47 protein-coding genes and 1 pseudogene (2 of these 48 running past the window's edge) are annotated in these 57671 nt (G+C 59.8%); 25 read left to right on the top strand and 23 right to left on the bottom strand.

Annotated features, from left to right (window positions below):
• Nucleotides 1-405 carry the 3' portion of a type II secretion system protein N gene (locus BWP39_RS16685; protein WP_096721932.1) on the top strand. The gene continues 375 nt to the left of window position 1, outside the view, so the window shows 405 of its 780 coding nt (coding positions 376-780); its start codon lies off the left edge, out of view; it ends in the stop codon at nucleotides 403-405.
• A 30-nt stretch (nucleotides 406-435) separates the two neighbouring features.
• Here the strand turns inward: BWP39_RS16685 and BWP39_RS16680 are convergent, their stop codons facing one another.
• Together BWP39_RS16680 and BWP39_RS16675 are read right to left on the bottom strand one after the other, a co-directional pair.
• Nucleotides 436-2037: an efflux transporter outer membrane subunit gene (locus BWP39_RS16680; protein ID WP_096721930.1), complete on the bottom strand. Its 1602-nt coding sequence runs from the start codon at nucleotides 2035-2037 to the stop codon at nucleotides 436-438.
• 273 nt (nucleotides 2038-2310) lie between these two features.
• Complete coding sequence (locus BWP39_RS16675) at nucleotides 2311-2685, bottom strand: hypothetical protein (RefSeq protein WP_096721928.1); 375 nt, start codon at nucleotides 2683-2685, stop codon at nucleotides 2311-2313.
• A gap of 241 nt (nucleotides 2686-2926) precedes the next feature.
• On the opposite strand from BWP39_RS16675, the gene BWP39_RS16670 reads away from it, so the two are divergent.
• Entirely contained in the window at nucleotides 2927-3451 is a 525-nt protein-coding gene (locus tag BWP39_RS16670; protein WP_096721926.1) for a MarR family winged helix-turn-helix transcriptional regulator, read from the top strand.
• Nucleotides 3452-3587: 136 nt separating this feature from the next.
• Nucleotides 3588-5156, top strand: coding sequence for a DHA2 family efflux MFS transporter permease subunit (locus BWP39_RS16665; protein WP_407944800.1), 1569 nt, complete (start codon nucleotides 3588-3590; stop codon nucleotides 5154-5156).
• Nucleotides 5157-5187: 31 nt separating this feature from the next.
• Here the strand turns inward: BWP39_RS16665 and BWP39_RS16660 are convergent, their stop codons facing one another.
• The 4 genes from BWP39_RS16660 to ada all read right to left on the bottom strand — a co-directional run bounded on the left by BWP39_RS16660 (nucleotide 5188) and on the right by ada (nucleotide 9866).
• Complete coding sequence (locus tag BWP39_RS16660; RefSeq protein WP_096722679.1) at nucleotides 5188-5694, bottom strand: hypothetical protein; 507 nt, start codon at nucleotides 5692-5694, stop codon at nucleotides 5188-5190.
• 261 nt (nucleotides 5695-5955) lie between these two features.
• On the bottom strand, nucleotides 5956-7569 hold the full coding sequence (gene gshA / locus BWP39_RS16655) for a glutamate--cysteine ligase (RefSeq protein WP_096722677.1): 1614 nt from the start codon (nucleotides 7567-7569) through the stop codon (nucleotides 5956-5958).
• 270 nt (nucleotides 7570-7839) lie between these two features.
• Nucleotides 7840-8760 carry a DNA-3-methyladenine glycosylase family protein gene (locus BWP39_RS16650; protein WP_096721922.1) on the bottom strand — a complete coding sequence of 307 codons (921 nt, stop codon included), beginning with the start codon at nucleotides 8758-8760 and terminating at the stop codon, nucleotides 7840-7842.
• A complete protein-coding gene (gene ada, locus BWP39_RS16645; RefSeq protein ID WP_096721920.1) occupies nucleotides 8757-9866 on the bottom strand; it encodes a bifunctional DNA-binding transcriptional regulator/O6-methylguanine-DNA methyltransferase Ada in 1110 nt (369 codons plus the stop codon). Before ada ends, BWP39_RS16650 begins: the two co-directional genes overlap by 4 nt.
• Nucleotides 9867-10365: 499 nt before the next feature.
• Between ada and BWP39_RS16640 the strand changes: the two genes are divergently transcribed.
• On the top strand, nucleotides 10366-10791 hold the full coding sequence (locus BWP39_RS16640; RefSeq protein ID WP_096721918.1) for a VOC family protein: 426 nt from the start codon (nucleotides 10366-10368) through the stop codon (nucleotides 10789-10791).
• Between the two features lie 24 nt (nucleotides 10792-10815).
• On the opposite strand, the gene BWP39_RS16635 is transcribed toward BWP39_RS16640, so the two are convergent.
• Both BWP39_RS16635 and sap1 read right to left on the bottom strand, forming a co-directional pair.
• A complete protein-coding gene (locus tag BWP39_RS16635; RefSeq protein ID WP_096721916.1) occupies nucleotides 10816-11370 on the bottom strand; it encodes a YaeQ family protein in 555 nt (184 codons plus the stop codon).
• Nucleotides 11371-11761: 391 nt separating this feature from the next.
• Nucleotides 11762-12103, bottom strand: coding sequence for a surface attachment protein Sap1 (sap1, locus tag BWP39_RS16630; protein WP_091016933.1), 342 nt, complete (start codon nucleotides 12101-12103; stop codon nucleotides 11762-11764).
• 692 nt (nucleotides 12104-12795) lie between these two features.
• Between sap1 and BWP39_RS31975 the strand changes: the two genes are divergently transcribed.
• Nucleotides 12796-12963, top strand: a complete 168-nt coding sequence (locus BWP39_RS31975) for a hypothetical protein (RefSeq protein WP_170043863.1) — start codon at nucleotides 12796-12798, stop codon at nucleotides 12961-12963.
• Between the two features lie 637 nt (nucleotides 12964-13600).
• Nucleotides 13601-14458 carry a hypothetical protein gene (locus tag BWP39_RS16620; RefSeq protein ID WP_133116889.1) on the top strand — a complete coding sequence of 286 codons (858 nt, stop codon included), beginning with the start codon at nucleotides 13601-13603 and terminating at the stop codon, nucleotides 14456-14458.
• A 61-nt stretch (nucleotides 14459-14519) separates the two neighbouring features.
• On the opposite strand, the gene mnmE is transcribed toward BWP39_RS16620, so the two are convergent.
• Nucleotides 14520-15914 carry a tRNA uridine-5-carboxymethylaminomethyl(34) synthesis GTPase MnmE gene (gene mnmE, locus BWP39_RS16615; protein WP_096721910.1) on the bottom strand — a complete coding sequence of 465 codons (1395 nt, stop codon included), beginning with the start codon at nucleotides 15912-15914 and terminating at the stop codon, nucleotides 14520-14522.
• Nucleotides 15915-16262: 348 nt separating this feature from the next.
• On the opposite strand from mnmE, the gene BWP39_RS16610 reads away from it, so the two are divergent.
• On the top strand, nucleotides 16263-16685 hold the full coding sequence (locus BWP39_RS16610; RefSeq protein ID WP_170043862.1) for a helix-turn-helix domain-containing protein: 423 nt from the start codon (nucleotides 16263-16265) through the stop codon (nucleotides 16683-16685).
• Nucleotides 16686-16803: 118 nt separating this feature from the next.
• Here BWP39_RS16610 and yidC read toward each other — a convergent pair whose 3' ends face one another.
• The 4 genes from yidC to rpmH form a co-directional block, all read right to left on the bottom strand.
• On the bottom strand, nucleotides 16804-18471 hold the full coding sequence (gene yidC, locus BWP39_RS16605) for a membrane protein insertase YidC (protein ID WP_096721906.1): 1668 nt from the start codon (nucleotides 18469-18471) through the stop codon (nucleotides 16804-16806).
• A gap of 30 nt (nucleotides 18472-18501) precedes the next feature.
• Nucleotides 18502-18732: a membrane protein insertion efficiency factor YidD gene (yidD, locus tag BWP39_RS16600; RefSeq protein WP_091017557.1), complete on the bottom strand. Its 231-nt coding sequence runs from the start codon at nucleotides 18730-18732 to the stop codon at nucleotides 18502-18504.
• An 80-nt stretch (nucleotides 18733-18812) separates the two neighbouring features.
• Nucleotides 18813-19301 (bottom strand): ribonuclease P protein component, encoded by a 489-nt coding sequence (rnpA, locus tag BWP39_RS16595; protein ID WP_096722675.1) that lies wholly within the window; start codon nucleotides 19299-19301, stop codon nucleotides 18813-18815.
• 26 nt (nucleotides 19302-19327) lie between these two features.
• Nucleotides 19328-19462: a 50S ribosomal protein L34 gene (gene rpmH, locus BWP39_RS16590; protein WP_004198824.1), complete on the bottom strand. Its 135-nt coding sequence runs from the start codon at nucleotides 19460-19462 to the stop codon at nucleotides 19328-19330.
• Nucleotides 19463-19849: 387 nt separating this feature from the next.
• Here rpmH and dnaA point away from each other — a divergent pair, with 387 nt between their 5' ends.
• The 8 genes from dnaA to BWP39_RS16550 all read left to right on the top strand — a co-directional run bounded on the left by dnaA (nucleotide 19850) and on the right by BWP39_RS16550 (nucleotide 33845).
• The gene (dnaA, locus tag BWP39_RS16585) at nucleotides 19850-21436 is read left to right on the top strand and encodes a chromosomal replication initiator protein DnaA (RefSeq protein WP_096722673.1); all 1587 of its coding nucleotides are present in this window, start codon (nucleotides 19850-19852) and stop codon (nucleotides 21434-21436) included.
• 285 nt (nucleotides 21437-21721) lie between these two features.
• Nucleotides 21722-22825, top strand: a complete 1104-nt coding sequence (dnaN, locus tag BWP39_RS16580; RefSeq protein WP_096721904.1) for a DNA polymerase III subunit beta — start codon at nucleotides 21722-21724, stop codon at nucleotides 22823-22825.
• Nucleotides 22826-22938: 113 nt separating this feature from the next.
• Entirely contained in the window at nucleotides 22939-25410 is a 2472-nt protein-coding gene (gene gyrB, locus BWP39_RS16575; RefSeq protein ID WP_096721902.1) for a DNA topoisomerase (ATP-hydrolyzing) subunit B, read from the top strand.
• A gap of 931 nt (nucleotides 25411-26341) precedes the next feature.
• On the top strand, nucleotides 26342-29419 hold the full coding sequence (locus BWP39_RS16570) for a type I restriction endonuclease subunit R (protein ID WP_096721900.1): 3078 nt from the start codon (nucleotides 26342-26344) through the stop codon (nucleotides 29417-29419).
• Nucleotides 29409-30713 (top strand): restriction endonuclease subunit S, encoded by a 1305-nt coding sequence (locus BWP39_RS16565; protein ID WP_096721898.1) that lies wholly within the window; start codon nucleotides 29409-29411, stop codon nucleotides 30711-30713. The genes BWP39_RS16570 and BWP39_RS16565 overlap by 11 nt, the downstream gene beginning before the upstream one ends.
• Nucleotides 30710-31894, top strand: coding sequence for an AAA family ATPase (locus BWP39_RS16560; protein WP_096721896.1), 1185 nt, complete (start codon nucleotides 30710-30712; stop codon nucleotides 31892-31894). Before BWP39_RS16565 ends, BWP39_RS16560 begins: the two co-directional genes overlap by 4 nt.
• A complete protein-coding gene (locus tag BWP39_RS16555) occupies nucleotides 31891-33510 on the top strand; it encodes a type I restriction-modification system subunit M (protein ID WP_096721894.1) in 1620 nt (539 codons plus the stop codon). Before BWP39_RS16560 ends, BWP39_RS16555 begins: the two co-directional genes overlap by 4 nt.
• Before the next feature lie 173 nt (nucleotides 33511-33683).
• On the top strand, nucleotides 33684-33845 hold the full coding sequence (locus BWP39_RS16550; RefSeq protein WP_096721892.1) for a transposase: 162 nt from the start codon (nucleotides 33684-33686) through the stop codon (nucleotides 33843-33845).
• A gap of 211 nt (nucleotides 33846-34056) precedes the next feature.
• On the opposite strand, the gene BWP39_RS16545 is transcribed toward BWP39_RS16550, so the two are convergent.
• The 3 genes and pseudogenes from BWP39_RS16545 to BWP39_RS32680 form a co-directional block, all read right to left on the bottom strand.
• The gene (locus BWP39_RS16545; protein ID WP_096721890.1) at nucleotides 34057-35721 is read right to left on the bottom strand and encodes a restriction endonuclease subunit S domain-containing protein; all 1665 of its coding nucleotides are present in this window, start codon (nucleotides 35719-35721) and stop codon (nucleotides 34057-34059) included.
• A 1-nt stretch (nucleotide 35722) separates the two neighbouring features.
• Nucleotides 35723-35923, bottom strand: a complete 201-nt coding sequence (locus BWP39_RS16540) for a hypothetical protein (RefSeq protein WP_096721888.1) — start codon at nucleotides 35921-35923, stop codon at nucleotides 35723-35725.
• Between the two features lie 136 nt (nucleotides 35924-36059).
• Nucleotides 36060-36176 (bottom strand): annotated as a pseudogene (locus BWP39_RS32680) (DUF932 domain-containing protein); the annotation flags it as partial.
• 410 nt (nucleotides 36177-36586) lie between these two features.
• Between BWP39_RS32680 and tssF the strand changes: the two are divergent.
• From tssF to BWP39_RS16495, 6 genes are all read left to right on the top strand, one after another.
• Nucleotides 36587-38404: a type VI secretion system baseplate subunit TssF gene (gene tssF, locus BWP39_RS16525; protein ID WP_096721886.1), complete on the top strand. Its 1818-nt coding sequence runs from the start codon at nucleotides 36587-36589 to the stop codon at nucleotides 38402-38404.
• Between the two features lie 172 nt (nucleotides 38405-38576).
• A complete protein-coding gene (locus tag BWP39_RS16520) occupies nucleotides 38577-40694 on the top strand; it encodes a type VI secretion system Vgr family protein (RefSeq protein ID WP_096721884.1) in 2118 nt (705 codons plus the stop codon).
• A 14-nt stretch (nucleotides 40695-40708) separates the two neighbouring features.
• Entirely contained in the window at nucleotides 40709-41131 is a 423-nt protein-coding gene (locus BWP39_RS16515) for a DcrB-related protein (protein ID WP_096721882.1), read from the top strand.
• Between the two features lie 7 nt (nucleotides 41132-41138).
• On the top strand, nucleotides 41139-45746 hold the full coding sequence (locus tag BWP39_RS16510) for a DUF6531 domain-containing protein (protein WP_096721880.1): 4608 nt from the start codon (nucleotides 41139-41141) through the stop codon (nucleotides 45744-45746).
• An 831-nt stretch (nucleotides 45747-46577) separates the two neighbouring features.
• On the top strand, nucleotides 46578-46916 hold the full coding sequence (locus BWP39_RS16500; RefSeq protein ID WP_096722671.1) for a hypothetical protein: 339 nt from the start codon (nucleotides 46578-46580) through the stop codon (nucleotides 46914-46916).
• A 140-nt stretch (nucleotides 46917-47056) separates the two neighbouring features.
• Nucleotides 47057-47899: a hypothetical protein gene (locus tag BWP39_RS16495; RefSeq protein WP_096721876.1), complete on the top strand. Its 843-nt coding sequence runs from the start codon at nucleotides 47057-47059 to the stop codon at nucleotides 47897-47899.
• A 324-nt stretch (nucleotides 47900-48223) separates the two neighbouring features.
• On the opposite strand, the gene BWP39_RS16490 is transcribed toward BWP39_RS16495, so the two are convergent.
• The 3 genes from BWP39_RS16490 to dnaN (BWP39_RS16480) form a co-directional block, all read right to left on the bottom strand.
• Nucleotides 48224-49219 (bottom strand): hypothetical protein, encoded by a 996-nt coding sequence (locus tag BWP39_RS16490; protein WP_096721874.1) that lies wholly within the window; start codon nucleotides 49217-49219, stop codon nucleotides 48224-48226.
• A gap of 55 nt (nucleotides 49220-49274) precedes the next feature.
• A complete protein-coding gene (locus tag BWP39_RS16485) occupies nucleotides 49275-50054 on the bottom strand; it encodes a hypothetical protein (protein WP_207556855.1) in 780 nt (259 codons plus the stop codon).
• A 64-nt stretch (nucleotides 50055-50118) separates the two neighbouring features.
• Complete coding sequence (gene dnaN / locus BWP39_RS16480; protein WP_157915149.1) at nucleotides 50119-51225, bottom strand: DNA polymerase III subunit beta; 1107 nt, start codon at nucleotides 51223-51225, stop codon at nucleotides 50119-50121.
• A 176-nt stretch (nucleotides 51226-51401) separates the two neighbouring features.
• On the opposite strand from dnaN (BWP39_RS16480), the gene BWP39_RS16475 reads away from it, so the two are divergent.
• Nucleotides 51402-51710, top strand: coding sequence for a HigA family addiction module antitoxin (locus BWP39_RS16475; protein WP_096721870.1), 309 nt, complete (start codon nucleotides 51402-51404; stop codon nucleotides 51708-51710).
• A 123-nt stretch (nucleotides 51711-51833) separates the two neighbouring features.
• On the opposite strand, the gene BWP39_RS16470 is transcribed toward BWP39_RS16475, so the two are convergent.
• Nucleotides 51834-52295, bottom strand: a complete 462-nt coding sequence (locus tag BWP39_RS16470; protein ID WP_096721868.1) for a nuclear transport factor 2 family protein — start codon at nucleotides 52293-52295, stop codon at nucleotides 51834-51836.
• A 40-nt stretch (nucleotides 52296-52335) separates the two neighbouring features.
• Nucleotides 52336-54357, bottom strand: a complete 2022-nt coding sequence (locus tag BWP39_RS16465) for an oxidoreductase (RefSeq protein ID WP_096721866.1) — start codon at nucleotides 54355-54357, stop codon at nucleotides 52336-52338.
• A gap of 154 nt (nucleotides 54358-54511) precedes the next feature.
• On the opposite strand from BWP39_RS16465, the gene BWP39_RS16460 reads away from it, so the two are divergent.
• A complete protein-coding gene (locus BWP39_RS16460; RefSeq protein WP_096722667.1) occupies nucleotides 54512-55051 on the top strand; it encodes a PadR family transcriptional regulator in 540 nt (179 codons plus the stop codon).
• Between the two features lie 8 nt (nucleotides 55052-55059).
• Here BWP39_RS16460 and BWP39_RS16455 read toward each other — a convergent pair whose 3' ends face one another.
• Complete coding sequence (locus BWP39_RS16455; RefSeq protein ID WP_096721864.1) at nucleotides 55060-55485, bottom strand: MarR family winged helix-turn-helix transcriptional regulator; 426 nt, start codon at nucleotides 55483-55485, stop codon at nucleotides 55060-55062.
• A 5-nt stretch (nucleotides 55486-55490) separates the two neighbouring features.
• On the bottom strand, nucleotides 55491-56354 hold the full coding sequence (locus BWP39_RS16450; RefSeq protein ID WP_096721862.1) for an alpha/beta hydrolase family protein: 864 nt from the start codon (nucleotides 56352-56354) through the stop codon (nucleotides 55491-55493).
• Nucleotides 56355-56739: 385 nt separating this feature from the next.
• On the opposite strand from BWP39_RS16450, the gene BWP39_RS16445 reads away from it, so the two are divergent.
• Together BWP39_RS16445 and BWP39_RS16440 are read left to right on the top strand one after the other, a co-directional pair.
• Complete coding sequence (locus BWP39_RS16445; RefSeq protein WP_133116888.1) at nucleotides 56740-57456, top strand: hypothetical protein; 717 nt, start codon at nucleotides 56740-56742, stop codon at nucleotides 57454-57456.
• Nucleotides 57457-57540: 84 nt separating this feature from the next.
• A protein-coding gene (locus tag BWP39_RS16440; RefSeq protein ID WP_096721858.1) for a glycosyltransferase family 9 protein crosses the window boundary here: on the top strand, nucleotides 57541-57671 show its 5' end (the start). 916 nt of this gene lie beyond the right edge of the window; only the first 131 of its 1047 coding nucleotides appear in the window; its start codon is at nucleotides 57541-57543; its stop codon lies off the right edge, out of view.

Genomic DNA, 57671 nt, shown 5'->3' with positions numbered 1-57671 from the left:
GCCGTGCCGGCTTCGTTGCTGACCGGGCTAGGCGCACCGTTCAATACGCTCGATCTGCAAGGCGACGTGCGGCTGTCGTGGACCGACTGGCGTGCGTTTCGCGGCCAGTCGTTTGGTCAGTTGACCGTCACGCTCAACGACATGAGTTCGCGTGTTTCGCGGGTCAAGCCGCTGGGATCGTACCGGGTGGTGTTTCAGGCGGAAGGCGCCGCGTCGACGCTCGATCTGTCGACGTTGAAGGGGCCTTTGCTGCTCGATGGGCACGGTACGCTGGGTAATGGCGGATCGTCGTTTCAGGGCACGGCGAGTGCGTCGCCGGATCAGAAGGACAACCTCGCGGGACTGTTGAATCTGCTCGGACGTCCCAACGGGCCGGGTACGGTAGCGCTGACGTTTACGCGGTGATGAGCTGACGCGGCGGGAATTTCGCCGCGATCAGTTGCTGGTGGCTGCTCCGGTTTGCGCGACCGGCGTGGCCGATACAGTCGAGGCACCCGACACGCCCGAAGCACCCGCCGCCGGCGCCGCGACACCGCCCTTCTCGCGAGCCATCTGCGACACATCCCAGCCGCCGCCCAGCGCCTTCACCAATCCCACCGACGACACCATCCGCTGGCCCGCCAGATTCGCGAGCTTCTGTTCCGCCGTGAATGCCGTGGTCTGCGCGGTTAATACGTTCAGATAGGCGACCGTGCCCGACTTGTACTGGTTCGTGATGATGTCGAGCGCCTGGCGGGCTGAATCGACGGCTTGCTGCTGGACGACGATTTCCTGCGCGAGAATGCGCTGCGACGCGAGATTGTCCTCGACGTCCTGGAACGCGGCCAGCACGGTCTGCCGGTAGGTTGCTACCTGCTGGTCGTAGGCGGCGCGCGCGGCGTCCGTCTGCGCGCTGCGCAAGCCGGCATCGAAGAGCGTTGCCGCGAGCTGCGGGCCGACGGTCCAGAAACGCGACGGTGCGGTCAGCAGTTGCGAGAACACCGAGTTCTGGAAGCCGCCGCTCGCGGACAGCGTCAACGTGGGGAAGAACGCGGCAATGGCGATGCCGATCTGCTCGTTGGCTGCCGCTGCCTTGCGCTCCGCCGAGGCGATATCGGGCCGCCGTTCGAGCAGTGCCGACGGCATCTGTTCGGGGACGGCGGGCGGTGTGGCATCAAGCGGCACTGGCGCCAGCGAGAAGGTCGACGCAGGTTCGCCGACGAGCACCGCGATCGCATGTTCGTCCTGCGCGCGTGCGACACCGTTATCGATTGCCGCGGCCTGGGCGGACTGCAACTGCGCCTGCGCCTGGATTACATCGGAACGGCCGGCGACGCCCTGGGCGTACTGGTTCTGCGTGAGCTGCAGCGAACGCGTGTAGGCGGCGACAGTGTCGTCGAGCAGCTTTTGCTGGGCGTCGAGCGAGCGCAGCGAGAAGTAGGTTTGCGCGAGTGTGGCTTGAGCGGACAGCCGGGCGTTGGCGAGATCGGCGGCGGCGCCTTGCTGGCCGGCCTCTTGCGCATTCACCGTGCGGCTCACCTTGCCCCACAGATCGGGCTCCCAGCTGGCGTCGAGCGAGGCGCTGAAACTGTTGCCGATCACGTTCGAATTCGCGCGCGTGGAATTGCTGTTGTTCGTCCCCGTTGCCGCGCGGCTGCGCGAGCCGGACCCCGACGCACTGATGACCGGGAAATACGCTGCGCGCGCCTCGCCGACGAGCGCGCGCGCTTGCCGGTACGCCGCCGCGAATTGCGCGATGGTCTGATTCGCGCTGTTCAGCTTGTCTTCGAGGGCGTTGAGCTGCGCGTCGTTGTAGACGGTCCACCATGCGCCGCGATCGTGCTGATCGGCGGGCTGGGCGGTTTTCCAGCCGTCCGCGGCTTGCTGCGTGGCTTCGGGCGCGGCTTCCTTATAGGCCGCCGGAACCGAGACATCGGGCCGCTTGTAGTCAGGCCCGACCGCACAACCGACGAGCGCGGCCGCGACCGTTGCCGCCACGGCGAGCGTCAGGATGCGTGGCGCAACGGCCAGTGGGCGCGGGGTACGGTGCAACGGCATGCAAAGGGTTCCTGTCGATTCGGCCGACCGGCGGTCGAGTGGTCGGGCGGTCATCCGCGAGGCGGGAAGACGGTGTGTCGCGACGGCTCCGGAATGGTAGCTTACGCGACGCCTCCGGCACGGAAAACAGGAAGAGTAATGTGGGGCGAGGCCTGGGTGTGTTACCGGGCGTTCCGGCTGGTTACGTAGCGTTACCTGGGCCAGGAGGCAACCGCGATGGATGCCAGCAGATGGCGGTGCAAGAGCGAGCGGCTCTCGCACGCCCGATGAGGTTCAGACGCGTTCGCTGAGGCTTTGTCGCGCGAGCTTGCCGGCGGCGGCGCGGCACACCGGCGCGTCGCCGCGCGACTGGCAGACCGATGCGCCCGGCACCAGCGATGCGGCGGCGGCTCCCGGCCCTCTGCCTGCGACGGCGGGCCGAAGCGCGCCCTGCCGTTCGCCTGCCGCTGCCTCAGCCTGCCCGTTGCGACGCGCCCGGCGATGTTCGATCCACGCAAGCAGCAACACACCCAGCGATCCCCCGGGCAACACGAACATCGCCGCGTATAGCGCCAGCTTCCACCAGCGGTGCGAGCCCTGGAACGTGTGCAGTGCGGTGTCGGTGAGGGAGCGGCCCAAGCCGCCGAGGGTGTTTTTCAGGTACAGCATCGCGGGAATCCTTAAGCGTGGCAGCGGGACGCTGGACGCGGCAAAACGGTCAGAACATGGTCTCGAATGGCGCAGATCGCGCGTAACTCGTTGCCTGCAATAATATTGACTATGCAATTAAATTTCAAGATACTTCCGCTTAACCTGACAGTCCTTGTTGTTTTTGGATCGGGCGTCGACCGGCGAATCGGTCGCAGTTAATAAAATCCCCTGCAATTTTTCGGCTCCACGTACGACTCCGATGAACGACAGTCCCCATCGCACAGGCGAGACATCTATCGAATCGAGCCTCGGCTATTACCTGTCGAAGGCACGCGAGGTATTTCTCGAACGGATGGATCGCGCGGTGAAACCGCTGGGGTTGACCGCGCCCCAGGTCGGCGTCGTCGTGCTGCTGTGGTGTGGCCGGGCAACGACGCCGTTCGAGCTGTCGCGGGTCATGTCGTACGACAGCGGATCGATGACGCGGATGCTGGACAGGCTTGAAAAGAAGGGGTTTATCGGACGCACCCGCAGCGAAACCGACCGGCGTATCGTCAAGCTCGAACTGACACCCGCCGGGCGCGAAGCGGCGAGTCAACTGCCCGCGCTCGGTAAAGCGGTGCTGGACGAACAGTTGCACGGATTCTCCACTGACGAAGTCGCTACCCTGGTGAATCTGCTGGGCCGTTTCATCGCGAACGGTACCGGCGCGCAGGATCCAGGCAACGTACTCGCCGGGGTGTGCGGGTTGCGGGAAAAGTCGCCGGAGGAAGACGACGCGTAAGTCAGTCAGGGGGCGCTTTCGGGCGCCATTGTTTTAATCGAATGTCTGTCTGGGCAGAGAGTGCTAGTGCATGAAATATCTGCTTAATAGCGACAACATATGGCTGCCACGACAAGTGTTGGCCCGATGAGGAGAGATTATGGCCGCCACGGCTTCCGCCGCCGCGCCTGCCGCGCCCGCTGACCCTGCCCCGCTCGCTGGCGGCAGGCTCGCATTGCTGACCGTCGGCCTCGCGCTCGGCACCTTCATGGAGGTGCTCGATACATCGATCGCGAACGTCGCCGTGCCGACCATCTCCGGCAGCCTTGGCGTGTCGACGAGCGAAGGCACGTGGGTGATCTCGTCGTATTCGGTGGCGTCGGCGATCGCCGTGCCGCTCACGGGATGGCTCGCGCGGCGGGTCGGCGAGGTGCGGCTGTTCACGCTGTCGGTGGTGCTGTTCACGATCGCGTCGGCGGCATGCGGTTTCGCGCAGAACTTCGAATCGCTGATCGCGTTCCGGCTGCTTCAAGGGCTCGTATCCGGTCCGATGGTGCCGCTGTCGCAGACCATCCTGATGCGCTCGTATCCGCCAGAGAAGCGCGGGCTCGCACTCGGCTTATGGGCGATGACGGTGATCGTCGCACCGATCTTCGGGCCGGTGATGGGCGGCTGGATCACCGACAACTACACATGGCCCTGGATCTTCTACATCAACCTGCCGATCGGTCTGTTCTCGGGCGCCTGCGCATACTTCCTGCTGCGCGGCCGCGAAACGAAGACGGCGAAGCAGCGTATCGACGCGATCGGGTTAGCGTTGCTCGTGATCGGTGTGTCGTGTCTGCAGATGGTGCTCGATCTCGGCAAGGATCGCGACTGGTTCAATTCCAGCTTCATCGTCGGGCTTGCCATCACCGCGGTCGTATCGATTGCGTTCCTGCTTGTCTGGGAGTTGACGGAAAAGGAACCGATCGTCGACCTGACGCTGTTCAAGGATCGCAACTTCGCGCTCGGCGTGTTGATCATTGCCGGCGGTTTCATGGCGTTCTTCGGCTCGGTGGTGATCTTTCCACTGTGGCTGCAGACCGTGATGGGCTATACGCCAGGGCTCGCCGGGCTTGCTACGGCGCCGGTCGGTTTTCTCGCGTTGATCCTCTCACCGCTGATCGGCCGCAACATACACCGGCTCAATGTGCGGATGGTCGCGAGTTTCGCCTTCGTCGTGTTCGCGTTCGTGTCGTTCTGGAACTCGACCTTCACGCTCGACGTCCCGTTCAGCCATGTGATCTGGCCACGACTCGTGCAAGGCATCGGTGTGGCGTGTTTCTTCGTGCCGATGACGACGATCACGCTATCGAGCATGTCCGACGAACGGCTCGCGAGCGCCTCCGGTCTGTCGAATTTCTTCCGTACGTTGTCGGGCGCGATCGGTACCGCGATCAGCACGACGTACTGGGAGAACGACGCGATCTATCACCATGCGGTGTTGTCGGAATCGGTCAATGTGTATTCGCAGAACACAAACGCCTATCGCGATGCGTTGTCTTCGCTCGGCGTTGCGGGACAAAGCGTGACGGCACAGTTGAATGAGATCGTGACGCAGCAGGGCTACATGATGGCAACCAACGATTTCTTCCGCATCTCGTGCGTCGGTTTTGTCTTTCTGGCAGTGCTGGTCTGGATCACGAAGCCGAAGAAAGGCGCGGCGGCGTCGATGGGACATTGACGCCGCGCGACGAGGAGCGCGTGGTGACTGATCACTGCGAGGGCTGTTCTCCGGTTGGCGACGCGATCGACTGCGCGGGCATTGCGTCCGGCACCAACGCTGCGGCAGGCGGCGGTGCGCTGCCTGCCGCTGGTGCGTTCGCTGTGCCGTTGCGCACGAACTGCTTGAAGTCCGCACCGGCTTTCCACGGATCGGGTTTGCAACCGAGCGCGCTATCGCAATGCGCCGCGAAGCCGATCGTGGAGGTGCCGTCGTTGTTCGGTGTCTTCGTGATCTGATACGCGAGAGCGCTTTTGCCGCCATCGGGACCGGTGGTCTGGATCAACGAATCGCTGCGCGATTCAAGCGGATAGCGCGAGTGACCCGTGACCCATGTTTGCGCGCGTTGCCACCAGAGATCGCACTCCGCCTTGCTCGCGCAGGTGAGCGGTGCGGTGGCGATCTGCATGACATCGGGTTGGACCTGACCGCGGGTAGAACAACCGGCGACGAGCGTACCGACAGTACAGAGCGCGGCGATCGACAGGCATTGCTTGATCAAGGTGTTCCTCCGTTGGCGAAGCGGGTCGCTGGTATGAGCATAGTCGTTGGACACCCGTAACGCATGCGTGTTTCAACGGATTCCCGATTCCGGGAAAGCTTGCCATTCCTTTTTTGCAGCAATCGCCGTGCCGCAGCGCTTACCGGTTGCGGCGTGATGTGGCGATGCCGTGATGCCGGATTGCGAGGCGCAAACAAAAAGGCAGTCCGTCTGGACTGCCCTCTTCCTTCTGAAACCTCTGGAACCTGCCGGCGGCGCCTACACGCTAAAGCGGTTCAACGTATACGCGCGATACGCCGCGATAAACGCATCGAACGATCCAACCTCTTCCCGCTCGAGCGTGGCCTGCTCGCTGAGCGATTGCGCGGCGAGTTCGGTCATCTCCTTCGATTTCGCCGCATCGAGCGGACGACTGCGGAACCATGCCGCATGCGCTTCGCTTTGCGCGAGGCCGAACGCAAGAAAGCTTTGTTCCCGTTCACGCATCGTTTTCAGTACGCGTGCCGAGGGCGTCAGCGACACGTCGGCGAGCTTGGCGCGTTGCGTAGTGACTGAGCGCGCGTGACGATCGTCGCCGTGCAATGCATCGAGCCTGGCCGCCGCAAGATCGATCTTCGCGAGCAGCTCATTCGCCCAGTCGATCATTGACACGGTCTTGCCGTCGCGCGTCAATTCGAGCCCCGGCTTGCGGCCTTCGGTCGTTACGGCGCTGAAGTTCTGGTTTGCTTCGCAGTACGCATCGGGAGGCAGCGGCGCGCTGTCGTCGAGCGCGCAGACGAGCAGATACGCATCGAGAAAGCGCGACGTTTCTAGCGAGATGCCAACCGGTTCGAACGGATCGATGTCCATGCAACGCACTTCGACGTATTGCACACCGCGTGTCGCCAGCGCATGCAACGGACGCTCGCCCGGATACGTGACGCGTTTCGGCCGGATGGTCGAATAGAACTCGTTTTCGATCTGCAGCACGTTGGTGTTGATCTGCACCCACTTGCCGTCGCGATGCGTGCCGATTGCTTCGTACTGCGGATACGGCTGGCTGACGGCCTGCGTGAGCGCGTCGAGATAACCCGGCAACGTGTTGTAGTCGGCGCGCAGCGCGGACTGGGCGGTCGTATTCGAATAACCGAGATCGCTCATCCGCAGGCTCGTCGCATACGGACGATAGAGCGTGTCGGCATCGAACGTTTCGAGCGTGTGCGGACGATCGCGCAGAAAGCGCCGGTCGAGCGCGGGCGACGCGCCGAACAGGTACATCAGCAGCCAGCTGGTGCGGCGGAAATTGCGAATCAGCGCGAGATAGCGCTCCGACTGAAAATCGACGGGACTGGCCGTCGACTGCTGGTCTGCATGTAGCAGACGCCACACTTCTTCGCTCAGCGAATAGTTGTAGTGAATTCCCGCGATACATTGCATCGTGCGGCCATAGCGCAGCGAGAGGCCGACGCGATACACGTACTTCAGCTCACCGATGTTCGAGGTGCCATAACGTGCGATCGGAATCTCGTCGTCTGCGGGCAGCAGCGCGGGCATCGAGTTGTTCCACAAGATCTCGGTGTCCAGCTTTGCATAGACGAATCGATGCAGCGTATCGAGTTGCTCCAGCGTCATCGAGACGTCATGTTCCGCCGGCGTGATCAGTTCGACCAGTGCTTCCGAATAGTCGGTGGTCAGCGATGGATGCGTGAGCGCCGAGCCGAACGCGCGCGGATGCCCCGTCATCGCAAGGCGACCGACAGGTGTGACACGCAAGCTTTCCTTTTCGATGCCGCGCAGGCCGGCAGTCAGTGCATCGGGCTGCGGGCCCGTGCTCAGCACGGACAGGCGATGGGAGAGCACGTCGGTCATATTGGGGGATGATGTATTGGGCATCGGTGCAGTTGCAGGTCGGGCGTTGTCTGCCGCCATGACCGCCTGGGGCGGCCGACAACGTTCGGCGGATTCTTGGTAGCGGGACTTTAACATCTCGCCACGAGACCTGCTTGAGGTGCCCTCGCCGCTGCTTTAACGCCTTATGACAGGGCATTTCGCGCGGAACTGTTGATGCGTTCTGGCTTTCGGTCGTCGTTTGATGCGTGCGTTGTTTCGCGTTGTCCTGCCCTGCTTTGACCTGCTTTGACCTGCCTTGACCTGCTTTACGGATTAACCGCCGCGTGCCGCGCCTGCGCGATCCGCGATCTCGTTCCACAGATGCATCGCTGCATACGCGCGCCACGGTCGCCATGCATCGGTGCGCGTGCGCTGCTGTGTCGGACGTACGAGCGACGGATGGCGTGCCGCGATCGATTGCATCAGGACGAGGTCCGTTGCGGGCCACGCGTCCGAGTCGCGCCATGCACGCATCGCGACGTACTCGACGGTCCACGGGCCGATGCCTGGCAATGCGAGCAATGCGGCGCGCAACGCTGTTGCGTCTACGGTGGCGTTGTCGAGCGGTACGTCGCCACACGCGACCGCGTGCGCAAAACCCTGCAGCGCCGCAACCCGTTTGCCTGGCATGCCGATCTTTGCGAGGTCGACGGCGGCGAGCGCGGCGGGCGTTGGAAAACGCCACGCGGTGTGTTCGTGCGGATGATCGTCGATACGTTCGCCGGCGCGTTGCACGAGACGACCGATGATCGTCGTCGCGGCCTTGACACTAACCTGTTGACCAACGATCGCACGCACCACGAGTTCGAAGCCGGACCACGCGCCCGGCACGCGCAATCCAGGTGCGGCGTCGAAGAGCGACGCGAGCCACGGGTCGTCGGCGAAATGCGCGCCGATTGCCTTTGGATTGGCATGCAGATCGAACATGCGCGCGATCGGTGGAGCGAGCGCGTCCGCGTGTCGGCTCGCGGCGCCGTCGATGGTGGCGACAATGCAGCGCTTGCGCGGATGCAACCGCACGGTCAGCGTGCCGGCGTCGCCGGCCCAGTCGATTGCACGGCGATACGCGCCGTCCTCGACCGCTTCGACGCCTGGTGTCGCGCGTCCTTTGAAGAAGCGCAGCAGGCGCGGCCAGTCGAAAGGCGCCTTGAACGGCAGCTCGAGCGAAGCGGTGTGAGCAAGATCGGTCGTCAAGCGGCGTGATCCAGGTCGGCGGCGACGGCCATCGTTACAGGAGCGGACGTTGCGCCGGTGTGGTGCGCCTCTGCATCGAGCAACGCGGCTTTACGCGGCAAGCCCCAGCGATAACCGGCCAGTGCGCCGCCCTTTTGTATCACGCGATGACACGGAATCGCGAGCGCAACCGGGTTCGATGCACACGCGCTGGCGACCGCACGCACCGCGCGCGGCGAGCCGACCGCCTCGGCGATGTCCGAGTAGCTGCGCGTCTCGCCGTACGGAATGCGCTGTAACGCTTCCCACACACGCTGCCGGAATGCGGTAGCGGCGATGTCGAGCGGCAGGTCGATGCGCTCACGGGTGCCGTGCAGATACGCATCGATCTGTTCGATGAACGGTGCGAGTCGCGCGGGATCGTCGATGAATTCGGCGTTGGCGAATTCGCCGCGCAGTTCATCGACGAGCGTCGTAGCGTCATCGCCGAATGCGATCTTGCAGATACCCTTGGCGGTTGCGGCCACGAGCACGAGGCCGAGCGGCGTCGAGGCGCTCGCGTAGTGCACGACGAGGCCCGCACCCTTGCGGCGATACGCGGATGGCGCCATACCGAGTTCGGCGGCGGCGCTGTCGTACATCCGCGATGGCGAACCGAAGCCGGCGTCGACGCTTGCGCGCGTCACCGCTGTGCCGCGCGCAAGCGCATCGCGCAATGCGGCGCCACGCTGCGCGGCCTGATACTGCCGCGGCGACACACCCACGACACGCTTAAAAAGACGCTGCAGATGAAACGGGCTGACGTGCACGAGATCGCTCAACTGCTGCAGCGTCAGACGCTCCTGCGGATCGGCGTCGAGCGCTGCGCATGCGCGGTTCACGATTTCGATCTCGCGCGGCAGGCGGCCTGGCTGGCAACGCTTGCAATCGCGGTAGCCGGCGGCGCGCGCTTCATCGGTGGACAGGAAGAAGTCGACGTTCTCGCGACGCGGCTGGCGCGACGCACACGACGGCCGGCAGAACACGCCGGTCGTTTTGACACCGTAGAAGAACGTGCCGTCGGCGTCAGTGTCGCGGCTCGTGACGGCGGTCCAGCGTTCGGCAGGGGTGGTATAGGCGGTTTTCATCGTGGATTCCGGGAGACAGTTTCGATGTTCACCAATTTAGTCCGCAGGTCGACACAGTACGCTCCGGATCTTGCTCTGTCATTGGAACCCTTCAGACCCGTGTCAGGCCCGTGTGGCGGCCATCAGCACCCATTCCGAAGCAGGCTCCGACCCTGCTTGCAGTGGGTGCTTGTCAGAGAATGTTAATTTCCGGGTTTTCCCTTAAAAAGTTATTGCGTCGCACCAACCCCGTGTGTATAGTCACTCTTGTCTCCTCCATGTCTCCTCCTGATATGGATTAAGCCCGCTCCCAGTGAGCGGGCTTTTTTTCGCCTGCATTCCGCGTACTTTTTCGTCATATCAGACGGTCGGGCCAGCCTCATACAAGCGCATGCCAGCGCGCCGCCTCGCCCCCTGCTCTTTGGCCGTGCCGGCATATACCCGGTGTTTCTTTTAAACTTTCACTAGCCAGCCGCAGCCGGAATAATCCGCGGACTGAACCGGTAAGGGAGTGCGCTCCATGCAGATTCACATTCGAGAGATCGACCACGTCGTGCTCCGTGCCACCGATCTCGAGGCCATGACCCGCTTCTATTGCGACGTGCTCGGATGCAGCGTCGAGAAGGAGCAGCGCGAAATCGGCCTCGTTCAGTTGCGGGCCGGACGTTCGCTGATCGACCTGCTGGCGGTGGGCAGCAAAATCGATCGTGTGGAAAACGGTGTGCCGGGCGCCGGGCGCAATATGGATCACCTGTGTCTGCGCGTCGAACCGTTCGATGCCGCTGCGTTGGAAAAACACCTCGCTGAGTGCGGCGCGCGGATCGGCGAGCTGGGGACGCGCTATGGCGCGGATGGCTTTGGCACGTCGCTGTACCTGTTCGATCCGGAGGACAACATGGTCGAACTCAAAGGTCCGCCGGACGCTGCGCGGGCCACTTCGCTCTAAGGGCGATACCGGACGCGTGACGCGTCACGCGTTAGCCGGTTCCTTCAACACCGTCCATTCGATCGGCACCGGGTCCGCTGCCGACGACCCCAGCCACGCTTCTCCGTCCTGTACCGTGCACTGCAGACGCATCGTGCGTTCAGCCAGCTTGCCCAATGCCGCCGCGACGTCGTCGCCGAGCGACCACACCGTTACGTTGCGCAGACGCTCTACCTTGCTGCGCACGCCCTGCCACCAGATCTCCGACGTACGACCGCCGTATGCGATCACGACGACCTCGTTCGAACGTCCGCTCGCTTTCGCGATGCGGCGCTCGTCCGGTTGTCCAACCTCGATCCACATTTCGATCGCGCCGGTGAGGTCCTTTTGCCAGAGATCCGGCTCGTCGATATCGGACAGCCCCTTGGAGAATTCCAGGCGTTCCTGCGCGAACAGGGCGAATGCGGCGACGCGGACCATCATCCGCTCATCGGTTTCGGACGGATGACGCGCGATCGTGAGCGTATGGTCGGCGTAGTAGTGCCGGTCCATGTCGGCGATCTGTAGATCGGCTTTGTAGATGGTCGATTTGAGAGCCATGCAGCACCAGGGGCCCAATGTCACGGGCCTGAGAGAAATCGAAGCGTGGCGGCGTTCTGCCGCTCCGCTCGTGTTGTCGGGTTGACGACGGCACTTTGCGCGTCGCGACGGCGGCGTGCTCCACACCAATGCAGGGCTACGTCTGCCGCCGTCCGCCAGCGTGTTAGCGGGTGCGCGAAGTCTGAGCAGCCAGCGCGTGATGATACCGAATGTGCGCGGCATCTGTGCTGCGAGGTGAGCCGTCGCGCCTGAAAACGATCCCCAATGAAAAAGCGGCCGGGAATTATCCCGGCCGCCTTTAAATGCGCGAATCAATACCGGCCCGTAAAAGGCCGGATAATTTCTGCACACGCCAGCTATCGGTTATTCACCGATAGCGCTGCGTGCGGCATTACTGCTTGATGAATCGATCGTTGGCCCAGAGCCCCTCCGTGTCGCTGTTGCCGGAATTCACGAATTCAATATCGTGTCCGACCACGCGTACCACGCGGAAGCTCGCATTTTCAGGAGTCGACAAGCACTGATAGCCGGAGAAAAATTCCTGCATTTTCTGCTGCTCGCCGGCCTGGGCGTGCTGATCGGCTGCATCGAGTTTGTCCTTCGACAGGCAGCCATATGCATTCGGCTTGAACTGGATCGTCTGCTGCGGTTTGATCACGTTATCCTGCGCCTGAACCGCCGACGCGACAGCCAGTCCCGCAACTGCAAAAAGAAGAGCGACACGCTTGATCATGTTTCTGCCTCCGTGCGGGTGGTATTACTCAGGTTAGCTATGTATTTAACTTCAATGGGGTACCCGCACCTTGCACTGTATAAAATGCAGCGACGAGCACAAGCACATCTTGTGTGCGCTTGCAACAGTGGCGAATTGTCGCACCCTGCGCGGCGTGTCGTTTTGCCTCTGAAAGTGCCGTGAAAGGACCGTAGTAACGATGCGTTTTCAATAATGGCTTTTAACGCCGCCCTTTAAATGCAACGGTCTGCGGCTTTGATTCGCGTAAACGCGGAGACTCAATTAAGCGACTTAATACAAATGCTGAAACCGCTTGATGCGGCGCACACAAAGTCGTTTGGTGAATTAAGCGTAAAACCACTAGAAAGTCGCGCCCGCAGAATAAAAATGATGCCAGGTCCATTTTTGCGGACCTGTGGATGAGCGGCCTGACGGTTGGGAAAGCGCTGGCGCCGCGCAAAAGTTCGGGGATAAATCGGGTGGCCTTTGGGGATAACGGTATGACACTCATCCGCGGGTTTCGGTTCGGGATGACTTCGAGGGCGGGATCAGTCATGATCATCGGCCACTCTGAGATGTCGGTGGTAACTGGCGTTGGACGGCCACTTGAGGGCCTATGAGAGGCGGCTTACCTACTTGCCGCGCAGTACGCCTACAATGAAAGCACAGCGTGACGAAGATCGGAGGCCATCGTGATCGAGCACCTGATATTGGGCGCATTTCTGGTCGTGCCGCTATTGATCGTCGCGTTTCTGTTTTCCGACGAGCTATGGCAGGAACATCGCGACCGTGAGCAGGAGGCGTCGCCACGGCGCATTGACTGGCGCCATCCGATTCGTAGCCTGCGGCATCGTCACTGAGTGGACTTGCCGGCACAGGCTGCGCTGAACGATTAACTGCGACGAGAGAAGGGCGGCGAACCTTACGTTCTCGCGAGGTGCGTATTTCGCGCTGCATTGACCGCGGTGTGCGAAAACGTGCCGTGCGCAAAACCGCAAATCGACAATCTGCTACCAGCGCCTATGCCGTTGCGCGCGCAACAAGAACAAAACGCACAGGCAAAAAAAAGCCGCAGCGTTCGTGGAACTGCGGCCTAACCACACACATAACGCCATACATGCACGTCACCACCAGAGTCTGGGTGTGTGTGCGGTTGCAGGCAAGTTCTTAAGTGTGGAATTGACCATCTTTGACATTGCCCGCTCTCCGCATTTTCGCCCGCTTCGCATTTCGCTACACAGCCTCCGTTCCAAGGTATTTCATACGCGACAAAGTGACATAGTCAGGAAATCACTTTTTCTGAACGCTACTGCAATGACCTCCTCCGTCGGTAATCCTCCTCCTGGTACAGGGTTCCCCGCTTTACCGCATGAGACGAGCACCGACGCAACGGCAGGCCCCCCACCATCGAGAAGGAGCAGCATCTCGGGTGAGGTACGTTTCGAGGCATTGAATTCATTTCAGAATCGGCCTGCAGCCAACGCAGTGAGGCCCACATTGAGCAGACGCAACAGCGATGCGACTGGATTCAAGCGTGCTGCACCGATGCTGGAGGCGGTCCATGCTCGCGCGCTCGAAGAGCTGAAGCCATTGTACGCAGCACACAAAGCCATTCGGGAGGCCGGCACGCTGGACGATCTCCTGCAGTTGACGGAAACGCGCCCGCGAAACGAAGCGAACGCCGCAAAACCAGGTGTCGCCGAGCTAGCGTCTACGGATCAGGCTGCATATATGACGCATGCAGTGAACCGGATGGGCGAGATGATCAGCAAGGCTCCTGGGAGCCTCACGAAACAGACTTTCGATGACTGCGCCGACACGGCAGGCAAACTATCCGACGAGCGCAACGTTCGGGCTGGTGCGACGGCCTATCTGGGAAGCGTGCTGGGTCAGTTGGATCCCTCTCTTGAGCAGGGAGCATTCGAGAAAATCTCTACGCAACTTGGCAATTACCCGCCGCGGAGCCGTCTGCCGGCGTTGCAATCTCTCGCTACCAATTTGTTCAAGTCAAGGGACCCCTTAAGCCAGGATTCCTTGAAGCATGCGGGCGGAAACCTCGACAGCGTGCTCGGACATATCAATGCTATCCAAACCCCCGCATGCACACCGATTTTGAATACGGTTGCGTCGACACTGCCGTACTACGCGATAGGGCGCAGCGATTGGAAACGGCATTTCGGCGATGTGGTGGATACCACTGGTAACGCATCAAAGGAAACCCAGAAGATGGTTATACCTGCGCTGGATCAATCATTGGAATTTTGCAGGCAGGCGATCGGGACACTCATTAAGCAGGAAGAGTTCGAAGCCACCGAGGCGAAGCTTGCCGAACTGAAGAGGAAGGAAGTCCACTAGGCTTGTCGTTGATGCATGGAGGCAGCGCGGGTGATTCTGTCGCAACAAGGACCTTGGGTGGTTATTTCCCGATACAAAACCGGCTAAAAATCACCCCAAGCAGATCATCGGACGTGAACTCACCGGTGATTGAATTGAGCTGTTCCTGCGCGAGACGCAGCTCCTCCGCGAACAGATCCAGTGCCTGCGCGTTTTGATCCGCGTGCTGAGCAGCAAGTGTTAGATGTTCCTGCGCTGCGCGCAGCGCGATCAGGTGCCGTTCACGTGCGAGGTACACACTCTCCGCGCCCGCTTGCCAGCCCGCGATCCGCAGCAGTTCTTCGCGCAGCAAGGCAATACCGTCGCCCTGTTTGGCCGACAGCCGCACTTCGCGCAAGTCTGAACCGATATCGTCTGGCGACGTCACCGCAGCCGGAAACCCCGTCAAATCGGTCTTGTTGAGCACCCGCACAACCGGCACGCCGGTGGGAAACCGCGCGGCGATCGTGACGTCATCGGTGGTCATGCCGCTACGCGCGTCGAGCAGATGCAGCACGACGTCCGCCCGCTCGATCTCATTCCACGTCCGCGCGATGCCGATCTTTTCCACCTCGTCGTCGGTTTCGCGCAGGCCCGCGGTGTCGATCACGTGTAGCGGAATGCCTTCGATCTGGATGGTCTGTGCGACCTTGTCGCGCGTCGTGCCGGCGATCGGCGTGACGATGGCCAGCTCCGCGCCTGCGAGCGCATTCAGCAGCGACGATTTGCCGACGTTCGGTTGCCCGGCGAGCACTACCGACAGTCCTTCACGCAGCAACGCACCTTGCTTCGCTTCGGCGAGCACGTTCACGAGCTGCTGCCGGATGCGTGCAAGCTTGCCGCGCGCATCGGCGGCTTCGAGGAAGTCGATCTCTTCTTCCGGAAAATCGAGCGTCGCTTCGACCAGCATCCGCAGCGTGATCGTTTCTTCGACGAGCGCATGGATATCGCGCGAAAACGCACCGTCGAGCGAGCGGCCCGCCGAACGCGCGGCAGCCTCGGTGCTCGCTTCGATCAGATCGGCGACGGCTTCCGCCTGAGCTAGATCGAGCTTGTCGTTGAGGAACGCGCGTCGCGTGAATTCGCCGGGCTCCGCGAGGCGCAGGCCGAATGCGCGGCCAGCGTCGATGCAGCGCTGCAAAACCAGCTGCAGCACGATCGGCCCGCCATGCCCCTGCAGTTCAAGCACGTGCTCGCCCGTGTACGAGTGAGGCGCTGGAAAATACAGCGCGATACCGCGATCGAGCGCCTCGCCCTTGCCGTCGAGAAACGGCACATAGCTCGCATGCCGTGGCGCGAGCGCCTGGCCCGTCAGCGCCTCGATTAACTGGCCGACCGACTCGCTAGCACGCCCGAACGAAATTCGTACCACGCCGATTCCGCCGCGGCCCGGAGCGGTGGCAATGGCGACGATGGGATCGGAATCGGTGGCGAGCATGATGGACGAACGAAGGGAATGGGACGACGGCGGGGCCGTATGAAGTGCGACGCATTGTAACGCGCGGGCTTTCGGCGCTTTGGATGGGGGCTGGATCGCGGCGGCACGCCGCCTCCGGTCAGAACGGCTAGGAAGTATCTTAATTGAGATAATGGTCGTTAACCGCGAGTCTGACAATCTGTGGCAATAAGTGCCCCAACACTGTTCCAGAATGAGCTTCGTGCGTGGCTGGGCTGTTCCGGGTATCGATCCAGGTCATACAGTTATCGAGCTATTTATAACTAAATGGAGATAAATATAGCGCGAATGGTTGTCGGCATCGCACCACTCGAATTGCACAATCCGGCCATGCCTACCGCCGAAGAAAAAGCCGCCTTCACCGAACGTCTACAGTTCGCGATGCGCCGTGCCCCCGAGACACCCCAAGGTCCAACCGAGCTCGCACTGCATTTCAACCTGCGGTATCGCGGCGCCCATCCGATTTCGCCGCAAACCGCGCACAAGTGGCTGAGCGGCCGCACGATCCCCACCGCCGACAAACTGCAGACGCTAGCCGAATGGCTCGACGTCGATCTGCACTGGCTGCACTACGGACCACCGCCCGGCGACGCGAAACGCACGGTGCCCAGACCGAGAACGCGCGGTGAGAAGTATCCGCTGTCTCCCGAGACGCTGGAACTCGCGTCGAAAATCGAAGCGTTGACACCGCATCATCGGTATCTGGTGCAGGAACTGATTTCGCAGTTCTACGGCGACGCCGACAAGGATTGAGCGCGGCGAGCGGAAGCCGTACCCGCATAAAAAAACCGCCCGGTGCAGTTCGGCACCGGGCGGTTTTTTACTGGAGCGAAACGGACAAGCTCTCCCGTTTCACCCGACAAACTCAAACTCAGGCAGCCTTCTTCTTCGACCCCATCATCCGCGTGATGTAGTACTGCTGCGCGATCGACAGCACGTTGTTCACCACGTAATACAGCACCAGACCGGCCGGGAAGAAGAAGAACATCACCGAGAACGCGATCGGCATGAACATCATCATCTTGGCTTGCACGGGGTCCGGCGGCGTCGGGTTCAGACGCGTCTGCAGGAACATCGAGACGGCCATCAGCACCGGCAGGATGAAGAACGGGTCTTGCTGCGACAGATCGTGAATCCAGAGCATCCACGGTGCACCGCGCATTTCCACCGACGACAGCAGCACCCAGTACAGCGAGATAAACACCGGAATCTGGATCACCACCGGCAGACAGCCACCGAACGGATTGACCTTCTCGGTCTTGTACAGCTCCATCAGCGCCGAGTTCATCTTCTGCGGATCGCCCTTGAAGCGTTCGCGCAGCGCCTGCATGCGCGGCGTGATCGCCTTCATGCGCGCCATCGACTTGTAGCTCGCCGCCGACAGCGGGAAGAACACGGCCTTGATCAGCAGCGTGAGCAGCACGATCGACCAGCCCCAGTTGCCGACATAGCTATGGATCTTCTCGAGCAGCCAGAACAGCGGCTTGGCGATGATCGTCACCCAGCCATAATCCTTCACGAGTTCGAGGCCCGGTGCGATGCCTTCGAGCATGCGCTCTTCTTCCGGACCGGCGAAAAGCTCGGCGGACACATTGGCAGACTGGCCCGGCGCAATCGTCGCGACCGGTTCTTTCACGCCCACGCGATACAGCGACGGGTCGATCTTCTCGACATAGATGTCGCGCTTCGCGCCCTGCTGCGGAATCCACGCCGTCGCGAAGTAATGCTGGACCATCGCGATCCAGCCGTTATCGGCGGAGGTCGCGTAGTCCTGCTTGTTCTTGTCGACGTCGCTGAACGTCATCTTCTGGAAGTGATGCTCAGCCGTGTAGACCGCCGGTCCGATGAACGTGTGCGAGAAGCGCGGCGTTTCGACCGGCTGGCTGTCGCGTACCAGTTCCATATAGACGGTCGGCGTGACCGGCACGGTGCCCACGTTGACGATCTTCGTATCGACGCCGATCACGTAGCTGCCGCGCGTGAACGTGTACGTCTTCACGACCTTCACACCGCCCTTCTCCGCAGATTCGAAGCTGAGCTGGAACGACTTTGCGTCGCCGGTCAGGTCGTGCGGTTGATTGGGTACCGGCGTGAAGATGTCGGTGTGGTTCGGGAAATCGCCGCCGAGCAGACCCGTACGCGCGAGATAGGTATGGTCGGCGGTGTGATCGAACAGCGTGATGACGAGGTCAGGCTGCGAGCCGTCGCCATGCTTGATCAGCGACAGCTTGGACAGCGTGCCGCCGCGAGTGTCGATCTGACCGCTATAGACGTCGGTGCTGAACGGAACCAGCTGGGCTTGAGCTGCCGCAGGCGTCGTGCTGCCGGGCGCTGTACCCGCAGCCGTATTGGCCGTAGGCAGATCGGCGGGTTGGGTTCCCGGCGTCGTCGTTCCCGGCGCGGCGCCTGCCGCAGTATGCGTCTGCGTGGCGCCCGGGAAGAACATCGACGGACGTCCGTGGTCGCGCTGCCAGTTGTCGAACAGCAAGACAGCTGACATGAAGAAGATGACCCATAGGACGGTGCGTTTGATATCCATGCGTTGTCTCAGTGTCGAGGGAACGGCGCGTCAGCGCTTTTCAGAAGTGGGAGGCGGGACGAGATCGATGCCGCCCGCCGAAAACGGGTGGCAGCGGCACAGGCGCCTGGCGGCGAGGTAAGTTCCGCGCGCGGCGCCATGATACTGGATTGCTTCGCGCGCGTAATCCGAACAGGAAGGATAAAAACGGCACCGGTCGCCGAGCAGCGGACTGACGGCAACCTTGTAAAAACGCAGCAACGCGATGAGTACCGTTTGCATGGCTTGAGCGACCGGACGGCGCCGCACAGGGGGAAGATCGGGCACCGTGTTCACCGGAGCGGGCCGACGCCGGTTGCGCGTCATGGCGTTGCTGCCGGCGGAGTAAGCGAAGCGGGCTGCGCCTGGCGCTTAGCGATTTCACGCGCAGCCTTGTCGAGCAGCATCTTGATCTCTTCGGTGCACAACGCGTTCAGCGGCGGCGACGAGGCGCTGGGCAGCGCCTTCCTGTCGATCTTCGTATGCAGGCGCAGCAGCACGTCCCAGCCTGCGAAGTCCGCGCGCCGCAACCGGAACGCCTCGCGTGCGAGGCGCTTCACGAGGTTGCGGGTGGCGGCCCGCGGTGCATGCTTCTTGCCGACCACGAGCCCTAAGCGCGCTTCGTTGCCTGTCGGACTGGCGTACACGACGAAATGCGCGGAGCGGCGCCACGGGCGCAAACGAAAAACGGATGAGAATTCATCCGTTTTCAGCAGCCTTGCGGCTTTGGGGAAGGCGGCCTGCGCGCGCAACGGAATCGATCCCTGCTGCGGCGTGTGAGCCGTTCCCGCTGAAGCGCGGGTGCCGGACACGGCGCGCAATCCGCTCGAAGCAGCCCTTAGATCGCGAGGCGCTTGCGGCCCTTCGCGCGGCGTGCGTTGATGACCTTGCGGCCACCCGCAGTCTTCATGCGAACGCGGAAGCCATGGGTGCGCTTGCGACGCGTCACGGAAGGTTGGTAAGTACGTTTCATGTTGCTCTCACTTGTTTCAGAATTGACCGCGCGAGCATCGCCGGGAACACAATGAACGGTGGTGCTGGAAATTGGTTTTCGCGGAACCCGCTATTTAAGCCGGTTTTCTCTTGGCCGTCAATAGTTTAGAAGCTTGTTCCGGCACACCTGAACGCCCCGACGCATTGGTCCGGCCCTGTGGATAACTCCCCTTACGGCGTCGTTTTGGCGTTAGAATCTCGCCTTAATCCCAAGAATCCTGCACGACGCCCCGCCGCGCCTGCTTGCCGCAAACCCTTGTGGTGCAAGCGCCTGGGGCAGTTCCGTCTGTGCTGCTCCGGGCCTCGTCGCGTGTTCTGCGACCAGGAAGCGCCAGCGGACCGCCGTGCACATAACGACAGCAACTCGATGAACGAATTCTGGCAACACTGTTCCGCATTGCTGGAGCGCGAATTGACGCCCCAGCAGTACGTGACGTGGATCAAACCGTTGGCCCCGGTCGCCTTCGACGCCGATGCGCATACCCTGAGCATCGCCGCGCCGAACCGCTTCAAGCTCGACTGGGTCAAGAGCCAGTTTTCCGGCCGGATCACCGATCTCGCCCGCGATTTCTGGCAGGCGCCCGTCGATGTCCAGTTCGTTCTCGATCCGAAGTCGGGCTCGCGTCTGTCCGTGGCGCCCGCGCCGACGACGACGCCGACGCGGCAGCAAACCTCCTTTTCTTCAGCTGGCAACCCGGGTGGCGTCGCGGCCGTTGGCGCAGCCGTCGGTGCGGTGCAGGCCGCGCATGCGGCACGCTTTGGCAATGGCTCGGCGCAAGGATCGAATGGCGGTCATACGGCCGGCCAGCACGGCGACGATGCCGCCGATCTCGATCTACCCAGCCTCGATGCAAACGAAGCCGCGGCGGCGCGCCGCACGTGGCGTCCCGGTTCGGGGCCTGCCGGGAACGGCGACAGCGACCCGATGTACGAGCGCTCCAAGCTGAACCCGGTGCTCACATTCGACAACTTCGTCACCGGCAAGGCGAACCAGCTCGCGCGCGCGGCGGCGATCCAGGTCGCTGACAACCCCGGTGTGTCGTACAACCCGCTGTTTCTGTACGGCGGTGTCGGCCTCGGCAAGACTCACCTGATTCACGCGATCGGCAACCAGCTGCTGATGGACAAGGCCGGCGCCCGGATCCGCTACATCCACGCGGAACAATATGTGTCGGATGTGGTGAAGGCGTACCAGCGCAAGGCGTTCGACGACTTCAAGCGCTATTACCACTCGCTCGACCTGCTGCTCATCGACGATATCCAGTTCTTCTCCGGCAAATCGCGTACGCAGGAAGAATTCTTCTACGCGTTCGAGGCGCTGGTCGCGAACAAGGCGCAGGTCATCATCACAAGCGATACGTACCCGAAGGAAATTTCCGGGATCGACGACCGGCTGATTTCGCGCTTCGATTCCGGCCTGACCGTGGCGATCGAGCCGCCCGAGCTGGAAATGCGCGTGGCGATCCTGATGCGCAAGGCGCAATCGGAAGATGTGAGCCTCAACGAGGACGTCGCGTTCTTTGTCGCGAAGCACCTGCGCTCGAACGTTCGTGAACTCGAAGGTGCGCTGCGCAAGATCCTCGCGTACTCGAAGTTCCATGGCCGCGAAATCTCGATCGAACTGACCAAGGAAGCGCTGAAAGACCTGTTGACCGTGCAGAACCGGCAGATCTCGGTGGAGAACATCCAGAAGACCGCTGCCGACTTCTACAACATCAAGGTCGCGGACATGTACTCGAAGAAGCGACCGGCGAATATCGCGCGGCCGCGGCAGATCGCGATGTATCTGGCCAAAGAATTGACGCAGAAGAGCCTGCCGGAAATCGGCGAGCTGTTCGGCGGGCGCGATCACACCACCGTGCTGCACGCGGTGCGCAAGATTGCCGATGAACGCAGCAAGGATGCGCAGTTGAATCATGAGCTGCACGTGCTCGAGCAGACGTTGAAGGGCTGAGCGGGGAGCCGCGGCGCGAAAAAACGCAGGGTGCGAGGCCAATTCAGGCGGTCCGAAAGAGGACTGAGACTGGCGTGGCAAAACGGCCCTGTTTATTTCGCGGAACGTCCCCATTTTAGGGAAGCGGTTTCGTTTTCAGGCACAATACAGGTTTAACCGCCCGGCGGGCGCAGGCGGGTTTTCAGGCCATGTCCGGCTGGGCGCGGCGGCACCGGCAGGGGGCCGCTGGCGCGCGGTGGTGAGCCGGGCGGGGCGCGCAGGCCGTTATATCAACGAAGGAACTCTATGCAACTGGTCAAGACCGAACGCGATAACCTCCTCAGGCCGCTGCAAACCGTGAGCGGCATCGTCGAACGCCGCCACACGTTGCCGATCCTCGCCAACCTGCTGATCACCAAGAGCGGTTCCAATGTGTCGTTCCTGTCGACGGACCTCGAACTGCAGATCACTACGCGCGCCGATTTCGGCGTAGGTGGAGAGTCGGTGGCGACGACGGTGGCTGCGCGCAAGCTGCTCGACATCCTGCGTGCGATGCCTGAAGGCCAGGTCAGCCTGACGCTGACCGACAAGCGCCTCACGGTGCAGTCGGGCAAGAGCCGCTTCGCGCTGCAGACGCTCGCCGCGGACGAATTCCCGACCGTCGCGCAAGCCAAAGATTTCGGCGCCAACCTGTCGGTTCCGCAAAAGACGTTCCGCCAGTTGCTCGGCATGGTCCATTTCGCGATGGCGCAGCAGGACATCCGGTACTACCTGAACGGCATGCTGCTCGTGGTCGATGGCGACCAGCTGATGGCCGTCGCAACCGACGGACACCGGCTGGCGTACTCATCGATGAAAATCGAAGGGTCGTTTGCCCGCCAGGAAGTGATCGTTCCGCGCAAGACGATTCTTGAGCTGCAACGTCTGCTCGAAGATATCGACGACACGCTGAAGATCGAAATCGCGTCGACCCAGGCGAAGTTCACGTTCGGCCAGGTCGAACTGGTTTCGAAACTGGTGGAAGGCAAGTTCCCTGACTTCCAGCGCGTGATTCCGAAGTCGCACAAGAACACGTTCCTGATCGGTCGCGAAGAACTGCAACGCTCGCTGCAACGCGCGGCGATTCTCACGTCGGACAAGTTCAAGGGCGTGCGCTGCATCATCGAGCCGGGCCAGCTGAAGATCATGTCCACCAACGCCGATCAGGAAGAGGCGCAGGAAGAACTGGAAATCGCCTACCAGGGCGACACCATCGATATCGGCTTCAACGTCACGTATCTGCTCGACGTGCTCGCGAACCTGAAGATCGACACGCTGCAAGTCAGCCTCGGCGACGCGAGTTCTAGCGCGCTGATCACGATTCCCGAGAACGAGGAATTCAAGTACGTAGTGATGCCGATGCGCATCTGACGCAACCGACAATAAGAACACACCAAGGGGCGCAGTGCCCCTTTGGCGTTTTTATGGTGTTTTGAAAGTCCTGAAGCAGCAACCAGGCAGTAACGCAGAACCGGAAAAAATCCATGACTGAAACGAACAATTCGCAACCCGATAACAGCTACGGCGCCTCTTCCATTCAGATCCTTGAAGGTCTGGAGGCCGTCCGGAAGCGACCCGGGATGTACATCGGCGATACATCGGATGGCACCGGTCTGCATCACCTCGTATTCGAAGTGCTGGACAACGCAATCGACGAAGCGCTGGCCGGATACTGCAACGACATCCAGGTCATCATCCACGCCGACAACTCGGTCTCCGTCACCGACAACGGCCGCGGTGTGCCGACCGGCCTGAAGATGGACGACAAGCACGATCCGAAGCGCAGTGCCGCTGAAATCGTGATGACCGAATTGCACGCCGGCGGCAAATTCGACCAGAACAGCTACAAGGTGTCCGGCGGGCTGCACGGCGTGGGCGTGTCGTGCGTGAACGGACTGTCGGCATGGCTGCGCCTCACGGTGCGCCGTGATGGCAAGAAGCACTTCATGGAATTCCATCGTGGCGTGCCGCAGAACCGCATCATCGAAGAAGTGGATGGCGAACGCGTATCGCCGATGCTGGTGGTCGGCGACACTGAAAATCGCGGCACCGAAGTGCACTTCCTCGCGGACGACACGATCTTCGGCAATGTCGAATATCACTACGACATTCTGGCGAAGCGCATCCGCGAATTGTCGTTCCTGAATAACGGCGTGCGGATTCGCCTGGCCGACCAGCGCTCGGGCAAGGAAGAAGACTTCGCGTTTGTCGGCGGTGTGAAGGGCTTTGTCGAGTACATCAACAAGACCAAGGCCGTATTGCATCCGACCATCTTCCACGTGAGCGGCGAGAAAGACGGCGTAGGTGTCGAAGTAGCGATGCAGTGGAACGACAGCTACAACGAAAACGTGCTGTGCTTCACGAACAATATTCCGCAGCGTGATGGCGGTACTCACTTGACCGGTTTGCGTGCGGCAATGACGCGCGTGTTGAACAAGTACATCGCCGATCACGAAGTCGCCAAGAAAGCGAAGGTCGAGACGTCCGGCGATGACATGCGCGAAGGCCTGTCGTGCGTGCTGTCCGTCAAGGTGCCGGAGCCGAAGTTCAGCGCGCAGACGAAGGACAAGCTTGTTTCGTCGGAAGTGCGTGCGCCGGTTGAGGACGTGGTTGCCAAGGCGCTTGAAGAATTCCTGCTTGAGACGCCGCTCGACGCAAAGATTATCTGCGGCAAGATCGTCGATGCTGCGCGTGCGCGCGACGCTGCGCGCAAGGCTCGCGAGATGACGCGACGTAAGGGCGTGCTGGACGGCGTTGGTTTGCCGGGCAAGCTTGCCGATTGCCAGGAGAAAGATCCGGCGAAGTCGGAGATTTATATCGTCGAGGGCGACTCGGCAGGCGGCTCCGCCAAGCAAGGGCGTGACCGGAAGTTTCAGGCCATCCTGCCGCTGCGCGGCAAGGTGCTGAACGTCGAGAAGGCGCGCTACGACAAGCTGCTTTCGTCGGAGCAGATCGTTACGCTGATTACCGCGCTGGGTTGCGGGATCGGCAAGGACGATTACAACCTCGACAAGCTGCGCTATCACCGCATCATCATCATGACCGACGCGGACGTGGACGGTGCGCACATCCGTACGCTGCTGCTGACGTTCTTCTATCGGCAGATGCCGGACATGATCGAACGTGGGTTTGTTTATATCGCGCAGCCGCCGCTGTACAAGATCAAGGCGGGTAAGGACGAACGGTATCTTAAGGATGAGTCTGAGCGGAATGCGCATATGTTGAAGCTCGCCCTGCAGGGCTCCGATCTTGTTCCTACTGAGAATGCGACGCCGATTGCTGGCGATGCGCTGGGTGAACTGGCGCGGTCTTATTTGCTTGCGCAGGCTGTGGTTAACCGGTTGAGCCGGCTTTACGACGCGCAGGCCATGGAAGCGGTCATGGATGGTGTTGTGATCGACTTTTCGGATGAGGCTTCAACTGAGGCCTCGGCTAAGGTGCTCGAGGCCCATCTGCGGGATGATCCGTTGAAGCCTGAGGTGTTTGTGCATGCGATGTATGACGCTGTGCGCGAGCAACGGTCGCTGCGGGTGGAGCGGAAGCATCACGGCAATCTGAAGATCTCGGTTATCGATCAGGATTTTCAGTTGACTGCGGATTATCGCCAGCTGACTACTACTGCCGACACCTTCAAAGGCTTGATCGGGGTTGGTGCTGTTATCCGGCGCGGTGAGCGGAGTATGGCGGTTAATAACTTCAAGAGCGCTATGAAGTGGTTGATTGCTGATGCTGAGCGTAACGTCTCGTTGCAGCGGTATAAGGGGCTCGGGGAGATGAATCCTGGGCAGCTCTGGGAAACTACGATGGATCCGACAGTCAGGCGGTTGCTGCGGGTGCAGATTGAGGATGCTATTGCTGCTGATGGGATTTTTACTACGCTTATGGGGGATGATGTGGAGCCGCGTAGGGCGTTTATTGAGTCTAATGCGTTGAGGGCGGGGAATATTGATGTTTGAGGGTTGTTGTTTTGCAGGGAAACGGAATTCGTGAGATTGGGGCACCTTTCGTGAGACTGCGAAAACGGAAATTGTGAGACTTCCCGGACCTCGGCGGGACCGGGGCGGTTGAACGTTAGATCTCGACGATGCGGGTTGCGGGCGGCCCGCCGTGGGCGGTAGACGCCCCGCCCGTTTAACACCGATGATGGAAATGTCTATGACCGACCCTAAGCAGTCTGTCAGCTTTGTCCAAAGCGGACGTTTACAACCACTTGCTAGGCGGTTTAGATCAGGATCGGTAGTGGATGTCTACCGACTTTTGCGCACGGGCTAAAGCTTGCGATTTCCAACGAAGTCTCACAGGCTTTGCTTCTTGCGAAAATCTGGGCCCGCCTCTGCGCAGATGAAGCCTTTCAGGTCCGAGGCTACGCTTTTTTGTCCGCTCATACGTATTTCATAGGGTGCGATAGACCTATCCCGCAAGCGGCATAGGGAAAACACCGCCAGCGGTGGACATACAATGCGAACACGAGGGGCCTTGAGGAGGGATGCTTGAACTCTCCGTTGCCCGACGTGAACCAGCAGCAAGACGAGAAGCGCGCGGCAGGCGAAAGGTTGCCTCGGCTAGAATAGAAGGCTGATAGCGGCAAGCCGTAAGCAGTTGGCAGAGCAGAATCTCGAAACGTTCCTAGACTGGGTCCAAGCTAAGTCTTTCGCTTGATGCCAGGCGGTGGGGCGTGATCGCACAAGAAAATCGCTACCGAGTGCGGATTTGCGAAGTCGGCGCTCGACCAGAGCGCATCAAGGTCTCCCGCGACACATGAGCGGAACGTTGGACCTCACACTGGCAAGCTTATAAGTGGTTGTAGTACATCCCAACGGACACAACACATAGCGACCCGCCACCCGCATTGCCTTCCGATCCATAGCCAACGCACGTTCCTCTCCCATGCCTTCATCCAAGTTCACCTACGATCTGCCGTCCGGGGCACCGAGCTCCGTCGTCAAAGAAGAGCACATCGAATACGGCTTCCTTGGCAAGCTTCAGAACTTGAAGTATGAATACCGCGACGACATTCGCGATCGCGCCGCGCTGGAAAGGAACTTCCGGGAGAAGTTCGAGGCCCTCAACCGCGTCAAGCTGACCGAAGCCGAGTTTGCCAGGCTCTTGGATGAAATAGTTACCGCGGATGTCTACACCGCTGCCAAGACCCTGCGCGGCATCAACGCCTTCATCCGCGACGACGGCACACCGTTGAACTACACGCTGGTGAACATCAAGGACTGGTGCAAAAACCACTTCGAGGTCGTTCACCAGCTGCGAATCAACACCGACAACAGCCACCATCGCTACGACGTCATCCTGCTCATCAACGGCGTGCCCTGTGTGCAGATCGAGCTGAAAACCCTGGGCGTCAATCCGCGCCGGGCGATGGAGCAGATCGTCGAATACAAGCAGGACTCCGGCAACGGCTACACCAAGACGCTGCTCTGCTTCGTGCAGCTGTTCATCGTCAGCAACCGCGACCGCACCTACTACTTCGCCAACAATAACGTCCGGCACTTCGCCTTCAATGCCGACGAGCGCTTTCTGCCCATCTATGAGTTTGCAGGCGAGGACAACCGCAAGATCACCCAACTCGACGAGTTCGCCGAACACTTCCTGAGAAAGTGCGACCTCGGCCGCACCATCAGCCGCTACATGGTGTTGCTTGCGGGTGAGCAAAAGCTCATGATCATGCGGCCGTACCAGGTCTATGCCGTGCAACACATCGTCAAATGCATCGACGAAGACAACGGCAACGGCTACATCTGGCACACCACTGGCAGCGGCAAGACGCTCACCTCCTTCAAGGCCTCTACCCTGTTGAAGGAAAACGACCACATTTTCAAGTGTGTCTTCGTCGTGGACCGAAAAGACCTCGACCGCCAGACACGGGAGGAATTCAACAGGTTCCAGGAAGGTTGCGTCGAAGAAAACACAAACACCGCCGCCCTTGTGCGCCGCCTACTTTCAGAGGATTACGCTGACAAGGTCATCGTCACCACCATCCAGAAGCTCGGCCTGGCGCTGGACGAAAACAGCAAGCGCAACAAACAGCGCAGCAAGAACGGCCACGCTACCTACAAGGAACAACTTGAAGCACTGCAGGACAAGCGCATTGTCTTCATCTTCGACGAATGTCACCGTTCGCAGTTTGGCGACAATCACAAAGCCATCAAAGCATTTTTCCCTAAGGCACAGCTCTTCGGTTTCACCGGCACGCCGATATTTGGTGGACCCAATGGCAACGCCAGTCGCATAAAAATCGACGGTGAGGTGGCTTCGTATCGGACCACCGAGGAGCTTTTCCACAAGCAGCTCCACGCCTACACCATCACCCATGCCATCGAAGATGGCAACGTTCTGCGCTTCCACGTTGACTACTTCAAGCCCGAGGGAAAGAACCCACCAAAGCCCGGCGAAGCCATTGCCAAGAAGGCCGTCATCGAGGCCATTCTTGCCAAGCACGATGCAGCTACCGGCGGGCGCCGCTTCAACGCGATCCTCACCACCGCGTCCATCAACGACGCCATCGAATACCACGCTCTGTTCAAGACCATGCAAGCGGACAAGCAGGCCACCGATCCCGATTTCAAGCCGCTGAACATTGCCTGCGTCTTTTCCCCGCCTGCCGAGGGTGACCCAGACGTCAAGCAGATCCAGGAAGACCTGCCGCAGGAACAAGCGGACAACGAAGAAGATCCCGAGGGCAAGAAAGCTGCGCTCAAGGCCATCCTCGTCGACTACAACGCCCGCTACGGCACCAACCACCGCTTGAGCGAGTTCGACCTCTACTACCAGGATGTGCAGAAACGCATCAAGGACCAGCAGTGGCCCAATGCCGACTATCCGGCCGCGCAGAAGATCGACGTCACCATCGTGGTGGACATGCTGCTCACCGGCTTCGATTCCAAGTTCCTGAACACGCTCTATGTGGACAAGAACCTCAAGCACCACGGCTTGATCCAGGCGTTCTCCCGCACCAATCGCGTGCTCAACGGCACCAAGCCCTACGGCAACATCCTCGACTTTCGCCAACAGCAAGATTCCGTCGATGCTGCCATCGCCCTCTTCTCCGGAGAGAAGACCGGCGAGCAGGCGCGAGAAATCTGGCTCGTGGACAAGGCGCCTGTGGTCATCCAGAAGCTGGAGACTGCAGTGCAGAAGTTGGACGACTTCATGGCGTCCCAGGGCCTTGCTTGCACGCCATCCGCCGTAGCCAACCTGAAGGGCGACGAGGCCCGCGCCGCCTTCATCAGCCACTTCAAGGAAGTCCAGCGACTCAAAACCCAGCTGGACCAATACACCGACCTCAGCGAAGACAACAAGGCCGTCATCGAGCAGGTGCTGCCCGATGAAAACCTGCGCGGCTTCAAAGGCCAGTATCTGCAAACTGCCAAAGAGCTCAGAGCGCAGCAGGGCAAAGACGTCAAGGAAGGGGATGGCCCCGGCAACGATGACCCCGTGGACCAGCTCGACTTCGAGTTTGTCCTCTTCGCTTCCGCCGTCATCGACTACGACTACATCATGGGCCTCATCGCCAAGTTTTCCGCCAAGGAGCCCGGCAAGGCCAAGATGACCCGCGAGGAACTCATCGGCCTCATCAGCGCCGATGCCAAGTTCATGAACGAGCGCGACGACATCGCAGAATACATCGCCACGCTCCGGGCGGGTGAGGGCCTCTCTGAAGCCGCCATCCGCGACGGCTATACCCGCTTCACGGCGGAGAAAAGCGCCAAAGAACTCGCCGACATCGCAGCGAAGCACGGCCTCAGCACCGCCGCCCTTCAAAGCTTCGTGGACGGCATCCTCGACCGCATGATCTTCGATGGCGAGCGACTCAGCGACCTGATGGCCCCGCTCGACCTCGGCTGGAAAGCCCGCACCCAGGCCGAACTCGCCCTCATGGATGACCTCCACCCCCTCCTCACTAAACGCGCCGGTGGCCGCGACATTTCAGGACTTAGCGCGTATGAGCAGTAAGAACAAAGCCACCACGACGACGGAAGAGGCAAGGCCCGCGCTAGTGCCGAAACTGCGGTTTCCGGAGTTTCGCGGGACGGAGGCGTGGAAACTCATAACCCTCCATCAAGCATCTACGCCGGTGACGGAGCGTGTCGGGGAAAGGAAGCTGACGCCAGTTAGCATCTCCGCTGGGATTGGCTTTGTCTCGCAGGCTGAGAAATTCGGGCGGGATATCTCAGGCAATCAGTATCAACTCTACACCGCAGTCAAAGACGGCGACTTTGTTTTTAATAAAGGCAACTCGCTCAAATTTCCGCAAGGCTGCGTTTATCTATTGCAGGGTTGGGGACAAGTGGCCGCGCCAAATGTCTTCATCAGTTTCCGGCTTAAAGATGGTTACTCGAAGGGCTTCTTCCAGAACTGCTTTGAGCAAAACCAACATGGCAGGCAGCTAAAGCGGCACATCACAAGCGGCGCCCGAAGCAATGGCCTTCTGAATATCAGTAGGGGAACCTTCTTTGGTGTCGAAATCCCGACACCAGGTCGCGCTGAACAAGAAAAAATCGCCGAATGCCTGAGTTCGGTGGACGAGCTGATAGCTGCGCAAGCGCGGAAAGTGGACGCGCTCAAGACACATAAAAAAGGTCTGATGCAACAGCTTTTCCCCCGCGAAGGCGAAACCCAACCCCGCCTCCGCTTTCCCGAATTTCAAAACGCCGCGGAGTGGGTGAGTGATTCGTTGGGTGCCACATTTGAGACGACTTCCGGGGGTACCCCAAGTCGCACCGAAAAAGCGTACTGGAACGGAAATATTCCTTGGATCACAACGTCATTAGTGGACTTCCGGGTGATTTGCAGTGCTGAGGAATTTATAAGTGCGGAGGGAATGGCCAATTCTTCGGCGAAGCTCTTTCCTAAAGGCACGGTATTGATGGCAATGTACGGCCAGGGAAAGACCCGCGGACAAGTCGCCTTGCTAGGAATCGAGGCTGCAACCAACCAGGCATGCGCTGCAATTCTTCCTCGAAAAGGCATAGATCCATATTTTGTCTTCACGAACTTGGCGGCCCGATACGACGAAATTCGGGGAATGAGCAATAGCGGTGGGCAAGAAAACCTCAGTCAGGGGCTGATACGGGAAATTCAGTTCGCGTTTCCGCCAGAGGAAGCGGAACAGCGGAAAGTCACTTCCTGCCTACGTAGCCTCGATGCCCTGATCGCCGCCGAAGCCCAAAAGCTCGAAGCCCTTAAGACCCACAAAAAAGGGTTGATGCAGCAGCTTTTTCCATCCTCAGAAGAGGTTGAGGCATGAGCACCAAGCCAAAGATCAACAAATACGCCAACCTCAGGAAACTCACGAGAAAGCTGCGTGACGATCTGGGCGGAGTAGAGCTCATTCTCCTATACGCCTACAACCGCACGGGCAAGACGCGGCTGTCGATGGAGTTCAAGGACGAGGGGAAGCGCAAGAACAATGGCGCTGCCGACACCCTCTACTTCAATGCCTTTACCGAAGACTTGTTCACCTGGGATAACGATCTAGACGGTGATGCTGTCCGGCGGCTCAGACTCAATCCCAATTCCAGCTTCTTCAACGGTCTGAAAGACCTCGCACTGGACGAAACGATTGCGGGCTACCTCGACCGTTATGCGGACTTCGATTTCGACATTGACTACGAGACATGGACGGTCTCTTTCCGGAACCGTGAGGCCGAGAACATCAAGATCTCCCGTGGCGAGCAGAATATCTTCATCTGGTGCCTCTTCATGGCCATTTGCGAGCGGATGCTCGACGGTCACGTCTCCTATCAAGTGAACAAATATCTCTACATTGATGACCCCATCTCTTCACTGGACGACAACAACGCCATCGCCGTGGCTTGCGACCTCGCCCAACTTTTGCGCCGGGCTGTGAGCCGCAAAGGCCAGGACGGCACTCCCGCGCCCATCAAGGTTGTTTTCTCGTCCCATCACGCCCTGTTCTTCAACGTGATGTGCAACGAGATTGGCAGAGCAAAAGAGGGCGAGTCGAGGGTTACCCACAAGCGCTACTTTCTGCACCGCCCGAACGGAGACGGCGCATATACCTTGCGGGCCACCGAAGACACGCCCTTTTTCCATCACGTCGCGTCACTCGCTGAGCTCCAACTTGCCGCTGCCCCCAGCACCGGCAAGCTATACACCTTCCATTTCAACGCCCTGCGCAGCATCATGGAAAAAACGGCGTCGTTCTTCGGCCACGCTGACATCTCCTTCTGCCTTAGGGCGCTGAGCATCGAGGAAGACCGTGCACTCTACAACCGCGCGCTGAACCTCCTCAGTCATGGCAAATACGCCATCCACGAACCAACCGAAATGGGGGATGACAACAAAGAGCTGTTCCGGCGCATTCTGGAAGACTTCACCACCAAATTCCAATTTGACCTGCCTGACATCCTTGAGACGGCGCCAACACCGACACCAGCCGCAGCCGCACCTGCCACGATCCCATGAACGAATCCAAACAAAAGCAACTCAATCAGACCCTCTGGAGCATCGCGGACCAACTGCGCGGCGCCATGGATGCGGACGACTTCCGCGACTACATGCTGTCCTTCCTTTTCCTGCGCTACCTTTCGGACAATTACGAAACGGCGGCGAAGAAGGAGTTGGGGCGGGACTACCCTGATGTGGGAAGCGACATCCGCAAGGTGCCGTTGGCGCTCTGGTATGCGAACAACGTTGACGACATCCCGGCGTTCGAGAAGCAGATGCGCCGCAAGGTGCATTACGTCATTCAGCCCGCGCATCTCTGGAACAGCATCGCCAACCTCGCCCGCACCCAAGACGCAGAGCTGCTGAACACGCTGCAAACGGGCTTCAAGTACATCGAGACGGAATCCTTCGAGAGCACCTTTCAGGGTCTGTTCTCCGAGATCGATCTGAGTTCCCCGAAGCTCGGCAAAACCTACCCCGACCGGAACGCTAAACTCTGCGCCATCATCCAGAAGATCGCCGAAGGGCTGGCGGAGTTCTCCACCGACATCGACGCGCTGGGCGATGCCTATGAATACCTGATCGGCCAGTTTGCCGCTGGGTCCGGCAAGAAGGCAGGCGAGTTCTACACCCCGCAGCAGATTTCCGACATCCTCTCCGCCATCGTCACGCTGGACAGTCAGGAGCCAAAAACTGGGACCAAGAAGCGGCTGGAAAGCGTGCTGGACTTTGCCTGTGGCTCCGGCTCGCTGTTGCTCAACGTGCGCAAGAAGGTGACCAAGGCAGATGGCACCATCGGCAAAATCTTTGGCCAGGAAAAGAACATCACGACCTACAACCTTGCGCGCATGAACATGCTGTTGCACGGGGTGAAGGACACGGAGTTTGAGATCTTCCACGGAGATACCCTGCTCAACGAGTGGGACATGATGCGGGAGCAGAACCCGGCCAAGAAGCCGAGCTTTGACGCCATCGTTGCCAACCCGCCCTTCAGCTACCGCTGGGAACCGACCGACGCGCTGGCCGACGACGTGCGCTTCAAGAGCCACGGCCTCGCGCCCAAGTCCGCTGCCGACTTCGCCTTCCTGCTGCACGGCTTCCACTACCTCAAAGACGAAGGCGTGATGGCCATCATCCTGCCGCACGGCGTGCTGTTTCGAGGTGGGGCGGAAGAACGCATCCGCATGAAGCTGCTGAAGGACGGTCACATTGACACGGTGATCGGCCTGCCCGCCAATCTGTTCTATTCCACCGGCATCCCCGTCTGCATCCTGGTGTTGAAGAAGTGTAAGAAGCCGGACGATGTCCTGTTCATTAACGCAAGCGGGCCGGAGCACTTCGAGAAAGGCAAACGCCAGAACCAGCTCAAGCCCGAGCACATCGCCAAGATCATCAAGACCTACCAGTTCCGCGAGGAAGAGGCGCGCTACTCACGCAAGGTGGGGATGGCCGAGATCGAGAATAACGATTTCAACCTGAACATCTCGCGCTATATCAGTACGGCGGTGAGCGAGACGGAGATTGTTCTGGATGAGACTCATCAAGAGCTGGTGGAGATTGAAAAAGCGATTACGGCTGCGAAGGACAAGCACAACGCTTTCCTGAGAGAACTGGATTTGAAGCCGTTGCCATAGTCGCTCACACTGACTGGTCCGTACAGGCCCCGGCCTTAGCCTGCGCGAAGATGGTCTCGGCATGCTGCTGCACCAGACGGTCCAGCGTGGTCTGCTCCGTAAGCGCCCGGCCATCCCATCTTGAGTTGCGCTGAAGGTCTTGGGAGCATCGTGCCCACTAAATACGTGGACACGTGAACACTATCGAAGAAGAAGTGCCGCTTGGTCGGCGTCGGCGCTATAGCGTGGAGTTCAAGGCCCACGTGGTTGCAGCCTGCCAAGGGCCAGGGGTGTCGCTTGCGGCCATCGCGTTCCTCCACAAGCTGAACGCGAATCTGTTGCGACGTTGGGTATAGGGCCGGCGCCGGTTAAGCGTGAAACTTCTTGATGGCCCAAGGCCCCGGCCACTGTATGACGGCAGCCCGATTCCACTTGTTTAGGTCGAGGCCCACCGCCTACCCTCTCGGCTCAAGGACAGGCGGTGGGGCAAAGCCCGAGTCCGAGCTGATTTATGCGATTCGCACGAAAGTGCCTGGCAGCATAGGAACGACTGTGGGTACATATGTTTTAAGTTGCCGCAATTGCATTGGCAAAAATCCGGGCACGTTCTTCTTCCAAACGCTGGATTTCACGCGTTCTATCGTTAATGGCTCGAAGTGCATCTTTGGCCGCGACGCAAGCGCGCTCTGAAGGACGCGGAACGACAAGTCCGCCGAGGTCCGAGAGTCGGATGTTACGGGCCGTACTTCCAGTGACGATTTGTCGAAGACGTTCTGCTCCGATGCCACTCTTGAAAAAGAGATACAGTGTTTCCGAGTAATTCGCAGATTTCGGACGCAATATGAGGCAGGAGCTCGGCACGAATACACGACCAGCATACGTCTCTTCAACAAGTCCCATTGCACCGACCGCCCCTTTCGCCACCATGACTATGTCGCCGGGCTGGAGGTCCGCAACTGTGTCAGATATCCTGGTTTGTTCAGTGTCGGGAGTTTCGTCTTGTGTTGTTTCGACAAAGCGAACGTACGGGAACGCGCGACCTATGCTTTCGGTGGTCAGGCTAGCGCCCAAGCCTCGTGAGTCCACGAGCATCGACGAGGGACGAAAGATATCCACCAGTTCGCGGAGTGGTGCTCCGTTGTTGGCACCTTCTTCCGCTGACTGGGAACTTTTAAGCAGCATGCGCGGGAGGAGTGAGCCACTGCGAGTAATTTTTTCGCAAGTAAGTGTGCGCTTGGTATCGGTATCCGCGACGCGGCCGTCGATGCCATCGAATATGCAACGGGCGAGGGTGCGACTCGACTCAACCTCAATTCTCCGACCGCGCCCCCTAGTGGCCAAAGTTGGACGTTCAGGTAACGCCATGACTAACACAGACGCGTCGGCAGACGGCTCTCCTGAGAGTCGGAGAATCAGCAGAGAATACTGGTGGGTTGCAAGCGGCGTCACGCCACTGGGAAGTTCGAGTACCGCTTCTAAACGTCCTGAGGTTAGAAGTTCACTCCGAAAATCAGCCGCCTTTCCAGTGCGGTAGAGCAAAGAGCTTGGTACAAGCGCAATAAGCCGCCGAATACTTGAGCCAACGGCCGAAATAACCGCACGAAGGTCTTCGCTGGCCGCATAAGGAAGCTGTTTTGCATGCAAACCACCTGAAACACCGGGAATAAGCGGAAATGTCGCTATTGCGACGTCGTTATCGACATCCGCTTTTGAGACCCGCTCAATCGGCAAAAATCCATTGGACTTAACGCCCACCACGTCCTCCGCCCCTCCGACGACGGTCCAGGTGGCAGCACGGGTGATTTCGGCGCACAGCGCCGGAATGTCGGACCCAGAGCAATACTGCTCGACCGAGACGCCAGCGCTGCTCAATCGACATGCCGCAAGGCAAAGAGGGTCTTGAAGGACAACCGCACGCGGATGTGCACCTTCTATGACCAGGTCAGTCAGGAGCTGCGCGATATCCGGCGTCAGCGAAGCCTCCCCCCGACGTCTAGCTGTGTCCGAAACCGAAATCCAATCAAGAATTTCGGTAAGTTGCGGCTCCACCTGTTCTCGAATCGCCTGCAAGTCCTCCGGGAAGATGGGCAACGTATTTGACACGGCCAAATCGCCCCGGTGCGAGTCAGCGAGCATTGACAGCGCAGCTTCATATGCATCGGGAACACCGTGGTCACGCAGGGTCACCACGAAGTCCCGGAATACGGCGGTTGGACTCAAAGGACGATTCATCTCAGTTGCGCACCATATGCGAGCTTTTGAACGACCCTTCTGGGTACGGCCGCGTATCCAACGTGACATGAAAATCAAGCTTCACCGGAGGCAAGTTCAGAGGGTGCAGCGCCAGTACCGTAGCGATGGCAACGAAAATCGACCGCCGGGACTGGCGTGACTTGCGCTCGATGGACTCTTCTGCTCGCGTCAGATTTTTCATGGTCTTCGGGGTTCAGAGATTTGATTGAAAAATCATGACATGATTTATATGTAACTGGCAAGCGCCATTTGTGTGCTTCGAAAGCGATGGCTCAGTTCAGAGCGTGGCCGGGCCGGATAACGTCATGGACATGGATTCAGGCAACCAGCTTCATCGCCTCGTCCCGGGCTCGCTGCTTGATCGCGAAACCGGTACCGAACCAGGCGGCGTTGCGCCGGTGATCGTCGCTACGCGCGTGGCGGTGGTGAGCCACCGCTGGTTTGCTCTCCCATCGTCGACCGTTGTGGGGCACTGGTGGGCGATCTGCAGTCGCGAACGCGCGAAGCTCGGCATCGATCGCATGCATCAGGTTGAGGCGGAACGCGGCGGCCGGTGCGCTTCCCGAGTCTACGTGAACAGCTCGACGAGGCTGGAATGGGAATGCGCACACGGTCATCGGTGGCTCGCGACGCCCAATACGATCACGCAGGGCCACTGGTGCGCGCGCTGCTATTTCACGAGAATCACCGCGACGGAAAAAAACGCGCCGCAAGCGTCGACAGATGCCGGTCAGGGCCCGAGCGTTTCGCATAGACCGCTCCGCAACAGGCGCCGGTTACAATTACCGGCCGTTACCCTTGAAACTCGGGAACATGCCTTGAATACTCCGAAGCGAGCGTACTGATGGAGCCGGAAAACCTGCTGCCGTATTACGAACGGGAACTCGGACTACTGCGCGCGTCAATGCAGGGCTTTGCCGGGCAGTTTCCAAAAATCGCAGCGCGCCTGAGCATTGCGGGCGAGCACTCGGACGATCCGCACATCCAGCGGATGCTGGAGAGTGCGGCACTGATGAACGCGGGAATCGCAGCCCGACTCGAGGACGATGTGCCGGAGTTCACTCGCGCGTTGATAGAGTCGATGCATGGCGCGTTCTTGAGACCTTTACCGGCCTGCGCCATCGCCCAGTTTCAACCACGAACGCAGACCAAAACGCTCGCCATTGCGCGTGGCGCACTGTTCACGACGCCTGGTGATCAATTCAGGTTCTATTCGACTGCCGATGTAACGCTCGCGCCGCTTGTAATTTCAGCGGTGCGCCACGGACCGTCGACACTTGCACCGACCGACGCACGACTACCGGGCGACACGACCGGGTTACTGTCAATCACGCTCGCTCCCTCTTCGCCCAAGGCGAGCCTGTCGGAGGCGCCGGGCAAGGTGAGGCTTTATCTGGCCGGTCAACGCGAAATTGCCGCGGCGCTTGCCGACAGTGTGCTGCTAGGCGCCACGCAGGCATTTGTCGAGCCGGACGGCACGGGGCGCTGGAAAAAGCTGCCGCAAATACCACTCACGGGCGTTGGATTTAACGAGGCGGACCGCGTGATGCCCGGTCCGGACGCGGACACCGCGACGATCGCGCCGATTCACCTCCTGATGGAGTACTGCGCGTTTCCCGAGCAGTTCGATTTCCTCGATCTGGACATGGCGCAACTCAGACGGAGCGCGGGACCGTGCAGCCGGATCACGCTCCATCTGGCCATCGCCGGCGTGCATCCAGACTCGGCCATGGGCCAGCGGCTTGCATCGGTATCTGAGGAACACCTGCAGCTGTTCTGCACGCCGGTGGTCAACCTGTTTCCGCACGATGCGGTGCCGGTCGAGACGGCTCCCGGTGTCGCCTCCTACCCGGTCGTGCCATTCGAAGCCGCGCCGGGTACGCAGGTCTGGTCGGTGGAGGGAGTGCAACAGCAGATCCGGGAGGACCATGCCGTCATGCCGCCCTTTCACTCTCTGCAGCATGGTTCGATCGTCTCAGGACGGGAATCGACCTGGATGGTACGCCGTGGCGGTGAGTTACCGCTGTCTGGCCGGCCCGGTGACCGGCCAGAGCTGATACTCGTCCAGCACAACGGCCAGCCCGCCGACGCGGGGAAGCAGAAACTGGCGATCGATCTCCTGTGCACCAACGGAGACCTGCCGGCTGGTCGCCCGTACGGCGCTCCGGGTGGCGACCTCGCGCTGAAGAACGACGTGGCGAAGTGTCCGATCGTCCTGTTGCGCCGGCCGACGAGAAGTCATTGGCCAAAATTCAGCCACGGCGAGCTATGGAAGCTCCTGTCCCTGTTCGTGCCACATCCGACCCGGCTGGGACCTGAGGGTATCGACGAGATCCGGCAGGCGTGCCGACGCTTCGCGACCCGTTCTGGCGCAAATGGACGAGTGTTCGACGCTTTCGTCTCGCTGGCCGTCAAACGCGTCACACGATGGATTCCGCTCAAACCGCTCCCAGGGTTTGTGCACGGGCTGGAAGTGACATTGATACTGGACGAAACGCTATTCGTCGAACGCAGTGTGGCCACCCTGATTCAGGTAATGGACCGGTTTTTTGCGCCCTACGCATCGGCAAACAGCTTCGTGCAACTGGTGACGATATCCGCGTCGACGGGGGAGTTAATCCGGCGTTGTCCGCCTCGGACCGGTCTTACCCCTTTAATATGACATAGCTGCTGAAAACTCCCGCGATTTGCAAAATCTGGTTAATAGACTGTCGTGACCTTTCGTTTTACTCAATGTTGTCCTACATTAACGGCTCCGTATATCCGGGCTGTTTAATCGGCCGCCCGGTGAAATCTGGAAGCACGACGCACCGGCGTCTGAAAGGGATTGAACCATGAGTTTCGGCTCCAGTAACGATGCGTCGGGCGGCAGCCCGCTGGGCATAGGCAGTGCACTTGGTGGAGTGGGCTCACTCGCTTCGGGTCTCGCCAGTCACCTGGGTCCTCTGGGAGCGCTGGCCGGCCAGATCAACACCATGCAGCGCGCGGTCCAGCTGGCGCACACGGGCTTTTCACTGCTTGGTAAAACGCCCGAATCAATCGCCGGCGCTATCAACAGCGCGGCTGGCGGTCCTGCCCGACTGACACAGCAAAACCGCTACATCACGCTCGAAACGCCACTTGGGCCCGACGTACTGCTGGTCAGCGCGGCGGTCATTGATGAACACGTCAATGCGTTGCCGACGATGCACCTCGACCTGCTGGCGCACAAGCACGACCTGTCGGGAGACGATCTGATCGGCCAGAGGGTGAAGGTCAAGCTGGACCATCAGACCAAGCAGTCGGCACTTGGGCAAATCATCGCATCAAGCCCGAACGAGGACGACCTCCGGTACTTCGACGGTTATGTCATGTCATTCGACCGCGTCGGCAACCCGGGCAAGGTTACGCAATACCAGATGACGGTCGTACCCTGGTTTGCGCTACTGACGCGCTCGACTGATTGCCGGATTTTCCAGAACTCGACCGCGCGCGAAATCCTGACGCAGATATTCCAGGAACACGGATTTTCCGATTTCTCTTTTGACCTGCGGATCACGCACAAGCCAATCGAATATATCGTGATGTACCAGGAGTCGTACTACAACTTCTGTGCACGGTTGATGGAGCAGGAAGGACTGATCTGGACGCACCGATACGAGAAAGACAAGCATATTCTCGCGATCGGGGACATGAACTACCTGTTTCAGCCGATCGACGGTCTCAAGACGCTGCAGTACTCCACCAGCGACGCCAGCAAGCTCAACAACTGCATTGACCGGCTCAACGAGAGCCGTCACTTTGGTGTTGGCAAGGTTACGTTCCAGGACTTCAACCACGAGAATCCATCGTCGCCATTGATGATGGTCAACGCCTCGCCGCAAAACAGCAAACATGCCCTGCTGGATCAGACAGAGCGCTACGAACATCAGTCGCTGTACGATCACGGCGACGACGGCAACCGTTACGCGCGTTACTCGATGGAAGCGGAAGAAGCACAGGCCCACCGGTACACAGGAAGTGGTTACGCAAGGCGACTGACTACGGCCGGTACAACGACCGTGACCGGTCACCCCGTGGAAGCGAACAACCAGGAATACGTGTTCCTGCAGGTGCGGCACGAGGTGGTGAACGACTACACACAGCACGCTGCCGAGTTACCGTACCGCAATACCTTCGTCTGCCTGCCGAAGAAGATCCCGTACCGTGCTGAAAGGCAGACACCGAAACCGATTGTTCATGGCACACAGTCGGCGATCGTGGTCGGGCCCAAGGGCGAGCAGATCCATACCAACGGTAGCTGCGTGAAGGTGCATTTCATCTGGGACCGTCGCGGCAAGATGGACGGTTCGGACTCCATGTGGATACGCATCTCGCAACCGTGGGCGGGCGACGGCTGGGGAGCGGCCGCGATTCCCCGGATCGGGCAGGAAGTCAACGTGAGCTTCAATCAGGGAGATCCTGATAACCCGATTATCATCGGCCGCGTCTATAACGGGGACCAGGGCAATCCGTATCACGGCGCAGGCGGCCAGACGATGGGGATCAAGAGTCAGACTCACAAGGGTGAGGGCTCGAACGAGATGCTGATGAGCGACGTGAACGGTGCGCAGATGCTCTACATGCACGCGCAGAAGGACATGCACACCGTGGTTCAGGACGGACAAAAGACGCAGGTCTTGAAAGGCAATCGGACCATCGAGGTCGGCAAGGGCGATCACAAGACGACGGTGTCGGTTGGCAATCTCTCCGATGTCGTCACGCAGGGCGACACGCTGCACCAGACACCGCAGGGCATACACACGCTCGAGGCAAAGGAGCTATGGATCAAGGTCGGGGGCGATGGCGGTACGGTACTGCACATGACGAAGAACGTCATTGAACTGTACAAGGGCGGTTCGTTGATTTACCTCGATGACAAAAGTATTAACGTACAGGCCGCCCGCACGGACATCAATCCGAAGAACAAGTAACAGGGATAACGAACATGTACCAGATGCACGAAGGCACACTGGCGCTGCCGGTCGAGTGGCAGGACAAGACGATGAATGTGTTCGTGTCGGCAGCGACGGGAACCGAAGGCGTGAGCTTCGTGATTACGCGCGAGCGCATGCCATGGGGGATGAAATTCGACGAGTACATCGCGAGCGAAATCCGCAAGGTGGCAAAGCAGGTGCCGGAGTATGCCGTGGTACTGAACGAAGAGACGACTGTGTCCGGGCGCGCTGCGCGGGTGCATGAGTACACGTGGACCAACAATCACGCCCCGATTCAACAGCGGTTGACGATGGTCGAGTACGGCCAGGTCGTGCTTATGCTCACCTTTACGGCGCCCGGCACGATGAGCGAGTCGCAACGCCAGCTGATGCAGGAAGTGATCTCGAGCCTGAAACTCGTCGAACCCGCCTGAGGCGACGATGTCAGACACGCCGAACTACGACGAGCCGAGCGGTAGCGCCGAGGACCGACTGGAGAGTATCCAGCATCTGGAGGACGGTGACGCGGCCAAGGCCGCCGAGCAGCCGTTCTACGGGCACGTCAACGATGCGATGTTGGGTGCCGATGTCGGCATGACGGCGGTTGAGGGTGCAAGTGCGGGGCTAGGCGCCGCGGGAACCGCATTGCTTGGCGGGGCAAGCGGCTCTGCTGCGTTGGGTGCCGGCGCTATCGCGGCTGGTACCGTCCTGCTACCGGTGTCGATCGCGATTGGCGGCGCCTATGCGATGCAGAAGTTAGGCGTGACCGACTGGCTATCGAATGAATTTGTGTCCGCCGGTGACTGGCTCGGATTGAGCATCGGACGTGGTGACCCGCATCCCGCTTGTGTCGGAGACAAGGTAGCGCATTCGAGCGGGTTTATGGGCATCCTGGTCGGCATCGCGGTCGGGGTTGCGATCGGCGCGGCAGTGGCCGCAACTGTCGCCACGGGCGGCCTGGCCGGTGCGCTGATCGTTGGCGCGTGCATGGCTGGCGGCCTGACCTTGGGCAGCGCACTCGCTTCGGCAAGCCAGTCCCTGGGAACCAATTGCGGCGAGATCAAGACCGGCTCGGATGACGTGTATTTTGAGGGAAAGAAGGTAGCGCGCGTCACAGATCTGGTGGCCTGCGAACATCACTCGGATATGCCGCAGCCGATCGTCGATGGCAGCAAGACGATTTTCGTCAATGACTTACCGCTTGCCCGGATCGGCCACGAAACACATTGCAGCGGCAAGATCAACTCCGGGCGCAACAGCATCTGGATCGACAAGACGACCGTGCAGTATGGCCCGAAAAATCCGGAACTGACGGCCGCGCAAGAGTTTCTCGCGGGCCTTCTGGGGGCAATTATTGGAGCTGGAATCGGAAAGTTCGCGGGTAGCAGAGTCCGTGAAAGATTCCGGTCAACAGAATCGGCGGAGCGCGGTGGCGTCAAGGACGAAACGCGGCCGACATGCAAGGATCCGGTTGATCCAGTGTCGGGTGAGGTGCTGGAAATTCGCACCGATCTTGCGATTCCCGGCGTGTTGCCACTGGAACTGAAGCGGCGTTACCGCACCCGTTCGGATGATCACGGCTTGCTGGGCGAACGCTGGTCGGACAACTGGTCGCAGCGTTTGACTATCGAAGCAGGCCGGTTCGTCCGTTTTCACGATGGCGCAGGGCTGGTTATCGGTTTTGATGCACCTGAAATGGCGCTCGACGGCATCAACCTGCGCGAGCCCCGCTACCGGCTCATCGGGAGCCGGCTTGAGCCGCGTGTCCTCGATCGCGATACACGGAAGCTGTTGATCTTCGCACCGCTTCAGGAAGGTCGGGCGTCGCGCCTCGAGCGCATCCAGGACTTGGACGGGAACGCGATCGTGTTCGGGTACGACGTCGACCACCGGCTCTCCACGCTCGCCCACACGGACGGCTACCGGCTTGACGTCCAGTATCACAGTGGTCAACGTTCGCCCGAACGGATTGTGCTTCACGACACCGAGGGCGGAACGCGTACGCTTGTCGAATACCGTTACCAGAGCGGGATGCTCGCCGCAGTGGCAAGTTTCCAGTTCGGTCTGTTCCGTTACGAGTACAACACGCACGGCTGGATGACACGCTGGCGCGACACCGACCAGACCGACGTGCATTATCTGTACGACGACGAAGGTCGCGTCATCGAGACGGGTACGCAACAGGGCTATCACACAGGCCGCTTCGTCTACGAACATCGCCGCACACGCGTGTCCGGTGCCGATGGTGAGTGGATCTACGAATACAACGATGAAGGCCTTGCGATTGCAGAAACCGATCCACTCGGTCACTGCACGCGGTCCGAGTGGGAGCTCGGCCGGTTGATCGCACAGATCGATCCACTCGGGCGCCGCACTGAATACCGCTACGATGATCGTGGGCAGTTGACCTCGGTCGCTGAAAAGTCGGGAAGGACTATCCGGCTTGCGTATGACGACGAGCAGCGCCTCACTGGGGCGATCCTGCCTGGCGGCGGTCAGATCAAGCTCGAATACGACCATCTGCGCCGGCTAATCGCGCGCACCGAGCCGGACGGCGCGAAGACAGCTTATCGTTACGGGCTACGCGGCGAACTACTGCGCGTCATTCAGGGGAACCGCGAGACACGTCTCGACTACGACGACCGGTTGCGCCTCACGGACATCGTATTGCCTGGCGGTGCACGATTCCAGCGCAAGGTCGACGTGCTTGGCCGCGTGCTCGAGGAAACCTCACCTGACGGACACCTGACCCGCTTCGACTATGCCGATGGTCTGGACAATCCGCGTGGCCTGCTGAGGGCCGTCACACGCCCGGACGGATCCGTGTCGCGCACGCGATACAACGGCGAAGGGTTGCCGGTGGAATGGATCGATTCGCTCGGGCGATCGACCCAGAAGACTTATGGCCCGTTCGATCTGGTGACGGCTTCGATTGATGAGGCTGGCCACGCAACCCGCTTCGAGTACGACCACGCGACCCGGCTCACGAAGGTAATCAACGCCCTCAGTGAATCGTACGAGTACCGGTACGACGCGGCTGGCCACCTTGTGTCGGAGGTCGACTGGGGTGGCCGCGCCACGCATTACGAACGGGACGCCGTTGGACAGCTGCTTGCGAAGACCCTGCCCGACGGTGGTCAGTGGCGTTACACGTACGACACCTACGATCGAGTGACTGGGGTCGACGCCGGCGATGTGCGGCTTGTCTATCGCTACGACGCTGGAGGTCGGCTAGCAACGGCGGAAGTGCAAGGCGAAGAATCCCATGTGACGCACTTCGCGTACGACGCAAACGGGCGCCTCATCGGCGAGGATCAGCACGGAGCGCTGCTACTGCACGTCTACGACGCCGACGGACAGCGGACCCAGCGGCTCACGCCGCGACGGGCAACAGCGTATGCGTACGATGCCCTGGGTGCGTTGACACAGGTGGCCGGGCTCACGATCCAACGCGATGGTCTGGGTAGAGAAACTGGCAGGCAGGCAGGCGACTTCGTCGCGCAGCAGCAATACGACGCTTTGGGAAGAATTCGCCGGCAGATCGCCGGCCCGGCGGCGGCCTTCGAAGCATTGCAGACCAACCCTGTGTACGCGCTCGAACAGCTGAGCCGGCAGGTGTATCACTACGACACAGTGGGGCAACTGGAACGGGTCGAAACCGACGCAGACACGCTGACCTACCAGCGCGACGCGCGCGATCAGATCATCTCTGCCGGCAGCACGCTGCGACCAGCTGAACACTTCCGCTACGACGCGGCGATGAATATCGTTGCGCACGGTCAGCAGGCGCCCGTCGATGCACATCGGTATGCTCGAGGCGGCTTGCCGGAACAGGTCGGCCATGCGCGTTACCGGTATGACGCCCGTGGTCGCACCATCGAGAAGACGGTCGACCAACCCGGGTTCCGGCCCAGAACCTGGCGCTACACATGGGATGGTCTTAACCGGCTCGTCAAAGCCGTGACGCCGGATCGGGGCGTGTGGGTCTATCGCTACGATGCGCTGAACCGGCGGGTCGAGAAACGGCAGGTCGGCGCCGGCGAATCGGTGAAATTCCTGTGGGATGGTCCCACGCTCGCGGAACGTTGGATCGAGAAGCGGGACGGTACGACGGGTCAGGTGGTCACCTGGCATATCGAACCGGGTAGCTTCACGCCATTTGCGCAGGAAACGGACAAAGGGCTTTATCCGATTCTGGCAGATCAGGCCGGCTTGCCGAAGGCTGTGTTCGACGAAAGCGGTGAGCAGGTGTGGCGGGCGGCGTACTCCGTATGGGGCAAACTGCTACCGGCGAGGCGTGCCGCGAACGACGATGACGATGCAGGAATCGATACGACGCTCCGTTTCCCGGGCCAATGGGCGGACGACGAGACCGGGCTGAACTACAACCTGAACCGATACTACGACCCAGAGTCGGGACAATACCTCAGCCCGGATCCGATTGCACTCAAGGGAGGGTTGCGGACGCAGAGCTACGTGGACGACCCGTCTCAGTATGGAGATCCGTTAGGTCTCGCTGTTTGTGCCCTTCGATACGAACGCTATAAGGCATTCCGCGACGCTGGATTTTCAGCCGAGGATGCCGCAAAGCTATCGAAAGGCATGCACGAAGGGTATTTCGCCTCGCTTATGGGGGAAAGAGGCCCTAAGTATTACGACAAGCCGGATGCGACCCTTGGGGCCAAGGGATATGCGACATGGCTGGCCCCCACGGAAGATTATGCAGGGGTAACCAATCGGGCTGCGGCTGTAACAGCAACCGGCAAGGCCCCTGGTGTCTTGGAATCTTTCCGGACCGGCAAACCAATGTATGGCATCGCAGTTCCAAAGGATGCCGTTGATGTCCGACCGCCCGTGGAAACAGATGGAGGAGCCAACGAACACTGGCGCCCTGGCGGCTATACTGGTGTCCAGAATTCAACAACTGGCGACTGGACGAGTAGCGGCGTGAGGGAAGTTGTGACACAGGGTGGGCAGCCAATGCCGCCAGGATCAGTATTCTTTGAGCTGAATCCTGACGGAAGCTGGACTCCCATAAGGAGATTTTGATGGCATGCGAGAAATGTCGTAGTTTCGGCGGCACCAGCTCAAATTACGAGTATCTGGGGATCAACGTTGAGAGGCACGCGGAGTTGTACCGGTGCAAGAATTGTGGACAGCTACTGGAGATCGTTGCGGAAGCCCGCGCTCCCTATTTTCTAACTCTGGAAGAGGCGAAGGAGCATTTCCCTGACGCTCAAAAAGCACTTGCGCATCTTCCTCAACAGGGTTGACGAGATGCCTCATGTGTCCCGACGCGCACTTTGTGTGCTTGGCGTCAACGTAAGTAAGTGTTCGTGACCACATCACCTGCCGAGTCGCCCCGACATTTGCTCCCTAGGTGGTCAACGGATAACGGTGCAGATCTGAACTCGCGGGCCCGAACCTACACTGGCGTAGAGGCTTCGACGAAGAGAATGAACAGGCAGCGGAGTTCGGCAAGTGGTCAGCGAGGGCGGCAATCCAGCGCAGCCGCGGTCGGTTTCCTTTCTGATTAATCCAGATGGGAGCTGAACTTCGATTAAGGGATTCTGATGACGTGCCCTCAATGCTTAGGGTTTCCTGTTCCAACGTCCAATTTCGACGAAGTGGCCATGGACACGACGATGCAAGCCGAATTATGTCGGTGTCGGACCTGCAGGCAGTTGATCAAGATCTATGCTCTTGAAAGAGGGGTCTACTACATATCCCAAGAGGAAGCCAAAGCGGAATTCCCCGGATTCGATGTGTGACACGGCAACAGTGACGCCCATTAGAATGGATAATGATGCAACCGGTGTCCTCTCAAGCTATCGAAGTGGCGATACCCTTCAGCAGCTCTTCAACGCGACGGAGGAACACATGACAAACGCATCCGGGGCGACCATCAACCAGCAGACACCACCGTCCGAGGCGCTGCGAACCTTAGCGGAATATCTCGAGCTGTCACTCGACGCAGGCGCAAGCCTCGCCGTGATGCGCCACACCCCCGACACCGCCACACTCTACATAGGCGACCCATCAGGCCCGCGAGAGGAATTGAAGCGCCGCGGCACGATTCCAGCGACGCTCGCCAACGAAATCCTCGACGCGACGCAGGCGGGCGCGAACCTGATCGAAATCGGCGGCAGAACATACCGGTTCTTTCGCAGCTTCACGCACATCGACGAAATCCCGGCCGTCGTATTTTCTTCGATTTGACGGAACGGACAGCGTCGTATTCTCGGTTCACCCATCGCCGGCGAGGCGGAGACCGGTGCGCGCACATTGGCCGACAGCAGGCAACAAATATACAAAGAGCGACAACCAGTACCGATCAACGCCACGAATTGGGGAGCACTATGGAATCAATAACGATCGGGCAATGTTTTAAGGGTGCCTGGAAAGACGCAGGGCCAGCTCTTCGCTACAGACCTCGGGCGGTCTTGATCATATTCGCGCTTCTGGCGATCATCACCTACGTACAGAATGCGTTAATGCTATTAATCCCATCGCCCGTGGTGATAGCCATAGCGACCTATGCGCACGAAGCCATTTACCTGTTCCCCGTGATATTCATCGTCATCGAGTTTTTCGCTTTCGCTGGCTTATCGGTGCAGGTCGAGCGGCATACCCTCCTCGGTGCCGATGCGGCGAGGTCGCTAGCTTTCTTCGACAAGGCATTCTGGAAATTCGTCGGCGTGTGTCTGCTGCTCTGGTTACTCTTTGCGGTGGCTATGACCGCTCTCTTTGACGCCGTGATGCTCATGCCGCGTTTGCGTGATCCTACGGAGCAAGGTTTCCTCGCGGACCATGCCACCGATCTCGCCTGGTTGGCAGGCATGCTGGCACTGTTCGCTATAGCGCTATTCGTCTCGATCAGGCTCAGCCTGCTGTTGTGTCACGTGGCCACAGGAGGGCGAACGTTGTGGCGCGCCGCATGGCGCGATACCAGAGGTCACTTCTGGAAGATCGTAGCGACCTATCTCGCGATCGGACTACCCATGCTGGTGATCACAATCGCTTACGGAGTAATCAAGACCGAATTTATCGCGGTGCTGTTGAGCCACGGGATGGAAGATCTGATCGTTTTTTGCCTGTCACTCATAGAGGCACTATGGATGATTTTCGCAATCGCGTTGGGTGCTGCCTGTTCCGTCTGGGTGTATCGCCGTTTTTCTAGCGCGATTCTGAGTACGACCTGAATACAGAAGAATCCATCCGGTCGCACCTTGAATGAAGTCTTCCATCCAACACGCACCGCGTGCTGCGTACGCTTGCCGCGGGTGTACCAGTGATCGCGACACCGGCGTGCGGCTTGAGCCGCATGCGCGGTGTCAGTGAGGTTCCGCCAGGTGATGCCGCTGCCCTGCGGGCTGCGCTGCTTACCGCACTGTTCGAAGAGCAGCGAAGCAGCTGCACGGTGGCAACGCCGAAATAATTCGTGACTTCGTTACCACCCTTAGGTGTCCGCTGCCGGGAACTCGTGATCTGATTGCGATGCGCTGCGAGCCGCCCAATCCCGGTGTTTATGGCCGAAATGATCGAGGCGGTGCTTGGCCCGTCTTTTCGAAAATCAACGTCCACGGTGAGTGGGCATCCATTCGCACATGCAACGCCGTGGTCCGCGACTTCAACTGTGCAAGCACGCTGCTGGCAGCGTTCTGCGCGCTGGCATTCGTTGGATCAAACAGCTTGACCGCATAGCTTGCGTAGGCAATGCTCGCTAGCCGGGTTGAGTCAGTTGTTTCTCCGATCAAGGTTTTGACTGCGGTAACCAGCGTGGGCCGATCCGCGGCCGCTGACGCAGCAAGGCATAAATACACAAGCACAGAGAGTTTTCGGGCGTCTGTGGTTTCGAGTAGCGCAGGCATCCGCGCTACGATCGTGCTTGAGCCTGACCCGTGCAGCAGTGCATTCCAGATCAGGACCGAAGACAGGTTGTTTTTCGCAGAAGTTATCTCGTCTGCCTCCGTCGACGCCTTCCCGGCATCCGCCAGCTCTACAAGCGTCCCTTCGATACCGGGTGCGGACCTGAGCGTTTCGGCTACATCCTGCGCCCACTCCGGGAAAATCATTCTTGTCGCGCTGAACTGTGCCTTACCTTCGGCAGACGGTTCCCATTGGAAAACAACCGTTCCGCCCTCTTTAAACGGCGAGTAAAAGTCGTCCGGCGTAGGGATTCGAATGCGCTGCTTCGGAACCTCCGTCCACGAATAATCTGCTCTGGAAGGAACGGATGAGTCGGCGGTGGCCAGCGTTCGCCAGGCGCCTTTCATCACGACCACATCGTGCGCATCGGCCGGCTGTACGATTTCTCCTGTGTCCACGTTGATATAAGCCCCGGGCATCTGGACGGTCCCGCTGTCGCTTGCTGGCTCGATAGCCGCAACAACCCAGTCCGATCCGTTGGACGCGCGATAGTCCGACAACTTCAGCGTAGCCGTGTCATGCACGGCGCGTGCCTCTGTGGTGATGACATAGTCGGCATGAGCATAAGGATGCGCTGCATCGGCGAGAATCATGGCCTTCTCTGAACAATTGACGGTGTTGTATCCGGTGAAGGAAACTCAAAATCAGTCAGCTGATACCTTCAGCTTTTTTTCGCGCAACGCGAGCGTTGGCCTCATCAATTAGCTCTTGAATGGATGTGTAGGCTGGATTATTTATTCTCAGCTTTTCCGTCTTACCTTTTCCACGCAAAAACATCCATTCCGGCCATGTCCGGATGCGCTCGATACTCCCAACGACAAATTCGCCACACGGAGGAATGTGCAAATCCTCAGCAGTTTTCTCGCCAGCGCCGTATGCCTCCCAGTCAGGACCGAAAACACGATCCTGACATGAGTCGTGCCAAAGAATCATCGGCTTGTCTTTCACCGACTCCGGAAAGTCGTCGAACACAAAGCCCTCTGCATACGATTGAGGGATTTTTTGCAGATTCCCTCGTACATCCCGGATTCCCACCAGCCAACTCATCCGATCGTCCTTGTCCCATTCCTGCCAGGGGTTGATCGCCTCGAGCAAGGGAGTACGCTCTTCGTTCTTTCCGATCATCAGGAACACGATGCTGCTGCCTGGATAGCCTCCACCATTATCAAAGGTATACGTCCCTTTGACTCGGATGATGCCGTTCGCGGGCACCTTCACCTCATACCCATCTTTGCCAGGAGTCAGATCAATACCGCCGGGCTGATCGAACAGGATAACGACCGGGCCCGAGTACTCCTGCGGAATCAGAAATATCAGGGGCAAGTGCGTACGCATTGCAAGTCCAACCCAGATCGCAGCACCGATCAGGAGGATGAGACAAATCCCGTAGCGAACCTTGAATCGATATCTCGACAGCTGCGGTGACATGATTCTTTTCCATAGATCCGGGGTACCACCAGGACGCGGATTTTTGCGCACACCAACGCGATCTTCAACCCCGCAGCGCCATGACAACGTATTTAAAATCCCCCATATCCTGCGCAGAAACCAACGCACTAAGACCCACCGGACTCAACTGAAAACACAACCGACTAGTCTTCAACGTACCCGCCACATCAAGCAGATATCGAATGTTGAAGCTCAGCTCCACATTCGCCCCCAGATAGTCGATCTGAATAGCCTCGACGGACTCCTCGTTGTCAGCGTTGCTAGCGAACACAGTCAGCTTGCCATCACCTGCAACACAGCGAATACTCCGAAATCGCTCGTTGGTCAGAATCACCGCCCGTTGCAGGCATGCGAGCAGTTGCAGCCTGTCCACAGAAAATTCAGCCTCGAAGCTAGTCGGAATGACACGCGTGTAATCAGGGTATCGTCCTTCGATAAGTTTGCAGGCAAAAGAAACGTTCGCGAATTCGAATTTCGCATACCGTGTCGACGTTTCTACGGATACCGGCGATTCATCGTCAGGCAACAGCCTGATCAATTCAAGGACGGCTTTCCGCGGCACGATGATCTCGCTATGTTTCGCGCCGCCTACGAGGGGAATGCTCGCAGTGGCAAGCCGATGACCGTCGATGGCCACTGCGGTCAGACGTGGTCCGGTAATCAAAAGAGCGCCATTCAGAAAGTAGCGCAGATCGTTATCGCCCATTGCAAAGTGGACGCTGTGAAGCAAACGCTTTAGCTCGCCAGCTTTCACCGAAACCGGCGCCGAGTCATCTCCGTTGCGCGCCGAGAGCGGATAGTCCTCAGGATTCGCCAGCTGCAGCTGTATGCGACTTCCCTGCGCGCGGACGAACAGATGTTTTTCGCTAGTCGAAAGCGTCAGTTCGGCATCCGGCATGGCACGCACGACGTCGAGCAGCTTGCGCGCGTTCACAAGCAATTCAGTGGCGCGTTGCCCGGTCTGAATCGCTTCGCGCGCCATGAGTTCAAGCTCCAGGTCCGTGCTTCGGAATCGAACCTCATCGCTCCCCGTCGAAATCAGCACATTCGATAACACCGGCAGCGTATTGCGCTTTTCCACAATGCCGCAAATCACCTGCAAGGGACGAATAAGCACGTCCCGTTGCGCCTTGAAGATAGCGATAGTCAAAGGAATGTTCCTTCAGGAAGGGGGGCGGCGATCGCACCACCCGTAACGTCACGATCACTGCACGAGTGGTCGGACAATAGGCTCGAATCAAGTGGCAGTCAACTGACAAGCATCACTTGTCTTTGACGTGCCGATCAGCTAGACTGGCAGCAATTCTTCGAAAACATTTCTCGCCCATGCCAAAAGCAGACGAACTCGACCATCCCGGTGTGACTGTCCGGCAGCATTGCCTCGAACGCTTCAATCTCACGGTCACGGAAGGCGCGCAGGCGTTGGGCGTCAGTCGTCAGGCGCTGACTAACCTGCTCGGCGGCAAGGCGGCCATATCGCCGGAAATGGCGCTGCGTCTGGACAAGGTATTCGGGGGCGGGGCGGAGACGTGGCTTCAGCGTCAGGTGCTCTATGACCTGGCCAAAGCGAGGGCACGACTGGACGAACTTAACGTCGTTCGCCTGGCACCGGCCGCGCAATCGGCGCTGTTCTGATTCGCGATCGCCGTTGCGCTCGATACAGAGAGGGGTATCGGAGGCTGCTTACCGCTGCAAGACGCAGCGATAGAGCGGATGGCCCAGAGCGGGCCAAACATCTAACCTCCGTGCAGTTGCAGCCTAAGCCTGCCCTTTGTAGGCCGTCAGCGGTCGCCCAATTCGCGCACCCATCTGCTCACCGAGCGCCTGCAGACCGCTCAGCGGCCGCACCATCACTTCGAATTCGACGATCTTTCCAGCCTCGTCGAAGCGGATGAAGTCGATTCCTTTGAGGTTCTTGTCGCCCACACGCGCGCTGAACTCGAGAACAACATTCAGACCGTCATCCGAGGCGGGCTGGCGGTGATACGTGAAGTCCTCGAATACCTGAAGCACGGTGGTCAACGCCAGTTGGAGCGCAGCCGCTGAGTGATACGGCGAGAACGCCATTGGCGAACGGAACACGACGTCCGGGTGCGTGATGGCACCAAGGCCGCCGAGATCGCGCCGCTCGATCATCGCGTGCCACGTGACGAGCGACGCCGCCGCCGCAGGATGCAAACCGGCGGGGACGGCAGAGTGATTCAGAGTAGTAGTCAACATGCTCTCCTGATGGAATGTGTAGAGCGAAACTGCAACGTCTTCAGAGCGTCGCCGCGAGCGTCGTGCCCTGCAGGATCGCCCGCTTCGCATCGAGTTCCGCGGCGACGTCGGCCCCACCGATCAGATGCACCGCACAGCCCGCTGCACGCAAGCCGTCGTACAGTTCGCGCAGCGGCTCCTGCCCCGCGCAGATCACGATGTGGTCGGCTGCCACGGTTTGCCGCTCGCCATCGATGGACACATGCAGCCCCGCATCGTCGATGCGCTCGTACGTTACATTCGACGACATCGCTACGCGACGCGCCTTCAGCGAAGTGCGGTGAATCCAGCCCGTAGTCTTGCCAAGCTGCTCGCCGACTTTGGTGGCTTTGCGTTGCAGCAGATGGACTCGGCGCGCCGACGCTTTGACGTGCGCCGCCTGAACGCCGCCGCGCGCGGAATAGCTAGTGTCGATGCCCCACTCGGCGTAGAACTTCGCCGGCTCGACACTCGCGCTCGCGCCTTCGTGTGTGAGGTATTCGGCAACGTCGAAGCCAATCCCGCCGGCCCCGACCACAGCAACATTCGCACCGACGGGTTTTTCATCGCGCAGCACGTCGAGATAGCTGAGCACATTGGCACCGTCTACTCCATCGATCTCCGGTACACGAGGCGTCACACCGGTCGCCAGCACAACCTCGTCGAAATGCCCGTCGATCAACTGCGCTACGTCAACGCGCGTACCAAGCCGCACGTCGACCCGATGCAATTCGAGCTGGCGTCGAAAGTAGCGCAACGTCTCATTGAACTCTTCCTTCCCGGGTATCTTCCTGGCGATATTGAACTGGCCACCAATTTCCGCGCCAGCCTCGAACAGCGTCACGTCGTGCCCGCGTTCGGCGGCCGTAATCGAGAAGCTCAGTCCCGCCGGACCGGCACCCACGACCGCGATCCGTTTGCGTTGCGTAGCGGGCTCGATCACGAGTTCGGTTTCGTGGCATGCGCGTGGGTTGACGAGGCACGAGGTAATCTTGCCGCCGAACGTATGGTCCAGACACGCCTGATTGCAACCGATGCAGGTGTTGATTTCATCGGCGCGCCCCTGCCGCGCCTTGAGCACGAACGCGGGATCGGCGAGAAACGGTCGCGCCATCGACACCATGTCGCACACGCCATCGGCCAGCAACTGCTCGGCGACTTCAGGCGTGTTGATCCGGTTGGTCGCGATGAGCGGAATGCCGACCTTGCCCATCAGCCGTTGCGTAACCCACGCATACGCGGCGCGCGGCACTTTGGTGGCGATGGTCGGAATACGCGCTTCGTGCCAACCGATGCCGGTATTGAGGATCGTCGCGCCAGCCGCCTCGATCGCCTGTGCAAGCTGGATGACTTCGTCGAGCGTTGAACCGCCTTCGACGAGATCGAGCATCGACAGCCGGTAGATCACGATAAAGTTCGCACCGACCCGTTCGCGCACCTGCCGCACGATCTCAGCGGCAAAGCGGATGCGGTTCTCGTAAGCACCGCCCCACGCATCCTCGCGATGATTGCTGCGCGCCGCGATGAATTCGTTGATCAGGTAGCCTTCCGAGCCCATGATCTCGACGCCGTCGTAGCCCGCATGCTGCGCGAGCGCGGCACAGCGGACGAAGTCGGCAATGGTCTGCTCGACTTCGTCGCCATCCAGCGCGTGTGGCGTGAACGGATTGATCGGTGCCTTGAGCGCACTCGGTGCAACGAGGGTGGGGTGATACGCATAACGGCCGAAATGCAGGATCTGCATGGCGATCTTGCCGCCTTCGGCATGCACCGCGCGCGTCACGATGCGGTGGCGCTCGGCCTCCGCTTCCGTCGTCAGCATTGCTCCGCCGGGAGCGGGCCGACCGCGTTCGTTTGGCGCGATGCCGCCCGTGACGATCAGGCCGACTTCACCGCGCGCCCGCTCCGCATAGAACGCAGCCATGCGCTCGAAACCGTTCGGCACTTCTTCCAGGCCAACGTGCATCGAGCCCATCAACACACGGTTTCTGAGGCTCGTGAAGCCGAGTTCAAGCGGCATCGTCAGATGCGGATAGGGGTTCATCGAAAGCGTCTCCGTCTATGCAACAAGTTGCACGAATACTAGCCGGCAGTCTGCTTTAATGCAACTAGTTGCATTAAATTTTCCAGGAACGATCCTGTGTCCCCAATATGGCAAGATGCGCGTATTCCCGTGGCCCTTGCTGATCCGATTCGACATGTCCTTGCCTCACGCACTCCTCACTTCGCTGGCCGAACGTTCCGGTTCCGGTTCGGAACTCGCGGACCGTTTCGACCGCTCGATCGGCTATTTCTGGCAGGCAACCCATCAGCAGATCTATCGCGAACTGGGTCGTCTGGAGGACGCGGGCTGGATCGAGTCGTTGCCCGCTGAGTCGGGGCGCGGCCGCAAGCGTGCCTACCGGATTCTGCCGGCCGGCAAAAAGGAGCTGCGTCGCTGGATCGCTGAAAGCGACGACCCTACGCCGCTTCGCGACGAGTTGATGGTGCGGTTGCGTGGGGAGGCGGTGCTAGGTCCTGTTGGACTGGAGACGGAAATCGAGCGGCGTCTTGTGCTGCATCAGGAGAAGCTCGATCTGTATCGGGAAATCGAGGCACGTGATTTCCCGGGGAACCCCACGTCGCGAGCGGCGCGTCTTCAGCACCTGGTGCTCAAGGCGGGCATCGCGCAGGAACAGTTCTGGGTGGATTTTTCTCGTGAGGCGCTCGATATCCTGAGCGAACCAAAGCCGGAATGAAGCAACCCCTAGCTGGGGAACCGTTCACGCACGGCGGCGAGCCACCGGCAGACAACCTCCAGTTCGTGATCGTCAAAGCCCTCGGTCAGCGCTTCGTTCAACGGACCGAGTTGCTTCTTTGCCTGTGTCGCCGCAGCACGGCCAGATTTCGTGAGCCATAGCCGACTGCTTCGCCCGTCGAACTCGTCCATACGTCGTTCGATCAACCCGGCTTTCACCATCCGGTCAGCCAGTCCCGTCATCGCGGATGGCGCGATATCCAGTGCTTCCGCGACTTCTCCACTGAGTGCACCGTCCTGTCGCTGGAGAACGAACAATGCTCCGGCATGAGTGACACTGATTCCAGTCTGTTCGGCGGCCTGCCGGTCCAGATAACGCTGCAGTGCTCTTTGAGCCGTGTTCAGAAGGAACACATATCTACGATCCCGTGCCATTCATTTCACTCGAATGTGTGTTGTTCAAGCCATTGCGTGACGATGGGCCATAACGTATCGGCGTGATGCCGCCTGAAGAAGCCAAGATGTCCGATCGGTTGGTTACGGCTGTCAGACGGGTTGAATTGCCGGCGTTCCACCTGGCAGTTCGACAGTTGTCCTGCGATGAGATCGATTGCTTCGACGGGCGCCCAACGGTCGTCGCTCATGCCGAGCGACAGTATAGGCAGGCTAGGCCGCCGAAAGCGCTCAAGTGCCTGTGTCTCAGGATCGTCGAAAAAGTACCTTGGCAAGCTGGTCCAGCGCGACCAGTCGAGCATGATCTGTCCAGGAAGATCTTCGCCAATGCCGAGCTTGCGCCCCGGAGCAAAGCCAATGGTTCGCGCACAAAGCGGGCCCAATACCTTGAGAAGCAACGCGACTCGCAGACGCTCGCTCCATGGGCGAATGAAGCGCAGGCAACCTGCGTGCGCGCAGATCATCACGGCCCCTGAGAGCAGTTGACTACTCGCGCTCAGGCCGATCGCGTGTCCACCAAAGCTATGGCCAACGACCAGATGAGGAACGGGTTGGTATCGCTCGGAGGTCCACCGGGTGACCGCTTCGACATCCTGGTCGGCCCACGTCATGAACCCGGCATCAAGCGACTTCGGGTGCGGCCCTTTCTTGCCCACACCGCGATAGTTGTACGTGACGACGTCGAATCCATTCGCGACGAGATGCTCGGCGAACGCAAAATACATGCGCTCGGTGACGGCGGTGGCGGGATTGATCTGCACCACCGCCTTCGCCGTTCGTTCGGACTGATGCGTCGTCACCTCCAGCAAAAAGCCGTCGGCGCAGCGAACGGGATAAGAAGTCGTCGGCATGTTTTTATTTCGTGTGCGAAATACATTTATTAACATGCGAAGTATTTATCGGCAACTCGCTTGATTGAGGGTTTATTCGAATCTGCCGGCACAGGGCGGCCGCGTCTTTGGTTCGTGGGCGATCGCTGCGCGAGCGGCAATCGCTCGCTAAAAGGGAAGGCGTATTCTTTGCCGCATGGGAACGATACGAGGCAGGAGGGCGCTTCGATTGAGCTGCGCTTGCTCAGGACGAAGGTTTTGCTGATCAGACTCATCTGTGCTGTGCAACAAAGCGCATTACAGGCTTTTCGAGTGTGATCGATCTATCATCAGCGATGCCCGCACCGTTCAACGCAATGCATGTATCGTATGCACCGTTCTTCTGGACTTCTGGAGCAAGCTCATCATGCGTGATTTTCAACCGAAATCCAGGCTCTTTCGCACACACATGTTGCTCGCACTCATGACACTGACCGTATCCGCTTCTTCACACGCGGCCAGTTCAGAAGCGATCAACGCAAACGCAACCCCATGTGCAAAAGTCGACGCAGGCTACGCAATCGACGACAGCGTGCGCGGCGCTTTCGGCTCGAGCAATCACGTAAATGCCTGCATCGACGTACTGCGCGCCCACGAAGATGAACCGCGCCGCTTGCGTATCTTCGTCGATGGAAAAGGCGTCCTCTCGAACGATGCCGTCGCGATGGGTCCGGGAGAGGGTGGCGCCGAGGGCGATCCGCTTCAGCCGCTCGAAGTGAAAGGCGGTTCCCTGGTCGTGCAAAACACCGGCGGTGGTGGTCCGCTGCGCTGGATCGAGACATGGCATCTGACGATACGTGACGGACAATGGGTCATAGCAGGATGGGACGAAGAGAGTTGGGATTCGCATAGCGTCGCGGACGGCGGTGGCGACTTCCATACGAGCGTTAATGCATTGACGGGAGACATACACGCGAACTACGACCCTCCGGACGATGACGATACCGCGAAGCGCTCGACGCACCATGTCTGCAAGTTGCCACCCGAGTGGCGTAGCCCAGCCATCGCACAGGTCGCCGCGATACGCGGCAGAAGCTGGAATTGCGACGCAAAACTTGCGAAGCCACTACGCAGTGGTGGCTAATGCGGTCAGTATTCAGCGGTCGGTTCTAGCGAGAATCCGCAGGAACCTGTCGCCAACATTCAACTTTCCCGTACAGCTCAACCCATGACTTTCCTGGACCCCGTTTCCGCACTATCCAACCCCGGCTCGCTTCTCTCACACGACGAGCAGATCGTCGCCTCCTACGATCTTGAAGTCACTGATGCACCCGTAGAAACCTATCGCGCCTTGTCGAC

The organism is Paraburkholderia acidicola, assembly GCF_002362315.1.
GTDB lineage: Bacteria > Pseudomonadota > Gammaproteobacteria > Burkholderiales > Burkholderiaceae > Paraburkholderia > Paraburkholderia acidicola.
The sequence above is the reverse complement of the archived record's forward strand: the minus strand, read 5'-3'. Positions and strand labels throughout refer to the sequence as shown.

Bases quoted from the DNA above. Each gene is read 5' to 3' on its own strand.
- BWP39_RS16680 (WP_096721930.1), bottom strand. From the start codon at position 2,037: ATGCCGTTGCACCGTACCCCGCGCCCACTGGCCGTTGCGCCACGCATC.
- BWP39_RS16675 (WP_096721928.1), bottom strand. From the start codon at position 2,685: ATGCTGTACCTGAAAAACACCCTCGGCGGCTTGGGCCGCTCCCTCACC.
- BWP39_RS16670 (WP_096721926.1), top strand. From the start codon at position 2,927: ATGAACGACAGTCCCCATCGCACAGGCGAGACATCTATCGAATCGAGC.
- gshA (WP_096722677.1), bottom strand. From the start codon at position 7,569: ATGCCCAATACATCATCCCCCAATATGACCGACGTGCTCTCCCATCGC.
- ada (WP_096721920.1), bottom strand. From the start codon at position 9,866: ATGAAAACCGCCTATACCACCCCTGCCGAACGCTGGACCGCCGTCACG.
- BWP39_RS16640 (WP_096721918.1), top strand. From the start codon at position 10,366: ATGCAGATTCACATTCGAGAGATCGACCACGTCGTGCTCCGTGCCACC.
- BWP39_RS16635 (WP_096721916.1), bottom strand. From the start codon at position 11,370: ATGGCTCTCAAATCGACCATCTACAAAGCCGATCTACAGATCGCCGAC.
- sap1 (WP_091016933.1), bottom strand. From the start codon at position 12,103: ATGATCAAGCGTGTCGCTCTTCTTTTTGCAGTTGCGGGACTGGCTGTC.
- mnmE (WP_096721910.1), bottom strand. From the start codon at position 15,914: ATGCTCGCCACCGATTCCGATCCCATCGTCGCCATTGCCACCGCTCCG.
- BWP39_RS16610 (WP_170043862.1), top strand. From the start codon at position 16,263: ATGCCTACCGCCGAAGAAAAAGCCGCCTTCACCGAACGTCTACAGTTC.
- yidC (WP_096721906.1), bottom strand. From the start codon at position 18,471: ATGGATATCAAACGCACCGTCCTATGGGTCATCTTCTTCATGTCAGCT.
- yidD (WP_091017557.1), bottom strand. From the start codon at position 18,732: ATGCAAACGGTACTCATCGCGTTGCTGCGTTTTTACAAGGTTGCCGTC.
- rpmH (WP_004198824.1), bottom strand. From the start codon at position 19,462: ATGAAACGTACTTACCAACCTTCCGTGACGCGTCGCAAGCGCACCCAT.
- dnaA (WP_096722673.1), top strand. From the start codon at position 19,850: ATGAACGAATTCTGGCAACACTGTTCCGCATTGCTGGAGCGCGAATTG.
- dnaN (WP_096721904.1), top strand. From the start codon at position 21,722: ATGCAACTGGTCAAGACCGAACGCGATAACCTCCTCAGGCCGCTGCAA.
- gyrB (WP_096721902.1), top strand. From the start codon at position 22,939: ATGACTGAAACGAACAATTCGCAACCCGATAACAGCTACGGCGCCTCT.
- BWP39_RS16570 (WP_096721900.1), top strand. From the start codon at position 26,342: ATGCCTTCATCCAAGTTCACCTACGATCTGCCGTCCGGGGCACCGAGC.
- BWP39_RS16565 (WP_096721898.1), top strand. From the start codon at position 29,409: ATGAGCAGTAAGAACAAAGCCACCACGACGACGGAAGAGGCAAGGCCC.
- BWP39_RS16560 (WP_096721896.1), top strand. From the start codon at position 30,710: ATGAGCACCAAGCCAAAGATCAACAAATACGCCAACCTCAGGAAACTC.
- BWP39_RS16555 (WP_096721894.1), top strand. From the start codon at position 31,891: ATGAACGAATCCAAACAAAAGCAACTCAATCAGACCCTCTGGAGCATC.
- BWP39_RS16545 (WP_096721890.1), bottom strand. From the start codon at position 35,721: ATGAATCGTCCTTTGAGTCCAACCGCCGTATTCCGGGACTTCGTGGTG.
- BWP39_RS16540 (WP_096721888.1), bottom strand. From the start codon at position 35,923: ATGAAAAATCTGACGCGAGCAGAAGAGTCCATCGAGCGCAAGTCACGC.
- tssF (WP_096721886.1), top strand. From the start codon at position 36,587: ATGGAGCCGGAAAACCTGCTGCCGTATTACGAACGGGAACTCGGACTA.
- BWP39_RS16520 (WP_096721884.1), top strand. From the start codon at position 38,577: ATGAGTTTCGGCTCCAGTAACGATGCGTCGGGCGGCAGCCCGCTGGGC.
- BWP39_RS16515 (WP_096721882.1), top strand. From the start codon at position 40,709: ATGTACCAGATGCACGAAGGCACACTGGCGCTGCCGGTCGAGTGGCAG.
- BWP39_RS16510 (WP_096721880.1), top strand. From the start codon at position 41,139: ATGTCAGACACGCCGAACTACGACGAGCCGAGCGGTAGCGCCGAGGAC.
- BWP39_RS16500 (WP_096722671.1), top strand. From the start codon at position 46,578: ATGACAAACGCATCCGGGGCGACCATCAACCAGCAGACACCACCGTCC.
- BWP39_RS16495 (WP_096721876.1), top strand. From the start codon at position 47,057: ATGGAATCAATAACGATCGGGCAATGTTTTAAGGGTGCCTGGAAAGAC.
- BWP39_RS16490 (WP_096721874.1), bottom strand. From the start codon at position 49,219: ATGATTCTCGCCGATGCAGCGCATCCTTATGCTCATGCCGACTATGTC.
- BWP39_RS16485 (WP_207556855.1), bottom strand. From the start codon at position 50,054: ATGTCACCGCAGCTGTCGAGATATCGATTCAAGGTTCGCTACGGGATT.
- BWP39_RS16475 (WP_096721870.1), top strand. From the start codon at position 51,402: ATGCCAAAAGCAGACGAACTCGACCATCCCGGTGTGACTGTCCGGCAG.
- BWP39_RS16470 (WP_096721868.1), bottom strand. From the start codon at position 52,295: ATGTTGACTACTACTCTGAATCACTCTGCCGTCCCCGCCGGTTTGCAT.
- BWP39_RS16465 (WP_096721866.1), bottom strand. From the start codon at position 54,357: ATGAACCCCTATCCGCATCTGACGATGCCGCTTGAACTCGGCTTCACG.
- BWP39_RS16460 (WP_096722667.1), top strand. From the start codon at position 54,512: ATGTCCTTGCCTCACGCACTCCTCACTTCGCTGGCCGAACGTTCCGGT.
- BWP39_RS16455 (WP_096721864.1), bottom strand. From the start codon at position 55,485: ATGGCACGGGATCGTAGATATGTGTTCCTTCTGAACACGGCTCAAAGA.
- BWP39_RS16450 (WP_096721862.1), bottom strand. From the start codon at position 56,354: ATGCCGACGACTTCTTATCCCGTTCGCTGCGCCGACGGCTTTTTGCTG.
- BWP39_RS16445 (WP_133116888.1), top strand. From the start codon at position 56,740: ATGCGTGATTTTCAACCGAAATCCAGGCTCTTTCGCACACACATGTTG.